The sequence below is a fragment of the Allochromatium vinosum DSM 180 genome (assembly GCF_000025485.1).
GTDB classification, from domain to species: Bacteria; Pseudomonadota; Gammaproteobacteria; order Chromatiales; family Chromatiaceae; genus Thermochromatium; species Thermochromatium vinosum.
Map to the genome: position 1 here is coordinate 3,083,015 of NC_013851.1, position 55,657 is coordinate 3,138,671.

Sequence of the window (55,657 nt, forward strand, 5' to 3'; positions counted from 1 at the left end):
GGCGAAGTCGGCATTGATGGCGAAGTTGTGGCCGGGTTTCTCGCTGTAGGTCTGGTCGCCCTCGAAGTCGTGGATGGCGGTACGCACGTGATCGCCCGGCAGCTTGCCCGGACAGACCGCATGGACCTGATGCCCGACCATCTGTAGCATCTGGAACGGCACCATCGCCTCGTAGTCTTCGACATAGTCTCCGACCAGCATCAGTATCTTTTTGATCGCCATGAGCGCGGTCCTCCTCCGGATCGCTTCGATTGGAAAGCTCAAACTATAGCATTAGGGATCGTCGCAACGAGCGATCGAAATCGATCCCACCCAGCCTCGACACAGGAGCCTTCAGACCCATGCTCGTCACCCCGCCCTGGCCGCTCGCCCGCGCCGCCCTGTTCAAACTCGATCCGGAGCAGGCCCACAATCTCACGCTCGGACTGCTCGCACGCTGGTCGGCGCTCTTCGACGGACGGCTCGGCCCCAGCGACATCGCGCGGCGTCCGACGCTGGCGCGCGATGTCATGGGTCTGCGTTTTCCCAACCCCATCGGTCTGGCCGCCGGGCTGGACAAGCAGGGCGAGGCGGTACCCGCCTGGCAGGCGCTCGGCTTCGGCTTCGTCGAGGTTGGGACCGTGACCGCCCTGCCCCAGCCGGGCAATCCGCGCCCGCGCCTGTTCCGCCTCGCGGCCGACGAGGCGCTGGTCAATCGCATGGGGTTCAACAACGGCGGCGCCGAGGCGATGGCGCGGCGGCTCCAGCGCCTGCGCGCACGCGGCCTGCCCGAGATCCCGCTCGGGGTGAACCTGGGCAAGTCCAAGGTCACGCCGCCCGAACAGGCGGCCGCCGACTACCGCCAGAGCTTCGAGCGCCTGGGTGAGTTGGCCGACTATGTGGTCGTGAACATCTCCAGCCCGAACACGCCGGGGTTGCGCGATCTGCAACGGGTCGACGAGGTCGCGCGCATCCTGGAAGCGATCCAGGAACCAAACCAGCGCCTGAGCCGTCCGCGTCCGCTGCTGGTCAAGCTCGCGCCGGATCTGGCCGACGACGAGGCCATCGAGTGCGCGCGCGCGGCGCTCGAAGCCGGGGCAACCGGGCTGATCCTCACCAACACCACGATCCGCTTCGAGGGCCTCAGGAGCTCGACCGAGGGGCTGAGCGGCGGGCTCTCGGGCCGACCGCTGCTGGCACGCTCGACCGAGCTGCTGGGCAAGGTGCGTGCAGCGCTCGGTCCCGAGCCGGTCATCATCGGCGTCGGCGGCATCCTCGACCCGGAGGGCGCGCGCGCCAAGCTCGCGGCGGGCGCCGATCTGATCCAGGTCTATACCGGACTCATCTATCGCGGCCCCGGCTTCGTGCGCGAACTGTTGCGCGGACTCTGAGCGGCCATGTGCGGCATCGCCGGATTCATGCTGGCTCGGGGCCGGCGCCCCGAACCCGAGTGGCTCGATCGTATGGCCGAACGGCTGGCGCACCGCGGCCCGGACGACCGGGGCCGTTATTGCGCCGGGCCGGTCGGTCTGGTGCAGACGCGGCTGTCGATCATCGGACTGGAGAGCGGCCATCAGCCGCTGCTGTCGGCGGACGGGCAGCTCGCGCTGGTCGCCAACGGCGAGGTCTACAACTACATCGAGCTGAATGCCGAACTGCGCGCGCTCGGCCAGCCGCCGCGCACCGGCTCGGACTCCGAAACCATCCTCAACGCCTATGCCGCGCATGGACTCGACGCGCTCGACCGATTGCGTGGGATGTATGCTTTTGCGCTCCATGATGCGCGCGCCGGACGCCTGATCCTCGGACGCGACCGGCTCGGCATCAAGCCGCTGTTCTATGTCCGGCTGCCCGACCGGATCGCGTTTGCTTCCGAGATCAAGGCACTGCTGGCGCTCCTGCCCGAGTCGCCCCGAATCCAGCCGAGCGCGCTGCGCCAGTTCCTGCAAAACCAGTTCGCCGGCGGCGAGGAGACGCTGATCGACGGCATCCGGCGCGTCCCGCCGGGCACGGCGCTGCTGATCGACGCCGATCTGAACATCCGCCCGCATCGCTACTGGTTGGCGCTGGATGTGGAGCCGCGTCGGATCGGCTTCGAGGAGGCACGCGCCGAACTGGACGCCCTGATGGACGACGCCATGCGCGAGCACCAGCGTTCGGATGTGCCATTCGGACTCTTTCTCTCCGGCGGACTGGACTCGGCGGTGCTGGCCGCCAAGCTCGCCGAACAGGGCGCCGGACGCATCAAGAGCTATTCGGTCGGCTATCGCGGCACGGCCATGGCGCATGAACTCGACGAAGCGGCGCGCGTGGCCACGCACTTCGGCTTCGATCACCGACCGCTCGAACTGGAGCTGCCCAGGGTCTTCGGACGCCTGCCGCATACGGTCTGGTGCGCCGATGAGCTGATGCGCGATTACGCCTGTCTGCCGACCTCGATCCTGGCCGAGACGGCGGGCGCGGAGCTGAAGGTGGTGTTTTCGGGCGAAGGGGGCGACGAGGCGTTCGCCGGTTACGGGCGCTATCGTCCGCCGCTGGCCGAGCGGCTGCTGAAGTCGCTGCTGCATCCGGGCAGCGGCGGATTCCGCACCCGTGGCCAGTGGGCCGGACGCTGGACGCGGCGTCTCATGGGACCGGCCCTGCGCGCGGTCGCCGACGCCGATCGTGCACCCGTCCGGCGCGCCTGGAGCGAGACGCCCCGCCACTGGTCGGACATGCAGCGCCGCCAGTACACCGATCTGGTCACGGCGCTACCGGACAATCTGCTGGTCAAGACCGACCGGTTGCTGATGGGATTCGGGCTGGAGGGGCGTGTGCCCTTTCTCGATCATCGGATCGTCGAGTTCGGGCTGTCGCTGCCGGACGCACTCAAGGTGCAGGGGCATCAGGGCAAGTGGCTGGTGCGGCGCTGGGCCGAGCCGAAACTGCCGCCCGGCCATCTGGAGCGGCCCAAGCGCGGCTTTCATGTCCCGGTCGGAGATTGGCTGCGCGGGAGTCTGGCCACCGAGGTCGGGCGACGGCTGGCGCTCAATCCGGGCGTGCGCGACTGGTTCGAGGTCACAGCCATCCCCGAGCTGGTCGCCGCGCGTCAGGCCGGACGCGGCGGCGGACGCGAGTTGTTCGGACTGATGCAGTTCGCCATCTGGCACCGGCTGTTCATCGAGCGCCCCGGACTCAGGCCGACACCCGATGAAGATCCGCTCGACTGGATCTAAGCGCGATCCTGAACCAGCACCCAGGGCTTGACGACCACGGCCCAAACTTCGGCATCGGTCTCCAGCCAGGTGCGCGCCTGGTCGTCGCTGACCGGCGCGAGACGTCCCTGCTCCAGGTCGGCGGCGATGGTCTGGGCCTCGTCACGCGAACAGCGCAACGCCAGCTCGACCAGATCCAGCTCGGGCGCGACCGCGATCACGCGCCCTTGGGCGAAGAAGCGTTGCAGTTCGCGCCACGGGAGACGAGCCGTCTCCTGGTTGATCCTGGCCCGCTCCAGGGCATCCTGATCCTCAAGCGGCTGTGTCGTTGGCATCGCTGGCGTCCGTTGACATCTCGGGAGTGTCCGGCGTGGTCGAGGCTGCGTCATCGTCGTCCTCGGCTGTGCCGGACGCTTCGGTCAGCGGCTCGTGCACCAGGATGAGACCCGCCAGCGGCGGCAGCGAGATCAGCAGCGAGTGCGGACGTCCCATCCAGCTCACCGGCTCGGCCGTCACGCCGCCCTGATTGCCGACGTTGCTGCCGCCGTACAGCTCGGCATCCGAGTTGACCGCCTCGCGATAGAAACCCGGCTCGGGTACGCCGATGCGATAGTTGGTGCGCGGTACCGGGGTGAAATTGAACACCGCCGCGATCAGGGTCTTGCCGGCGCGATCCTTGCGGATATAGCTCAGCACCGACTGCGAACTGTCGTGACAGTCGATCCACTCGAATCCGGCCGCGTCGAAATCGACCTCGTGCAGGGCCGGAAGCTCGGCGTAGATCCGATTGAGATCCGCGACCAATTTGTGCACGCCCTGGTGCGGCGGGCGCTCCATCAGCTCCCAATCGAGCTGACTGGCGAAGTTCCATTCCTTGCCCTGAGCGAACTCGCAGCCCTGGAACAAGAGCTTCTTGCCCGGATAGCTGAACATGAAGGTATAGAGTAGCCGCAGACTGGCGAACTTCTGCCAGCCGTCGCCCGGCATCTTGTCGAGCATCGACTTCTTGCCGTGAACGACCTCATCGTGCGAGAAGGGCAGCACGAAGTTCTCGGTGAAGGCATAGAGCAGCCCGAACGTCAGCAGGTCGTGATGGAAGTGGCGATAGATCGGGTCTTTCTGCATGTAGGACAGGGTGTCGTGCATCCAGCCCATGTTCCACTTCATGCTGAAGCCGAGTCCGCCGAGATAGGTCGGACGCGACACCGCCGGCCAGGCGGTCGATTCCTCGGCGACCATGAGCGTGCCGGGGAACTGCTCGTGCGTGACCATGTTCAGCTCGCGGATGAAATCCACGGCCTCCAGGTTCTCGTTGCCGCCGTACTTGTTGGGGATCCACTCACCGGCATTGCGCGAATAGTCCAGATAGAGCATCGAGGCCACGGCATCCACGCGCAGACCGTCGATGTGGAACTCCTCCAGCCAGTAGAGCGCGCTGGCCAGCAGGAAGTTACGCACCTCGTTGCGCCCGAAGTTGAAGATCAGCGTACCCCAGTCCTTGTGCTCGCCCAGACGCGGGTCGGCGTGCTCGTAGAGTGCTGTGCCGTCGAAGCGCGCCAGCGCATAGGCGTCCTTCGGGAAGTGCGCCGGCACCCAGTCGAGCAGCACGCCGATGCCTTCGCGGTGGAAGTGGTCGACGAAATAGCGGAAGTTGTCGGGCGTGCCGAACCGCGAGGTCGGCGCAAAATAGCCGGTGCACTGATAGCCCCAGGAGGCATCGAGCGGATGCTCGGTGATGGGCATCAGTTCGATATGGGAGAAGCCGAGTTCCTTGACGTAGTCGGCGATCTCGTGGGCCAGCACCCGATAGTTGAGGAAGTTGCCCTCCGGATCGCGCCGCCAGGAGCCGAGATGAACCTCGTAGACCGACATCGGCGCCTGCTGCCAGTTGGTCCTGGCGCGCTGCTCCATCCAGTCGGCGTCGCCCCAGTCGAAGGCGCTGTCCACGGCGAGCAGCCCGGCGGTCTGCGGGCGCTCCTGGAACGCCTGGGCATAGGGATCGATCTTGATGTGGATATGGGTGGCGCGGTCGCGGATCTCGTATTTGTAGAAACCGCCCGGCTCCAGCCCGGGGATGAACAGCTCCCAAACACCCGAACCGCCGCGCACCCGCATCGGATTGGCGCGTCCGTCCCAGGCGTTGAAGTCGCCCACCACGCTGACGCGCTCGGCGTTCGGCGACCAGACGGCGAAACGGATACCGGTTACGCCCTCGAACTCAACCAGGTGCGAGCCGAGGATGCGGTAGACGTGCCAGTGCTTGCCCTCGCCGAACAGATGCAGATCCAGATCGCCGAGCAGCGGTGGAAAGCAATAGGGATCGTACTGGACATGGGCCACGCCGTCGGCGTCGACCCACTCGACCTGGAAACGCTCGGGCAATTGCTCCGAATCGCCCTCCCAGACGAAGAAATCGGTGCCCTCGATACGCTCCATCGGTGCATCGGCTTCGACCAGACGGACGTGCTCGGCCTGCGGCAGGAAGACACGCGCAACGACTCGACCAGCCTCCGCATGGCGTCCAAGAACCTCAAAGGGATCATGGTGACGCGCCTCGACGATACGCTGCAAGGATTCCGGAAGCTTGGGGGCAGAGCTGGTCGCGTTGGCCATGTCGTTCCTGTACCTCTGGGGATTGGAATACGCGGGGATGGTATCATAAGGACGTTCTCAATCCTTTGTATGTCGTCCGAATCAGGAGGAGTCATGCCCCACACCAACCCCAGGTTCATCAGTCGCCTGACCCGTAACACGCTGGCGCTCATCCTGGCGGGAGGGCGCGGCTCACGGCTCAAGCAACTGACCGCCTGGCGCTCCAAACCGGCCGTGCCCTTCGGCGGCAAGTTCCGCATCATCGACTTCCCGCTCTCCAACTGCATCAACTCCGGCATCCGGCGTATCGGCGTGCTCACCCAGTACAAGGCTCACTCACTGATCCTGCACATCCAGAAGGGCTGGGGCTTCCTGCGCGGTGAGTTCGGGGAATTCGTCGAGCTGTGGCCGGCACAGCAGCGTGTGGCCGAGACCGCCTGGTATGCCGGTACGGCGGATGCGGTGTTCCAGAATCTCGACATCATCCGCGACCACAATCCCGAATACATCCTGATCCTGGCCGGCGACCACATCTACAAGATGGACTATGGCGCCATGATCGCCCATCACGTCGAGAGCGGCGCCGACATGACGGTCGGCTGTCTGGAGGTCGACGTGGAGCGTGCGCGCGAGTTCGGCGTCATGTCGGTCGACAGCGACGGCCGGGTGCGACGCTTCGCCGAGAAGCCCGCCAGCCCTGAGACCATCCCCGGCCAGCCAGACCGCTGTCTGGCCTCGATGGGCATCTATGTCTTCAATCGCGGCTTTCTGTTCGAGCAACTGTTCAAAGACTCGGACATGCCGGGATCGAGTCATGATTTCGGCAAGGACATCATCCCCAACGTCATCAAGCTCTACCGGGTCATGGCCTACACTTTCCGCGATCCGCGCAGCGGCGAGCAGGCCTACTGGCGCGACGTCGGCACACTCGATGCCTTCTGGGAAGCCAACCTGGAGCTGATCGGCGTCACGCCACCGCTGAATCTCTATGACACCAACTGGCCGATCTGGACCTATCAGGAACAACTGCCGCCGGCCAAGTTCGTATTCGACGACGACGACCGGCGCGGCATGGCGGTCGACTCCATGGTCTCGGGTGGCTGCATCATCTCAGGGGCGACGGTGCGCCATTCGCTGCTGTTTTCGAACGTGCGAGTGAACTCTTACAGCCAGGTGAGTGACTCAGTGATCCTGCCGGACGTTGAGATCGGGCGTAACTGCATCGTGCGCAAGGCCATCATCGATCGCTATTGCCAGTTGCCCGAGGGAACTCGGATCGGGATGGACGCCGAAGCCGATCGGCGCGCCGGTTTCCAGGTGAGCGAAGGTGGTGTCACCCTGGTGACACCCGAAATGCTCGGGCAGGAGGCCAATCAAGTTCGCTGAGACCCTGTTCGTTTTCAGCGTTTCGTTACGCATCACGGATCACACCGATGAAGATCATCCTCAATGGAGCCCCGCGCGAGATCGCTGATGGCATGCTCGTGTCGGAACTCGTCGAATATCTGGAACTGCTCGGTCAGCGTTTCGCCGTCGAGGTCAACGCCGAGCTGGTTCCGCGCAGCCGCTTCGCCGAGCACCGGCTCGTCGCCGGCGACACGGTCGAGATCATCCAGGCCGTCGGCGGCGGCTGAGCCGCGTCTGGCGTCTCGCTCGCCCCGGACGCCATCGTCTCAACGTTCTCTCATTCTGAATCGCCACTTCCAGAGTCGCTGCATGTCCACATCCACATCCGCTCCCAACTCCGATCGTCTCATCATCGCCGGCAAGGACTATGGCTCGCGCCTGCTGGTCGGCACCGGCAAATACAAGGACATGGACGAGACCGCGCGCGCCATCGAGGCCAGCGGCGCCGAGATCGTCACCATTGCCGTGCGCCGCACCAACATCGGTCAGAACAGCGACGAGCCGAACATCCTCGACGTGCTGCCGCCGGATCGTTACACCATCCTGCCCAACACCGCCGGCTGCTATGACGTCGATACCGCCGTGCGCACCTGCCGGCTGGCCCGCGAACTGCTCGACGGCCACAACCTGGTCAAGCTCGAAGTGCTCGGCGACGAGAAGACCCTGTTCCCCGACGTCATGGCCACGCTCAAGGCTGCCGAGATCCTGGTCAAGGATGGCTTCGAGGTCATGGTCTACACCAACGACGATCCCATCGTCGCGCGCGAGCTGGAGGCGATCGGCTGTGTGGCCGTGATGCCGCTGGCGGCGCCGATCGGCTCGGGGCTGGGTATTCGCAATCCGCTCAACATCCTGACCATCGTCGAGAACGCCAAGGTGCCGGTCCTGGTCGATGCCGGCGTGGGCACGGCTTCGGATGCCGCCGAGGCGATGGAGCTGGGTTGCGACGGCGTGCTCATGAACACCGCGATTGCCGCCGCCAGGAACCCGATCCTCATGGCCAGCGCCATGCGCAAGGCGATCGAGGCCGGACGCGAAGCATTCCTGGCCGGACGCATGCCGGCCAAGCGCTTCGCCTCGGCCTCATCACCGATCGAGGGGCTGTTCTTTTGAGCCGGGAGGTCATGGAACAGACTGAGGATCGGCGCTCGCCCGAGGCGGATCCCCCGAGCGATCCGGGTGATCGCCCGCGCCGCGCCATTCGTAGCTTCGTGCTGCGCGAGGGACGCCTGACCGCCGCCCAGGAGCGCGCGTTCAGTGAACTCTGGCCGCGCTTCGGGGTGGACTGGACGCCGGGCGTGCCGCTCGATCTCGCAGCGCTGTTCGGCAACGACCGGCCCGTGGTGCTGGAGATCGGCTTCGGCAATGGCGAGTCGCTGGCCGAGATGGCCGAACGCGATCCCGAGCGCAACTGGCTCGGGATCGAGGTCCACCGGCCCGGCGTCGGTCATCTGCTGCTGGAGATCGAGCGGCGGGGTCTGAGCAATCTGCGCGTGATGCGTCACGACGCCATTGAGGTCTTGCGCGAAGGGATCGAACCGGGCGCGCTCGATACCGTGCAACTGTTCTTCCCCGACCCCTGGCCGAAGAAGCGCCATCACAAGCGCCGCATCCTGAGTCCGGCGCTGGTCGAATTGCTGGCACGTGTCATCCGGCCGGGCGGGATCTTCCATGCCGCGACCGACTGGGCGCATTACGCCGAACAGATGCTCGAGGTGCTCGACGGCGCGGCGGATCTGTTCGAGAACACCGCTGGAGCCGGCGCCTATGCACCCCGCCCCGCCAACCGTCCGCTGACCAAGTTCGAGCAGCGCGGCGAACGGCTCGGGCACCCGGTCGCCGATCTCATCTACCGGCGTCGATGATGGCCGGTCTGCGGCTCGATGGGATCGCGCATCGGACGCTCGCGCCGATCGATCTCGCACTCGATGCCGGTGAGCGGGTGTTCGTCTCCGGGCCGTCCGGATCGGGCAAGAGTCTGCTGCTGCGCGCCATCGCCGACCTCGACCCGCATCGGGGCGAGGTCTGGCTTGGCGCCGAGCCGCGCTCGCGGATGACGCCGCCCGTCTGGCGGCGGCGTGTCGGGCTGCTGTCGGCCGAGTCGTTCTGGTGGGCCGAGACGGTCGGGGCGCATCTGCCCGCAAGCCAGACATCCGGCCCGGACTCCGGATACGTGAACGACTGGCTGGCCAAACTCGGTTTCGCGCCGGACGTACTCGACTGGTCGGTCACGCGGCTGTCGACCGGAGAACGCCAGCGTCTGGCTCTGGTGCGGCGGCTGGCTCAGCGCCCCGAGGCGCTGCTGCTCGACGAGGCGACGGCCAACCTCGATCCGGTCAACCGCGATCGGGTCGAGACCCTGGTCGAAACCTATCGACACGAACAGGAGGCCGCTGTGCTCTGGGTCAGCCATGATCCCGAGCAGCGCCGACGTCTCGGTGGACGCGCCTTCGTCATCGGCGATGGGCGGCTGGAGCCTGAAACCTGATGGACGCGAACGCCCCCGCAAGCCCGAGCATCAGCCTGATCGAACTCTCGCCCTGGGATCTGTCATTGGCCTCGCTGCTGGTACTGCTGCTGGCGGGCCTGTCCTGGCGACTGCGGCTCGGGGTCGAGCGGCGCGTGCTGATCGCCGCCGCGCGCAGTGCGGTGCAGCTCAGTCTGGTCGGCCTGGTGCTCAAACTGCTGTTCGCCCAGACCAGTCTGCCGCTGATCGGACTCATGGCGCTGGTCATGCTCTCGGTCGCCGGCTTCGAGGTCATGCAGCGCCAGACGCGCCGCTTCGGCGGTCCCTGGGGCTACGGCATCGGCGCCGTCTCGATGTTTCTGTCCTCGTTCAGCGTCACCCTGCTGGCGCTCACGGTCGTCATCGGGGTCGAACCCTGGTATCAGCCGCAATATCTCATCCCGCTGCTCGGGATGCTGCTCGGCAACACCATGAGCGGTGTGGCCATCGCGCTCGACAACCTCACCCGCCACGCCTGGGAGTCGCGCGGCCAGATCGAAGCGCGCCTGCTGGCCGGCCAGGACTGGGAGCAGGCCATCGAGCACATCCGGCGCGAATCCCTGCGTTCGGGACTCATCCCCATCATCAATGCCATGGGCACGGCCGGACTGGTCAGTCTGCCGGGCCTGATGACCGGCCAGATCCTCGCCGGCAGTCCACCGATGGACGCGGCCAAGTATCAACTGCTCATCATGTTCCTGATCGCTGCCGGCACCGGACTCGGCGCGATGGTCGCCGTCTGGATGGGTTCGCGGCGGCTGTTCGACGAGCGCCAGCGACTGCGGCTCGATCGGCTGACTCAGACTGGATAAGCGCGCCCTTTAATTGAGTGTTTTAATGCATTAAATGCAAGCCCCGGCATTCTCTTGATGCTCGACTTCGGCTAACGTGACGGTCATGTTGCGCCGCATCATGGGCCAGTGTGCCCGCTCGCGGCGATCGGCGTCCGCGCCGCCGTTGGAGACCAAGAACTCATGTCCGCTTCGACCCATTACGATGTCCTGATCGTCGGCGCCGGTGTCACCGGTACCGCCCTGCTCTATGAACTGGCCAAGTTCACGGATCTCAACCGGCTGTGTCTGGTCGAGAAATACGACAGCGTGGCCAGCGTCAACTCACACGCCCACAGCAACAGCCAGACCATCCATTGCGGCGACATCGAGACCAACTACTCGCTCGACAAGGCCCGCGCCGTCAAGCGCACGGCCTATATGGTCATCAACTACGCCACCAAGCTCCCGGCGCGCGATCGCGACCGCATCATCTTCCGCATGCCCAAGATGCTGCTCGGAGTTGGCAAGGACGAGTGCGATCTGGTGCGTCGGCGCTATGAGAGCTTCAAGGAGCTCTTCCCCCGGATGCAGCTCCTGGAGCGTCAGGACATCGCCGACCTGGAGCCGAACGTCGCCCTGGTCGATGGCGCCTGGCGCAAGGAGGAGATCGTCGCCACCGGCACTCCGGACGAGTACTGCGCGGTCGACTTCCAGGCGCTGGCCGAATCCTTCTCACGCGAGTGTGTGCGTATGGAACGCAGCTCCAACAAGCAGATCACTCAGCTGTTTTCGACCAAGGTCGACAGAATCCGCCGCACCGATGACGGCGGCTATGCGGTCGAGACCAGTCGCGGTCCGCTCCAGGCGCGCGCCGTGGTGGTCTGCGCCGGCGGGCACTCGCTGCTGATGGCTCAGGAGATGGGACTCGGGTTGGAATACTCCTGTCTGCCCGTGGCCGGCTCCTTCTATTTCGCTCCCGAGGCGCTCAACGGCAAGGTCTACACGGTCCAGAATCCCAATCTGCCCTTCGCGGCCGTGCATGGCGACCACGATGTCAAGGAACGCGGCAAGACCCGCTTCGGACCCACCGCGCTCATGCTGCCGATGCTCGAACGGCGCAATCCGTCCTCGATCCGCGAGTTCTTCAAGGTGCTGCGCTTCGACCGGCAGGTCGCCGGCGTGCTCTGGGATCAGTTCAAGGTGCGCGACATCCGGCACTACATCCTGCGCAATTTCCTCTACGAGGTGCCGCATCTCAACCGGCGTCTGTTCGTCAAGGAGATCCGCAAGATCGTGCCCTCGATGACGGTCGAAGACATCAGCTATGCCGAGGGCTTCGGCGGCATCCGACCGCAACTGATCGACAAGGCGGCCCGCAAGCTGCGCATGGGCGAGGCCAAGATCAGCGACGGTCAGGGCATCATCTTCAACATGACGCCTTCGCCGGGCGGCACGAGCTGTCTGGGCAGCGGCGAGAACGACATGCGCACCATCGCCGGCTATCTGGGTGCGCGCATCGACGAAGCCGCCTTCGAGCGCGAGCTGCTGATGGGGCATGAGGACACGCGCGCGTCCAAGTCGATCCTGACCGAAGACGCGGCCTGATATCGAGTCGGCCAATTCTTTCAATTGGGCCTGAAAGCGCGCGCTCGACTTGGCGTCGTCGCTCCTGGCGGGTATCTTGCGCGGTGGCCCGTGGGGCCGTCCCGTGTGGACGCGCCAGGGCCGTCGACGCACAGTCCCACGCACGCGGCTCACCGACGCGACGTGGGGTCGCCCCCAGCACCCACGAGAGGCCCGCTTCATGCCCCCCGTTCAACGTCTACTCATCGGACTCTTCGCCTTACTTGTTCCAACCCTGGCCCTGGCCAGCGGTGAAACCGCCGCTCTCCAGGCCATCGATCTGACCGATCACACCGTCGGTTATCTCGCGCTCCTGATCTTCGTCATCGCCTACGCCCTGGTCATGGGCGAGGAATTCCTGCATCTGCGCAAATCCAAGCCAGTCATCATCGCGGCCGGTCTCATCTGGTGCTTGATCGCTTACGCCTATATCCAACAAGGCCAGCCGAATCTGGCCGGCGAGGCGGTGCGCCACACCCTGCTCGAATACGCCGAGCTGATGCTGTTCCTGCTGGTCGCCATGACCTATATCAACGCCCTGGAAGAGCGGCGGGTCTTCGATGCATTGCGCGCCTGGCTCATTCGCAAGGGATTCGGCTTTCGCGCACTGTTCTGGATGACCGGCACGCTGGCGTTCTTCATTTCGCCGATCGCCGACAACCTGACCACGGCGCTTCTGATGTGCGCCGTGGTGATGGCCGTCGGCGGCGACAACCGTACCTTCGTCACGCTGTCCTGTATCAACATCGTGGTCGCGGCCAACGCGGGTGGTGCCTTCAGTCCCTTCGGTGACATCACCACGCTCATGGTCTGGCAGAAGGGCGTGCTCGACTTCTTCACGTTCTTCAAGCTCTTCGTGCCCTCGGTCGTCAACTATCTGGTACCGGCGCTCATCATGTCTTTCGCCGTGCCCAACCTGAAACCCGAGGCCCAGGAAGCCAATACGCACATGAAGCGCGGGGCACGCCGAATCCTCGTACTCTTCATCCTGACCATCGCTACGGCCGTGAGTTTTCACAATTTCCTGCATCTGCCGCCGGTGATCGGCATGCTCACCGGACTGGGGTATTTGCAGATCTTCGGCTATTTCCTGCGCAAGACCCATCATAGCTGGCACAAGCGCAACGAGGACCGCGCTGCGCTGGTCGGCGACATGACCCCCTTCGATGTGTTCAACAAGGTCGCCCGCGCGGAGTGGGACACGCTGCTGTTCTTCTATGGCGTAGTGCTCTGCGTCGGCGGATTGGGGCAGATCGGCTATCTCTCGTTTGCGTCTGAAGTCATGTACGAGCAATGGGGACCGACACTGGCTAACGTAGCGGTCGGCGGCCTCTCGGCCATCGTCGACAACATCCCGGTCATGTTCGCGGTGTTGACCATGATGCCGGAGATGAACGAGACACAGTGGCTGCTGGTCACATTGATGGCAGGCGTCGGCGGCTCGCTGCTGTCGATCGGCTCGGCCGCCGGCGTGGCGCTGATGGGACAGGCGCGCGGAACCTATACTTTCTTTGCGCATCTGGAGTGGACGCCGGCGATCGCGCTCGGCTTCCTGGCAAGTATCGTGGTCCACTTCTGGATCAACGGTTAAGGGATCGGCAGGCCGATGGATCGCAAGCGGGCATGGACAAATGCTCCGCTTGCGATTATATTGGCGCGCTTGTCGCCGGCCACGCTCGTTGGTCGGCACTGCCCGGAGAGGTGCCAGAGCGGCCGAATGGGCCTGACTCGAAATCAGGTGTACGCGCGAGCGTACCGTGGGTTCGAATCCCACCCTCTCCGCCAATTCAGCGGCCGACGTTGAACACCACTTGCGCAAATCGCGCCAACATCCCTCAAAACCCCGCATCGACTGGTACCCGTCGTGGTGTCTGACCGCGTGTGTCCGATAGAATCCCATACCGGGAGTCGATCTGTAGTGAACAAAATGGCGGTGATCGGCCGGTCAACACTGAGGGGATAGGTGATCCTCCGATCTCGCCTTGACTAGGACTCGATATGCAAACCCTACTGGTCACAGGCGGCGCCGGCTTCATCGGCGGCAATTTCGTCCATCACATCCTCGAACAAGCCGATGTCCGGGTGGTCAACCTGGACCGTCTGACCTATGCCGGCAACCTCGACACCCTTGCGGGTCTGGCCGGCGATCCGCGTCATGTCTTCGTCCAGGGCGACATCGCCGACGCCGAACTGGTCGGGCGTCTGCTGCGCGAGTACGAGGTCGACGCCGTGGTCAACTTCGCCGCCGAGAGCCATGTCGACCGCTCGATCGACGGGCCGGCCGAGTTCATCCAGACCAATGTCGTCGGCACCTTCAACCTGCTCGACCGTGCGCGCGATTACTGGACGGGACTCGGTCCGGCGGCGCGCGCGACCTTCCGCTTCCTGCACGTCTCGACCGACGAGGTCTATGGCTCGCTCGGGCCGACCGGACTGTTCACCGAAACCACGCCCTACGCCCCCAACTCACCCTATTCGGCCTCCAAAGCCGCCTCGGATCATCTGGTGCGCGCCTGGTTCCACACCTACGGGCTGCCGGTGCTCACCACCAACTGCTCCAACAACTACGGTCCCTATCAGTTCCCCGAAAAGCTGATCCCGCTGATGATCCTGAAGGCCCAGGCAGGCGAGCCGCTGCCGATCTATGGCGACGGCGGCAACGTGCGCGACTGGCTGTTCGTGCTCGACCACTGCCGCGCCATCGCGCGCGTGCTGGAAGCCGGCACGCCGGGCGAGGTCTACAACGTCGGCGGCAACAGCGAGCGGACCAATCTCCAGGTCGTCGATACGCTCTGCGCCCTGCTCGACGAACGCCTGCCCGATTCGCCGCATCGTCCGCACAGCCGGCTCAAGACCTTCGTCGCCGACCGCCCCGGACACGACCGCCGCTATGCCATCGACGCCAGCAAACTCAAGCGCGAGCTGGGCTGGGAGCCGACCGAGACCTTCGAGTCCGGGATGCGGCGCACGGTCGACTGGTATCTGGACAACCCCGAGTGGTGCCGGCGCGTGATGGACGGCAGTTATCGCGGCGAGCGCCTGGGTTCGGGCATGGGAGGCGTTTGAGATGACACGCAAGGGCATCATTCTGGCCGGTGGTTCCGGCACCCGGCTCTATCCGCTGACCCGTTCGATCAGCAAGCAACTGCTGCCGATCTACGACAAGCCGATGATCTACTATCCGCTCTCCACGCTGATGCTGGCAGGGATGCGCGAGATCCTGATCATCACCACCCCGCACGACGCGCCGCTGTTCCACGCACTGCTCGGTGACGGGGCGCAGTGGGGACTGTCGCTCAGCTATGCCGTCCAGCCCGAACCGAATGGACTGGCGCAGGCGTTCCTGATCGGCCGCGCGTTCCTGTCCGGTGCGCCCTCCTGCCTGGTTCTGGGCGACAACATCTTCTACGGTCACGGACTGGTCGACCAGCTCAAGGAGGCCAATGCGCGCGAATCGGGCGCGACTGTGTTCGGCTACTATGTTTCCGATCCCGAGCGCTATGGTGTGGCTGAGTTCGACGACTCGGGCCGGGTGCTCGGCATCGAAGAGAAGCCCAAGATGCCCAAGTCGAACTGGGCCGTGACCGGAATCTATTTCTACGATGGACGCGCCCCGGATCTGGCCGCCGAACTCAAGCCCTCGCCGCGCGGCGAACTGGAGATCACGGATCTCAACAATCGTTATCTCAGCGAGGGCGCGCTGTCGCTGACCCGCATCGGGCGCGGCACCGCCTGGCTCGACACTGGCACCCACGCCTCGCTGATGGAGGCCGGCCAGTTCATCGAGACCATCGAGAAGCGTCAGGGACTCAAGATCTGCTGTCCTGAGGAGATCGCCTATTTCAACGGCTGGATCGACGCCGAGCGGCTGCGCGCCATGGGCGAGGAGCTGAGCAAGAACGGCTATGGACAATATCTGCTGAGTCTGTTGCAGCGGGGTCGCGTCTGATGAAGGTGATCGAAACGGCCATCCCCGGCGTGCTCATTCTGGAACCGAAGGTCTGGGGTGACGAGCGCGGCTATTTCCTGGAGACCTATCGCGCCAACCAGTACGCCGAACTCGGCATCCCGGCGCCGCTGGTCCAGGACAACCAGTCCTTCTCGCGCCGGGGCGTCCTGCGCGGACTGCACGCCCAGCACCCGCGCGCCCAGGGCAAGCTGGTCCAGGTGCTGGCCGGCGAGGTCTTCGACGTGGCCGTGGATATCCGGCGCGGCTCGCCCCATTTCGGACACTGGGTGGGCGTGACGCTCTCGGGCGAGAACAAGCGCCAGTTCTGGATTCCGCCCGGTTTCGCCCACGGCTTTCTCGTCACGGGCGAGAACGCGCTCTTCGTCTACAAGAACACCGACTATTACAGCCCGGAGACCGAGTTCAGCGTGCGCTGGGACGATCCCGACCTCGGCATCGACTGGCCGCTCGCCGGGATGACGCCCGAGCTGTCGGCCAAGGATCGCGACGCGGCCCGCTTGCGTGACATCCCGATCGATCGTCTCCCCGGCCTGGAGGATTACCCATGACCACCAAGACCCCGGCCGGCCACCGGCCCAAACTGCTCCTGATCGGCGCCAACGGCCAGGTCGGCTGGGAACTGCGCCGCACGCTCGCCGGCGTCGGTGAGGTGATCGCCGCCTCGCTGGAGGGTGAATATGGCCCGACCATCGATCTGATGGACGCCAAAGCGCTGGCCCGTCTCATCGAGGACAGCCGGCCGGATGCCCTGATTAACGCGGCCGCTTACACCGCCGTCGACAAGGCCGAGAGCGATCGCGCGACCGCCCAGCGCCTCAATGCCGACGCGGTCGGCGAGATGGGCGCCCTGCTGGCCGAGCGCGGCACGCCGATCATCCATTACTCGACCGACTTCGTCTTCTCCGGCAGCCTGGGCCGCACCTATACCGAGGACGACAGCCCCGACCCGCTCAACGTCTATGGCGAGACCAAGCTCGGCGGCGAACGCGCCCTGCTCGACTCGGGTGCGCGTGCCCTGATCTTCCGCACCAGTTGGGTCTATGGCGCGCGCGGGGCGAATTTCCTGCTGACCATGCGGCGCCTGTTCCAGGAACGCGAGGAATTGCGGGTGGTCGACGACCAGATCGGCTCGCCGACCTGGAGCCGGATGCTCGCGGAGATCACGGCTCAGGTGCTCCATCGCGTGCTGCGCGGCGACCTGGATCTGGACAAGGTCGGCGGACTCTACCACCTGACCGGCAGCGGTCAGGTCAGTTGGTACGGCTTCGCCAGCGCCATCCTGGAGGCGAGCGGCGCCCAGACCAACCTCATCCCCATCCCGTCATCCGAATATCAGGCCCCAGCCAAGCGTCCGACCTTCTCGGTGCTCGACAACGGGCGTTTCCAGGAAACCTTCGGGCTGGCGATGCCGGACTGGCGCCTGTCGCTGGCGCAGTGCCTCGAAGAACTCTAGGCGCCGCCACCTCCGGTCCAGTACTTCTTCTCACAGCGCGTGACGAACTCGACCGTGATGCGGTCGAGTCCTTCCTTCGCGGCATCCTTCTCGATGATGCGCCGGATCATCGGCCGGATGATGGCCGGCGCCTCGCCGACGCGTTTCTGGGCGTCGGCACTCCAGATGAGGCCAAGCTTCTTGTTGGCCCAGCTCCCCACGGCCGGCGGCGGCACATCCTGGAAATCACGGATCGTCAGTCCGGGCGTGCCGCCGAACGCGGCTTCGGCCAGGGTGTCGGACATCGACTGGCCGAACGACTGGGTGAAGACAGGAAAGGCCGGATCGTTCTCGAAGATCACCCGCTTCAGCTCCAGCACCCGCTCGCCGCGCGCCTGTCTGGACTGGACATCCGCGTCGGACACGGCCTGGTCGATGTAACGACACCAGGTCTCGACCACGGCGCCGAACGCGGCGAGAAAAAGCTCAGGATCCAGCGGCTTGAAGGTGCAGTGCAGCAAATGGGGCGAGGTCACGGACTCCAGCAAGGGCAGCCGCTCGTCCGGCAGTTCCAAGGCCGGGCGGTGCACGTGCGCAACGCGGGCGAACGGCTCCAGATCCAGACTCGACGAACAGGGGGCCAGATCCAGCGTCAGCAGCGTGCGCTCGGGCGGCTGGCCGCCGACGTGCAGCAGAAAGGCCGGGAGATCGTAGTCGACGCGCGGATAGGCGAAGATCACCAGACCCCAGCGACCCGGACGCAGTGAGTAGCGGCTGACCATCACCCGGTCGAGCGTCTCGCCCTGATAGACGCGGGTGTGGCTGAAGACCTGTTTGCCGTGGGTGCAGCGTCGGGCGCTGTACTCGGTGACATCGGTGAGATCCAGGCGCTCCCCGAGCCGATCGAAGAAGAGCCGCTCATGCCGCTCCCAGGGCGTTGATGCCAGGACATCCCCGGCCTCGTTCATCTGTTCCATAGGGCCGCCTCTCCAAATTGTTCCGAGCAGACCAGCCTGTGTGCCGGCGCCATCATTCCTCAAGCCCTGCGCTGACGGATGAAACGCTCCAGGAGCGCGCGCGTGGAGGGGTCGTGATCGGCTGTGACCTTGCCGGCCTGGATCTCGGCGAGGATGACGTTGGCCAGTTGCTTGCCGAGTTCCACGCCCCACTGATCGAAGGAATTGACGCCCCAGATCACGCCCTGGGTGAAGATGCGATGCTCATAGAGCGCGATCAGAGCGCCGAGCGTGTGCGGCGTGAGCCGTTCCATCAGCAGACTGTTGGTCGGGCGGTTGCCGGGGAAGGTGCGATGGTGCGCGAGCCTCTGCGCCCGCTCCTCGTCCAGGCCGGACGCGAGCAGTTCGCTCAGCGCTTCGTTATAGGTCCGACCGCGCATCAGCGCCTCGGTCTGGGCGAAGAAGTTGGCCATGAACTTGGGATGATGGTCGCCCAGCTCGTTGTGACTGTGCACGGCGCCGATGAAGTCGGCCGGGATGAGCTGCGTGCCCTGATGGATGAGCTGATAGAAGGCGTGCTGGCCATCGGTGCCCGGCTCGCCCCAGACCACCGGACCTGTGGTGTACTCGACCGCCGTGCCCTCGCGCGTCACGCCCTTGCCGTTGCTCTCCATGTCGCCCTGTTGCAGATAGGCCGGCAGATAGCGCAGCGACTGATCATAGGGCAGCACCGCATGGGTGCGCGCCCCGGCAAAGTTGGCATACCAGACGCCGATCAGGCCCAGCAGCGCCGGCATGTTCTCGCGCAGATCCGCCGTGCGGAAATGCTCGTCCATGGCGTGCGCGCCCTCCAGAAGCTCGGCGAAACGGTCGAAGCCGACGGCGAGCGCGATCGGCAGCCCGATCGCCGACCACAGCGAATAGCGTCCGCCGACCCAGTCCCAGAAGCCGAACATGTTGGCCGTGTCGATACCGAAGGCCGCGACCTTCTCGGCATTGGTCGAGACCGCGACGAAATGCCGCGCCACGGCCGATGAGTCGCCGAGCGCGGTGAGCAGCCAGGCGCGGGCGCTGGCGGCGTTGGTCATGGTCTCCTGGGTGGTGAAGGTCTTGGACGCGACGATGAAGAGCGTGGTGGCCGGGTTCAGCCCGCGCAGGGTCTCGACCAGATGGGTGCCGTCGACGTTGGAGACGAAGTGCACGCGCAGGCTCTCGCTCTGATAGGGCGCGAGCGCCGCGCACACCATCTTCGGACCGAGATTGGAGCCGCCGATGCCGATGTTGACCACATCCGTGATGCGCTCGCCGGTATGTCCGCGCCAGTCGCCCGAACGCACGCGCCCGACGAAGGTCTCCATCCGCGCCAGCACGCCGTTGACCAGCGGCATCACATCCTCGCCCTCGACCTGGATCGGACGCTTGGAGCGGTTGCGCAGTGCGATGTGCAGCACCGCGCGGTCCTCGGTGTTGTTGATCGGCTCGCCCTCGAACATACGGCGAATCCAGCCCTTGAGATCGACCGCCTCGGCCAGCTCGATCAGCCGGTCCAGCGTCTCGCGGGTGATGAGATTCTTGGAATAATCGAGATGCAGTCCGGCGACGGTCAGACTCATGGCCGCCGCGCGCTTGGGGTCGGCATCGAACAGATCGCGCATCCGCTGCGGACGCATCGCCTCCCAATGCCGTTGGAGTGCCTGCCACTGGGGTGTCTGGTTCACGAGCACGGGCGACATGACGGTTCGAGCCTCCTCAAATCCGGGATCACGGGATGGAGGCGCATTTGACCATATTCGCGCGCAATTCTCAGCTATCGCGCGATCGGACGGTCGGTAGCTTCGACACGCCCGGCTCCAGGCCGGAACGGCCGCTAGGTCGGCGGCTGGAAGCGCGTCAAACGGGCACGGGTCTCGTCGAGCTGGCGGCACAGCCGTCCGCTCTCCTCGCCGAGAAAGTCGATGAAAGCGTCGGCCACCACAGACAATTCCTTGCCCTTGGCATGGGCGACATACCACTGACGTTCCAGCGGGAAGCCCTGGACGTCGAGAATGGCCAGCTCCGAGGACTCGGCCTCCTGGGCCAGGGTATGGAGCGAGAGCACCGACAGACCCAACTGGCCGTAGATGGCGTGCTTGATCGCCTCGTTGCTGCCGAGCTCCATGCGCACGCGCGGTTTGAGACCGACCTCGCCGAAGGTCTTGAGTACATAGTCGCGGATGCCCGAACCCGGCTCGCGCATGATGAAATACTCATCGGCCAACCGTTCGATCGGGATGTCGCGTTCATGCGCCAGCGGATGCTCGCGGTGGGCGATGACATGGAGCGGATTGGGCGCGAAGGGCGTGGCGATCATCTCCAGGTCACGCTCGGGATTCTGCCCCAGGATGTAGAGATCGTCCTTGTTGGCGATCAGGCGTTCCAGGACGCTGTCGCGGTTCGTGACCTTGAGCGCCACGTCGACCCCCTGATGGCGCTGACAGAAGCGCCCGAGCACCTCCGGGGCGAAATACTTGGCGGTGGTGATGACGCAGAGCTTGAGATAGCCGCGCTTCAACCCCTTGAGATCGGCGACCTTCATCTCGAAGCGGTCGAGCACGCCGAAGATGTCCTTGACCGCCGTCTCCAGCTCGCGTCCGGTCTCGGTCAGATAGACCTGACGCCCGATCTGCTCGAACAGCGGCAGCCCGATGACATCGGTCAGGCGCTTGATCTGGGTCGAGACCGTCGGCTGGGTCAGATAGAGTTCGTCAGCGGCCTTGGTGAAGCTCTTCAGGCGCGCGATGGCCTCGAACACCTGGAGTTGGCGCAGACTGACGTGACGGGCAAGATTCAGCATGGGATCGAACATGGCGGCTCACTGGGTCTGCGATCATATTCAGACGCAAAGAGCGCGTCGACTCGCTCGGCGAAAGCCGTCCGTTCGGGATCGATATCCGTGGCCGGCGGCTCGGTGTGAATCGTGATGTTGACATAGGTGCGACCGAAGCTGATGTCGGGATAGACGCCGGTGGCCTCACTCGCCTTGGCCACAGCCTCCAGGAAGTCGCGGGTGCGCGCGTAGTCGGCGAAATCGAGTCGACGTTCGAGGCGAAGCGGGCGTTCGCGGTGCTGCCAGGTGGTAGAGGTCGCGTTCATGGCTATGGCTATCTCCAGGTGCTGTGGCGTCGTCTGGTCTGATCCAAACGCCCGATCCAGTCCTCCAGTTCACGGGCGTGAGTCAGTTCCGCGTCATGCAGGGCGGCGAAGAAGTCGCGTCCGGCGACATCGCCGATCAGGGCGCAATAGTTGGCCGCCGCGTGATAGAGCGCGACCGCGTGCCATTCAAGCCGACGGTCGGCCTCCAGCAGTTCGATCAGCGAGAATCCGGCCTGGACCGGCCTGAGCCGCGAGCCGTTGGGCATGGCGCCCAGCCGCAGCATCCGCGCGGTCAGGCGTTCGGCGTGCTCCTGCTCCTCGGCGGCCTCGCGCCGGAAGTGCGCGCCGACCTCGGTCAGTCCCCACAGATCCGCCAGCCCGGCATGGGTCAGGTATTGCTGGACGGCGCTCAGTTCATGACTGAGCGCGCGCCCCAGATAACCCAAGATTCTCGGATTGGCCATCATGGGCTATCAGGAGCGACCATGCCCGCCGTCGGTGTCGCCCGGCTTGACCGGCAGGATCGGCTCGACCTCGCGATGCGGGCGGGCGATGATGTGCGCGGCGACCAGACCATCACCGACGCGCTCGCAGGCATCGGCTCCGGCGCGCACCGCCGCATTCACAGCGCCGGTCTCGCCGCGCACCAGCACGGTCACATAGCCGCCGCCGACGAACTCACGTCCGATCAGACGCACCTCGGCGGCCTTGGTCATGGCGTCGGCCGCCTCGATGGCGGGCACCAGTCCGCGGGTCTCGATCATTCCAAGCGCGATGCCATAGTTTTCGGAAGGCATGGTGGCTGACTCCTGGGTCTTAAAGTAGAGGATTGAGCGATTTCGATGTCGTGTCGGGTCTTATGTCAGCGCCGGTCTCAGGCCGCTTTTTCAGCCAGTTGGCCGCCGGTCGGCAGGATCGGCTCGACCTCGCGATGCGGGCGGGCGATGATGTGCGCGGCGACCAGACCATCGCCGACGCGCTCGCAGGCATCGGCGCCGGCGCGTACCGCCGCGTTCACTGCGCCGGTCTCACCGCGCACCAGCACGGTTACATAGCCGCCGCCGACGAACTCGCGTCCGATCAGGCGCACCTCGGCGGCCTTGGTCATGGCATCGGCCGCCTCGATGGCGGGCACCAGTCCGCGCGTTTCGATCATGCCCAGGGCGATCCCGTAGTATTCGTCAGCCATCTCGTGTTACTCCTCTGTTGACAAGTGTGGGTCTGTGTTTCGGTGTCGTAAGCTGTGTTCGTGTTCGTGCAATCGATCCTGTCAGACGCCGTCGGTCGGGTCCGGCGCGTCCCAGCGGTCGATGATGCCGCCGATGCTCAGGTCGGTGAGTATCCGGGTGCCGACCGCGACCCGGGCCGCCGAGCCGCTGATGGTGAAGACCCAGTTGCCCGGATGAGCGCCGACCGTGTCGACCGCCACCGCCCGTCCGCCCTTGGCGTCGCGCAGCACCCGCAGCGACACGGACTGGAGTCCGGGGATGCGGCGCGTGCAGACCAGCGAGCGTTCCACCTGCATGATGTCCATGCTCAGTCCTCCGCCCAGTGGTCGATGATGCCGACGATGGTCAGGTCGCTCGGGTAGTCCTTGTGGCCGGCGGCTTCGCGTGCCGCCGAGCTGCCGACACAGAGCACCCAGTCGCCGGGGGTGCAGCCCACGGCATCGACGGCGACCATCCGACTCTTGCCGTCGAGCACCACCTGGAGATGACGATGCTCCAGTCCGGGGATGCGGTTAGTCGCGACCAGCGGTTTTTCGACGCGACAGATCTTCATGCCGTCCTCCCGCCGAGCAGCGAGCCGCCGACCGGCTCCAGTCGTCCGTGGCCCTGGCTGTCGCGCACCGTCCAGTAGGTGTGGAGCAGACCGTGCTCGGCCAGATCCGGATAGCGCTGAGTGATGGCCTCGGCGAGGCGTTCGCAACGCTCGATCGCCCGCTCGCGCGCGCCCGGCACCTGTCCCGAGTACTCGAAACGGATGACGATCGGGACCGGCAGTCCATGGTCGACGTTGAGCTGCTTGAAGATCTTGATACCGACGTCCAGGTTGCAGGCGCCCTCTTCCAGGGTGCGCAGAAAGCTGAAATAGGTCAGGTTGCGCAGATGGATCTCGGCGAAATCCATCCCGACCCCGATGAAACGTTCTTCGTGTCCGATGTCGGTGTAGTGGCCGTTGTGATAGTCACGCACATAGTCGAGCTGCGAGATGTTGTGCTCGATCAGACGCGCGATCAGACGCTGCATCCCAGGCGCTGGGGCCAGACCGCCGCCGCTCGGGTTGGCCACGCGCTCACGGATCAGGGCGCGTGCCGCCTCGGGGTCGAGCCGTGCGGTCTCGCGATGGAGCGCGCCGGCGTCGACGAAACGGTCCAGATCGGCATCGCCGCGTGCGTCGGGCAGATGCAGACGCAAGCGGTCGGTGTCGGTGTCGATGCCGACGAGCAGGCCCTCGATCGAGGCGCCGCAGCAGTAGCTGTTCTCGACCGCCTCGCGGAAGGCGTGCAGACGCTCGCGTCCGGCGGCGGCGGCCTGGCGGGTGTCGCTGCCGTGGGCCGCGCAGCCGTGATGCTCGGGGTCGCGGCTACTGTAGTGATAGACGACCACCTTCAGATATCTGGTCGGGGCGTCGGCGGTGTTGGGCACGCCTTCGCGGAAGCGTCCGAGTTCCACTGACGACCAGCGATCGAGTGCCTCCTCGACGTCGAAGAGCGCACCGGCGTTGGCACGGCGCTGGACGGCGCCCATCGGCAACCGCAACACATAGCGGATGGCATGGGCCAGACGTCCGTCCGAGCAGGGTGTGACGTTCATGGCGTGGAAGCCGCAGTCGAGCAGGAAGCGACGGAATTCATCGGACTGGCCGCGATCGTCGAGCGGGTCGGTCGTGAAGTAGTCATCGCTCATGGCTCGCACGGTCTCGAAGGTGGCGTGCGCGAAGAGCGCGCGCCGGTCGAGTCCGGCGACCCAGGCGTCGGCCAGCCGCGATTCGGGCAGTTCGAAGCCCAACTTCTGACGGGCCTCGGCCTGTGCCCAGTCCTCGAAACCGGCGTCCGGGACGCGGGCGGCAATGGACTTGAGCGTCGGCACGATGCGCGCGAAGGCGTCCTTGATCCGCTGCTCGTAGGCCCACAGCCGCTGGTTTTCGTCCAGGCGGGTGAGCGGATGCGTCCCCGTCCGACCGATCCCGTCCAGCGACCCGGTGGACTCAGGCGCAACCTGAGTCGTGCCGACCGGAGCGGCGGGCGTGTTCGTCCAGGAGGCTGGACGGACGCGCCGGCGTGGCTGTGGCTTGGGCTTGATGCGCATGGCGATGACTCCTGATCCGCTATCCGTCCTTAACCCCGAGCGCCGCCCGAGAGTGTGACCAGGGCGCCGCGCTCGGTACCGCCGCTACCGCCGGTCACGCGCGTTTCGGACTGAGGCCGCTCGCGTTCCTGAACCTGAGCATCGCGGAAGGCGCGGGCGCCGGCGAAGGCTCCCACGGGCGCGTCGCCGCGTCGGGTCGGGTTGCGGCTGTGCGCCGACTTGCCTTCGGTGCCGGTGACACGCTCGTTGCGGCCCCAATCGTTACCCGTGATACGCAGTCCGCCATCCAGACCCTCGCCGGTGATGCGTGGGCGTGCCGGTTCGGACTCAACGACGGTCTCCTCGATCGCTGCCGTCGACTCAATCGCCTTGGCCGGACGTGGGGACATCACGCTGCCGGGACGGGCCGGTCCGCTCTCGCGCCGTTCCTCGGCACGGCGGGCGCGGAAACCCTCGGTGCCCGTGACCCGGTTGCCGCCCATATTGAAGGGGCCGGTGATGCGACTGTGCTCTTCGTCGTAGTGGGTGCCGGTCACTGAGCGGCGTGCCGGCTGTGACTGGGCGGCACGCGCCGGGGTGTCGATGCTGAACTGGCCCCATTGACCGCCGCCGAGCGGCTGCGGGAAGTCGTCACTGCCCGGCAGGGCCGCGAATTCTTCGCTGCCGCAGGTGGCCAGAAGGTCGTCCCCGCCCAGATAGGGCGTGCCGGTCACGGGCTGGCAAGCGCCCTTGATGTCGCCGGTCATGGCGCCGCCGATCCCTGGCTGGAGTCCGGTGAGACCGAAGCCGGGGGTGGAGCGACCCAGCGGCATCCGCTCGGCAGTCTGACGCGCCGTCTCCGGGCCACAGTCTGAGGCGATCTGCTCGGCGCCCAGATAGGTGGTGCCGGTGACGATCTCGCAGCGTCCGGTCTCGTTGCCGGTGACGCGCGCCGTGCCGCTGACCAGACTGCCGGTCACGCTCTGGCCGCGCCAAGTAGTATCGAGTCCGACCTTGAGCGTGCCGACCGGCTCGGGACGGGTCTTGCAGACGCTGTCGAAGTGCTCGAAGCCGAGATATTCGTTGCCCGTCACCCGCTGGCAGTCACCCGATTCGACGCCGGTCAGGCTGGTGTTGCGTCCGATCAGCGAGCCGGTCACGGTGCGCCCGCTGAGGGTCTGGGTCTGACCGACCTTGGGCGGTGCGCCCTCGGGACCGGGCGCGGTGTAGGGCGTGCCGGTGAGCTGACGTCCGGCACCGGTCTCGTCGCCCGTGACCTTGGAGCTGCGTCCGACCTGATCGCCGGTGAGCGTCTGGCCGCCGCCGGTGGTTGTGACGGCGCTCTGGCGGTTGGGCGCGGGGGCCGGTCCGATGCCGCAGAGTTCCTGGAACACCTCGGCGCCCATGTATTCCGTGCCCGTGACCTGACGGCAGGCGCCAGTCTCATCACCCGTGGTGCGCCGGCTGCGCCCGACCTGGGTGCCGGTCAGGGTCTGACCGGAGGCCGTGGTGCTGACGCCGACCTTGGACGGTGCGTCACCGGGCCGTGCGCCGTTCGAGCGACGGGCGCGTCCCGTGGGGCGCGGACCGGATTCGCCGCACTTGCCGTGCTCGCAACGTTCCTCGCGGACGCGCTTGGCGATCTCACGTGAGCTGACCCCGGCATTGCGTAGCAGATTGGTCGTCGCCGCCTGACTGGAGCGTCCGCTCACCGAATCGACGCCGGTCTTGCCGCGTCCGGCCAGGGCGGCACGACGCGCCATCGACAGCATGCGACCGCGCGAAGGGGCTTTGGTCAGGGTCGCACCGCCGCGCGGACGACCATTACGCTGACGCTTCTCGTTGACTGGATTGGCGGTTGCACGCCGTTCAGTGGCGGGCCTGGGTGCGGAACTGTCCGTGGTCACGGTGGCCTGGTCGTCGCGTCGGCGTTCCGAACACGGTGCCTGCGGCTCCAGACCGGCGATGGCGCGACGCCGGGCGATCGAGGCTTCGCGACCCACGAGTCCGCTCAGATCGGCCTGATCCGCCGGTGCCGGACGCGCATAGCCCGGACGTCCGCGAGTGAGTTGGTCGCGCCGCGCCATCGAGCGCTTACGGCCTTCCGCCATGTCGACGGAGCGCCGGTTGCGTTCAGGTTTCGCTGGTGCGGGTTCCGAGGCGCTCAGACGCTCGCGGAGCGTCATGGGCACCGCTTCGCTGACCTGACCGCGCTTGGTGCGCCGCGTGTTCGAGTCTGTGTTCGTGACCGATTCAGGGTTCGGTCGACCCGTCTTACCACCGTTGGCGATGGCGCGGCGTTTGGCGATGGAGGCCGCGCGCCCCGTCAACTGTCGTTCTTGATCAGCCATGTCCGTGCCTGCCTCTTCGTGGATCGCTGCTGACTGCTGTCCAGGCTCCGGGCCTGGGGCCGATGTCGCTCGTCTTCTGATCGGCTTCTACGAATCAAGCACGATCCTCGATGTCATCGGCCGGCCCGGAGCGCGCCCCTCGCCCTCGTGTCCGCCCTCAGCGGGCGCGGTGCACCAGGAAGGAATGTCCCTTGCTCTGGGCGTAGGTGTCGTAGCCGACCAGCCGGACGTGATGGTCCGGATAGCTGCGCCGGCAGGACTCGATCTCGGTCAGGATCACGTTCGGATCCTGTTCGCCGAAGAAGGGCATCTTCCACATCGGCCAGTAATACTCGAAGGCGCGATCCGGATGCTCGTGCTCCAGCGAGGCGTTCCAGCCGTTGTCGAGGATGTAGAGGATCTGCTCCAGGATCTCCTCGCGGTTGAGCGGCGGCAGATAGGAAAAGGTCTCGTAGCGGCCGATGGTGGCGTGATCGCCCATGCTGCTCGCGGTGTTCATGATGTCGGGTTCCTCTCAAAGATGGACTGGGGACAGGGGTTCGTGGCTCAGGCCGCGTCGAGCTTGTCGACGACGTCGAACTCGAACTTGATCTCCTTCCAGGTCTCCATGGCGACGGCCAGCTCCGGGCTGTGACGCGCGGCATCGCTGAGCACTTCGCGGGCGTGCTTCTCGATCTCGACCCCTTCGTTGCGTGCCTTGACGCAGGCCTCGGTCGCCACACGGTTGGCTGCCGCGCCAGCCGCGTTGCCCCAGGGATGACCCTGAGTACCGCCGCCGAACTGGAGCACCGAGTCATCGCCGAAAATGGTCACTAGCGCCGGGATGTGCCAGACATGGATACCGCCCGAGGCCACCGCCATCACGCCCGGCATCCCGCCCCAGTCCTGATCGAAGAACAGACCGCGCGAGCGGTCTTCGGGGATGAAGGATTCACGCAGTTGATCGACGAAACCGAGCGTCGACTGCCGATCGCCTTCCAGCTTGCCGACCACGGTGCCGGTGTGCAGATGGTCGCCGCCCGAGAGGCGCAGACACTTGGCGAGCACGCGGAAATGGATGCCGTGCTTGGGATTGCGGTCGATGACCGCGTGCATGGCGCGGTGGATGTGCAGCAGCATGCCGTTGTCGCGGCACCAGTTGGCCAGACTGGTGTTGGCCGTGAAACCGCCGGTGAGGAAGTCGTGCATGATGATGGGCGCGCCGCATTCCTTGGCGAACTCGGCCCGCTTGAACATCTCCTCGCAGGTCGGGGCGGTCACGTTCAGATAGTGACCCTTGCGCTCGCCGGTCTCTTCCTGCGCCTTGCGCACGGCCTCGGAGACGAACTCGAAGCGGTTCTGCCAGCGCATGAAGGGCTGGGAGTTGACGTTCTCGTCGTCCTTGGTGAAGTCCAGACCGCCGCGCAGCATCTCGTAGACGGCACGGCCATAATTCTTGGCCGACAGACCCAGCTTGGGCTTGACGGTGGCGCCGAGGAAGGGACGGCCATACTTGTCCATGCGGTCGCGCTCGACCTGGATGCCGTTGGGCGGGCCGCCGCAGGTCTTCACATAGTGCAGCGGGAAGCGGATGTCTTCCAGACGCAGGGCGCGCACCGCCTTGAAGCCGAACACGTTGCCCACCAGCGAGGTGAGCACGTTGACGATCGAGCCTTCCTCGAACAGATCGAGCGGATAGGCGATGAAGGCATAGAAGCTCTCCTTGTCGCCCGGCACGTCCTCGATCCGGTAGGCGCGACCCTTGTAGTAATCGAGATCGGTCAGCAGATCCGACCAGACCGTGGTCCAGGTGCCGGTCGAGGACTCGGCGGCGACGGCGGCGGCGGCCTCCTCGCGTGACACCTTGGCCTGCGGCGTGACCTTGAAGCAGGCCAGCAAGTCGGAATCCAGGGGCACATAGTCCGGGGTCCAGTAGGTCAGGGCGTAATCTTTGACGCCGGCGTCATACGTCTTCGTGCTCATGATTTACTCCGTTCGATGGGTGCGGCCTGAGGTTGCGAAGACGATAAATAGGTCGAACTTCCAATACCAATCAATTAAAAGAATGGAAATCATCGACAAAAGTCGATGGATCCGGCGAGAGAGGGGATGACCGAAGAGTTGTGGACACCAACGAAGGTCAGCGTCCTGCAGGGTGCAGGACGCTGACCGGAAGAAAGGAGGCGGCGAGCGGCTGGAGGCTGATCGTCGACCGATCAGTGTGGACGATGGACCATGAGCGCGAGCCGACTGTGATAACTCACATCCTCGACGCTCAAACGGATGTGATGGTCGCAATGGGCCTGACGACAGCGCGCGATCGCACCGTGTACAGCGGCCATGTCGCCGCTGTAACAACTCGGCGGCTCCCAGGGCTCCCAGGCGGTGTATGCGGCCTGGACCCGCTCGGCATGTTCGATGGCGATGATGCAGCCGCGATGCAGACAGTGTTCGAGCTGGCCGAGCATCCGTGACTCGGCCGGCTGGAGGTGGGCGTCATGGAACCGGGCCGCCTGGAAGGGAGCGGCATGAATGGCGGCAGATGCTGTCGTCTGGGTGATGGCGGCGGTTGGCATCGGAACACCTCACTCGATCGAATTTGAAATCGGTAGGGAAGCCGACTGGCTTCCATCGTCGAGTCTTAGAGTAGTTCCTGAGTGCAAAAGTCGGAAATTGAGATTGTCCGCAAGCGACATCGAATCCGGTCGATGTCTCGGCGTCCGGCCGGTTCAAGACGCCTGATCGCACTCAGGCCACGACCGCCTCCGGCTTGTTCAAGAGAACCGGACGCGGACTCGCCGCCAACAACGCCTCGGCCCGCACCAGCGCCTCCTGCATGCTCGACACCACCTGATCGGCCGGCAGCCGCGCCGTGATCCCGAGCCGGTCGAGCCGTTGCCGGACATCGCCCTCGGCCCCGGCGATCAACACCTGACGTCCGGCATCCAGATCCTCCAGCACCAGTTTCTCCAGTGCCAGCGAGGACGACACGCCGAGTATGGGCACCTCGCTGAAGTCCAGGATCAGCACCTCGTGATCCTCCAGCACCGCATGCTGACGCGCGATCGCCTTGGCCAGACCGAAGATCAGCGGGCCGCCGAGCGTGAAGAGCAGGATGCGGCCGTCGGCGCGCTCCAGCACCGCCTGGGCGTCGAGCGTCAGGTTCTCGTGCTCGCCGGGATGCTGGATCGCGCGCACCGAACGGCTCTGGAGCCGGCTCAGCCGATCGATGGTCAGGACGTTGGCGACGAAGACACCGACCGCCACCGCCCAGATCAGATCGACGAAGACAGTGAGCGCGATCACGCCATACATGATCATGGCCGCGCGCAGCGAGACGCGGTGCGCGCGCTTGAGGAACGACCAGTCGATGATGTCCAGTCCGACCTTGAAGGCGATGCCGGCCAGCACCGCGAGCGGGATCTGAGAGGTCAGACCGGCGGCCCAGAGCACCACGACCAGCAGGATCAGGGCGCGCGTGATGCCGGAGAGCGCGCTGCGCGCCCCGCTCTGGATGTTGACCACGGTGCCCATGGTCGCTCCCGCACCGGCGATGCCGCCGCAGAGTCCGGACGCCAGATTGCCCAGCCCCTGCCCGATCAGCTCCTTGTTGGAATCGTGTTCCTTGCGCGTGAGGCTCTCGGCGATCACCGAGGTCAGCAGGGCGTCGATACAGCCGAGCACGGCCAGGACCAGGGCGTCGACGAGCATCAGCCGCCATTGCTCGGCGCTGAAGACGGGCATCTGGAGCGTGGGCAACCCGGTCGGGATCTCGCCGATGCGCCGCAGGTCGCTGCCGTCGAGCAGCAGGAGCGAGATCAGGGTGCCGAGCACCAGGGCCAGCAGTTGCGGCGGCAGATAGCTCTTGAGCCGCTTGGGGAAGAAGAGGATGAGCGCCAGGGTCATGAGCGCCAGCCCCGCCTCGGCCGGATCGACCTGTGTGACCAGATCGGGCAGCGAGCGCAGCGTCCCCAGGACACCGCCCGCCGGCGTGGCCTGACCGAGGAAGGGGCCGAGCTGGAGGATGATCATGATGAGCCCGATGCCGGTCATGAAGCCCGAGACCACCGTGTAAGGCATGAGCGTCACGTACTTGCCGAACCTGAGCAGGCCCAGGATGATCTGGAAGACGCCTGCCATCATGACCACGGTGAAGGCCATCGCCAGGCCATGTTCGGGATTGGTGGCGACCAGATTGGCGATGACGGCGGTCATGACCACGGTCATGGGTCCGGTCGGTTCGGAGATGAGCGTGGGTGTGCTGCCGAAGAGCGCGGCGAAGAGTCCGACCAGCACCGCGCCATAGAGTCCGGCGGCGGGTCCGGCCCCGGAGGCCACGCCGAAGGCCAGGGCCATGGGCAGCGCGACCACGGCGGCCGTCATACCACCGAAGAGGTCGCCCCTGAGGTTGTCGAAGCGGATGTCGTTGAGTAGTCGCATGGCTCGGCACCGATGGCTGTTGCATTCAGCCTATCTAAAGCGCCAATGGCCATCGATTCAAAGTGATAATATTGATGAAATACATCGAATATGATCGATGTATCCGAGTAACCGAGGCGATTCCAGCCCGCGCCCGGATCGAGAGCGCGGGTCAGCCGGAACCGCTATAGCCCATTGCGCCAATCCTGATCCTCACGGTCGAACAGCCGATTGGCCTCGACCGGTCCCCAGGAACCGGCCGGATAGGTGTGGATGAAGTCGCGCTCGGTCGCCCAGAGCTTGAGCACCGGATCGACCACCCGCCAGGCCCAGTCGACCTCGTCATAGCGCAGGAAATGGGTGTGGTCGCCCTCGATGACATCCAGGATCAGCGCCTCATAGGCATCGATGTGCTCGGGCGGCAGCACGCAACTGCTGGCATCCATGCGCTCGGTCTGGGTGCGCAGTTCCAGACCCGGCTGCTTGACCTGGATCTCGAGGCGCATGCACTCGTTGGGCTGGATGTTGAGCAGCAACCAATTGGGTTCGAGCCGTTCGATCGCCGTCGACTGGAACAGCCGCTGCGGCGGATGCTTGAAGCGGATGGCGATCAGCGAGTTGGTCTGACCGAGCCGCTTGCCGGTGCGCAGATAGAAGGGCACGTTGCGCCAGCGCCAGTTGTCGATATAGAGCTTGAGCGCGGCATAGGTCTCGGTGGTGCTGTGGCGCCCGATGCCGGATTCGTCGAGATACCCGGCGAGCCGGTTGTCACCCGCGCGCCCCGGCCCGTACTGGGCGCGAAACGCCTGCGCATGGACCGCCTCGCGCGCAATGGGCCGGATCGAGCGCAGCACCTTGACCTTCTCGTCGCGCAAGGCCTCGGCGTCCAGGCTCGGCGGCGGCTCCATGGCCACCAGCGCCAGCATCTGCAACAGATGGCTCTGGATCATGTCGCGCAGGGCGCCGACCCCATCGTAGAAACCGGCCCGGTCCTCGATCCCGCGCGACTCGGCGTGCGTGATCTGGACGTGGTCAATGTAGTTGCGGTTCCACAGGGGTTCGAGCATCAGATTGGCGAAGCGGAACACCAGAATGTTCTGCACCGTGCTCTTGCCCAGATAGTGATCGATACGATAGATCTGCTCCTCGTCGAAGCGACGGCGCAGCTGGCGATCCAGAATCTTGGCGCTCTCCAGGTCGAAGCCGAACGGCTTCTCGACCACCAGCCGTGACCAGCCCTCCTGTTCCAGATGCAGATCCTGCGCGGCCAGCGACTCGACGATGGTGGCGTAATGGCGTGGCGCCACGGCCAGATAGGTGAGTCGATTGGCCGGAAAGCCTTCCTCGCCCCGCAGACGCGCGGCCAGCGAGGCGACGTCCTCGGGCCGCTCCAGATCGCCGCCGACGAAGTGCAGCCGTTCGCGCAGACGCTGTGACACCGCGCCGTCCAGCCGACTGGCCAGGCGCTGGCTCAGGATCTCGGCCACCCGCTCGCGCCAGTCCTCGTCGGACCAGTCGCGCCGGCCGAAACCGACCACGCGGCTCTCGGGATGCAGACGCCCAGCGGCTTCGAGATGATAGAGCGCGGGCAGCAGCTTGTAGGCCGCCAGATTGCCCGTGGCCCCAAAGATCAGCAGTGTGCAGGGTTCCATCATCGGCCAGTTACCTCGATCCGGATCAAGTGTGCTAACGTGATGTCTTTCATGGGGTCTCCTCCCTTCACCTATGGCCGCCCGCGCCAACGCGCCCAGAACGAAACACACCGCATGGAGTCGTCATTCAGCCCCTTTGCCTTCCCGGCGCTCGAACCTGAGCGTCTGCGAATCCTCGTCGCCAGCAGCGAGGCGCATCCCCTGATCAAGACCGGTGGACTGGCGGATGTTTCCGCCAGTCTGCCGGCAGCATTGCGCCAGCTCGGCCATGACGCGCGGCTCGTCATTCCGGGCTATCCGCTCGCCATGCGTCAGCTGCGCGAGCCAAAGCCCTTGGGTGAGATCCGTGTCCCAGGCTACCGGACGGCCATCCGGCTGGTCGAGGGACGCCATCCCGATCACGACCTGCCGGTCTATCTGGTCGACGCGCCCGAGTATTTCGCGCGCGAGGGCAACCCCTACTGTGATCCGACCGGGCGCGACTGGGGCGACAATCCCGACCGCTTCATGCTGTTCTGCCGGGTGCTGGCGCTGATGGCGCAGGGGTTGCCGGCGATCGGCTGGCGCCCGGACGTGTTCCATGGCAACGACTGGCAGACCGGACTGGCTCCGACCCTGTTGCAGGAGGCGCCCTGGTCGCCGGCGCGCGTCTTCACCATCCATAATCTGGCTTATCAGGGACTCTTCGACCGCGCCACCTTCGATCGGCTGGAGCTGCCCCCGGCGCTGTGGAATCTGGCCGGACTGGAGTTCCACCAGCGCCTGTCCTTCATCAAGGGCGGCATCGTGTTCTCGGAACGCATCAACACCGTCAGTCCCACCTATGCCGAGGAAGTGCGCACGGCGCGCTTCGGCTGCGGACTCGACGGACTGTTGCGTCAGATCGGACAGCGCTTCAGCGGCATCCTCAACGGCATCGACTATCAGGTCTGGAATCCGGCCGGCGACCCGCTCATCCTCCAGAACTATGACGCCGAACGCTTCGGACTCAAGACCGAGAACAAACTCGACGTGCAGCGCGAACTGGGCCTGCCGCGCAGTGAGGATGCCTTCGTGCTCGGCTATGTCGGGCGGCTGGTCGAACAGAAGGGCGTGGACCTGATCCAGGCGATCCTGCCCGAGCTGCTGCAAGACCCACGGGTGCAGGTCATGATCCTGGCCTCGGGCGAGCGTCGCAGCGAACAGGCGCTGCTGGAGCTGGCCGCCGCCAATCCGCGTCAGATCGGCGTCTACATCGGCTATGACGAGACCCGCGCCCATCGCATCGAGGCCGGCTGTGACGCCTTCCTGATGCCCTCGCGCTTCGAGCCCTGCGGCCTCAATCAGATCTACAGTCTGAGATACGGAACGCCGCCGATCGTGCATCGCACGGGCGGACTGGTGGACACAGTGGTGCCGGCCACGCCGGAGAATCTGGCGAAGGGGACGGCCACGGGGTTCGTCTTCGACGAGCCGACACCGGCGGCCCTGCTCGGCGCCGTCCGCTGGGCGATGCGACTCTACCGCGACGACCCCGACGGCTGGCGCCGCCTGGCCGTCACCGGCATGTCACAGGACTTCAGTTGGGAGTCGAGCGCGCGCCGTTACATCGAACTCTACAACGACGCGATCGCCGATCGGATGGCGCTGGAGCACGCCCGCTCGGCGTGACTGGGGCTCAGGCCGCCTGGGCGGGGATGGAATCGCCGGTACGGATGACGCGGTTGTGCTCGTTGAGATAGACGAGGCGCGGCTTGAAGACGTCGGCCTCGGCCTCGGTCATGACGGCATAGGCGCAGATGATGATGCAGTCGCCGGGCGCAGCCTTGTGGGCCGCCGCGCCATTGACCGAGAACACGCGCGAACCGGCCTCGGCACGGATGGCATAGGTGGTGAAGCGCTCGCCGTTGGTGACGTTGTAGATCTGGATCTGCTCGTATTCACGAATCCCGGCCAGGTCCAGCAGTTCCTCGTCGATGGCGCAGGAACCCTCGTAATCCACTTCCGAATGCGTCACGCGCGCGCGATGGAGCTTGCACTTCAGCAAGGTCAGATGCATTTGACTCGATCCTCTCAATGGCCGCTCGGCCTGGGTCTTCAAAAACGTCGATGAAGACTATTGTATTTCAGTTGGCGTAAGTCTACAGCAGGCGTTGCTGCAATGCAGCAACATCGATCAATCCAGATTGACGCGCCGATTGTCGATCAGCCGCGCCCGCCCGAGATAGGCCGCCGCCAGAATGACCAGAGCACGATCCTCGGGACCGGCCGGAGCCAGATCCTCGGCACGGCGCACACTCAGATAATCCGGCCGCAGTCCCGCCGCCGCCAGCGCGTTCAGCCCCGTCTGCTCGGCGCGTTCGACCGGCTCGCCGGCGCGCAGCGCCTCGGCGGTCGTCTTCAGCACCTGATACAGCGCCGGCGCCAGCCCCCGTTCCTCGGGCGTCAGATAGCCGTTGCGCGAACTCATCGCCAGATCATCGGACTCGCGCGCGGTCGGTACGCCAACGACCTCGACCGGCAACGCCAGATCCTCGACCAGACGGCGGATCACCAGCAGTTGCTGGAAATCCTTCTCGCCGAAGAGCGCGACATCGGGCTGGACCATGTTGAGCAGCTTGCAGACCACGGTCGCCACGCCGACGAAGTGCCCAGGCCGGCTCGCGCCGCAGAGGATGTCCGAGATCCCCGGCACCTCGACCCGCGCATGGGTGTCCTGACCGCGCGGATAGATCTCGCGCACGCTCGGGGTGAACAGCAGGTCGCAGCCGGTCTCACCGAGCTGGCGACGGTCGGCCTCGAGCGTGCGCGGGTAGGCGTCCAGATCCTCGCCCGGGCCGAATTGCAGCGGATTGACGAAGATGCTCGCCACCACCCGGTCGGCGCGGGCGCGGCCCTCGCGCACCAGACTCAGATGGCCGGCGTGCAGATTGCCCATGGTCGGCACGAAGGCGATCCGCTCGCCGGCCGCGCGCCAGGCGCGAACCTGTGCGCGCAACTCGGCGACGCGTTCGACTTGGATCAGGCTTGATGGAGCGTGCGCTGTACTCGGCATGGTCTCGATCTCTCTATCCACCGGCTCAATAGGGTGTCTCGGCCGCAGCGGGGAAGCTCCCGTCACGCACCGCCGCCACATAAGCGGCCACCGCCTCACCGATCGACCCGCACCCCGGCATGAAGTCACGGCTGAAGCTCGGCGGACGACCGGGGTTCAACCCGAGCATGTCGTGCAGCACCAGCACCTGACCATCGCACCCGGCGCCGGCGCCGATGCCGATCACCGGGATACTGAGCGACCGGCTGATCTCGCCGGCGAGCGCCGCCGGCACGCATTCGAGCACCAGCAGGCTGGCGCCCGCCTCTTCCATCACCCGCGCCTCGCGCCGGATGCGCTCGGCGGACGTCTCGTCGCGCCCCTGGAACCGATAGCCCCCGAGCCGATTGACCGACTGCGGCAGCAGTCCCAGATGGGCGCAGACCGGAACGCCCTGCTCGGACAGACGGCGCACGGTCTCGGCCAGCCACTCGCCGCCCTCCAGCTTGACGACCTGGGCGCCGCCCTCCTGCATCAGCCGCGCGGCACTGTCGAGCGCGCGCTCGGGCGTGGCCGCCGCCATGAACGGCAGATCGACCACCAGCAGCGCCCGCTCTCGCCCGCGCGCCACCGAGGCGCCGTGATAGGCCATCTGCTCGACCGTCACCGGCACCGTGGTCGCGTGTCCCTGCAACACCATCCCCAATGAATCCCCGACCAGCAGCAGATCGACACCCGCGCGGTCGAGCAGACGCGCGAAACAGGCGTCGTAACAGGTCAGACTGGCGATCCGCTCGCCACGCGCCTTCATGGCGGCCAGCGTGGCGACGGACACAGGTGCAACGGACATCGTCGACTCCGGAATGCTAGAGGGGGATGGATCGCGTCAGCCGGCGGACTCGCCGCTCGAACCGGACGGCTTGCGACGGCGGCGCGGACGGCGCTTGCGGCGCGCGCCCGGCTCGGTCATGCGGGCGCGCTCCTGGCTGCTCGCGTCCTGGAAGCGCGTCCACCAGGCCGCCAGCTCGGGATCGGCCTCGCCGGCCTCGGCGCGCAGCACCAGAAAATCATAGGCTGCACGGAAACGCGGATGGGTCATGAGCCGATAGGGCCGCTTGCCGTCGCGCTGCTCCAGACGCGGCTGCAAGGCCCAGATCTCGCGCATCGGCAGCGAGAAGCGCTTGGGGATGGCCACCAGCGGCTGCTGATCGACGCAGATCTCGGAGGAGGCCAGCAGGATCGCCTCGATGGACGCCATGCCATGCGCGACCAGTTCCTCCCAGCGCCGCCGCACCGGCTCCCACAGCAGAATGGCATAGAGAAAGGCCGGCGTGATCGGCTTGTCCTCGGCCAGACGCTTGTCGGTATTGGTCAGGCCGCGACTGACGAAGGTGATCGGAAAATCGTGATCCTCGCGCGCCAGACAGGCCTCGGTCGCCGGGAACAGATGGCCGAAGAGTCCGTAGTGACGCAGCTTCTCGAACACCTCCAGCCCATAGCCGGAATGGAACAGCTTGAGCAGCTCGTCGAACAGGCGCGCGGCCGGAATGTCGCGCAACAGATGGCCCAGCTCGAACAGCGGCCGTTCGGTCGCCGGCTCGATGGTGAAGCCCAGCTTGCAGGCGAAGCGCACGGCGCGCAGCATCCGCACCGGATCTTCGCGATAGCGCTTGACCGGATCGCCGATCAGCCGCAGTCGGCCGGCGCGCAGATCATCGATCCCACCGGCATAGTCGATCAGGGCGAAATCGGCAATGTCGTAATAGAGCGCGTTGATGGTGAAATCGCGCCGCAGGGCATCTTCCTCGATACTGCCGTAGATGTTGTCGCGCACGATCAGACCGTCGCGCATCTGGCGATCGGCGTCTTCGCCGTCGTCCGAGCCGCTGCCACGGAAGGTCGCGACCTCGATGATGTCGCGACCGAAATGCACATGGGCCAGCCGGAACCGGCGCCCGATCAGGCGACAGTTGCGAAACACCTGCCGCACCTGTTCGGGCGTGGCGTCGGTGGCGACGTCGAAGTCCTTGGGCTCATGGCCCAGGAGCAGATCGCGCACCCCGCCGCCCACCAGGTGGGCCTGGAAGTTCTCCTGCCGGAGCCGATAGAGCACGCGCAGCGCCTGCTCGCTGATGTTGGCGCGCGAGATGTTGTGCTCGGGACGCGGCACCACGCGGGGCTGGCCGGGACGAATCGGAGCGGAATGAGGGTCGGAATCCTGCATGGATGTCTTCGTGGATGGTCCTTGTCATCGATCGTTCAAAAGCCGCTTGTCTAACGCGGCGAGCTGCGTATAATACGCCATTCTTGAACGATGTACCGCTCTCTTCGTCTAGTGGTTAGGACGCTGGCCTCTCACGCCGGTAACAGGGGTTCGAATCCCCTAGAGAGCGCCAAATTCAGAATCAAGGGCTTGGATGAAAATCCAGGCCCTTTTTTCATGCCCGGAAAATCTCCAGGCCGCAATGCAGACGTCGCCTCGGCACAAACGAAAACGGCACCGATAGCCAAGGCTATCAGTGCCGTTCGGACCTGCTCTCGACCGGCGGATCCGCCGGAGCGAATGGGCGATCGAGACGCGGGAGGTCTTACTGCCAGCCGAGACCGACCGAGAAGACGACCGCGTGGACGGCGATGGCCAGGAGCAGCAGGGCGTAGAAGATGGGCATCAGCCAGGTAGCCGGGTTCACGACCAGCCAGATCTTCCAATCGTCTTCGGGGTTACGCGGCTTTGCGACGTTGCTCATTGCATTGACCTCTCAAAGAAGGTTAAGACCGTTTTACCACCAAGGATTGGCGGCGATGACGAACAGGTGAGCCAGAGCGGCCAGACCGACGAACGCGGTGTAGGTCACTTTGAACTGCTCGTGGAATTCTTTGGCCTGCTGATCGGTAAGACCGGAAAGACTTGCCATGGACTTGGTCTCCATTGTGGGTTTGGCGTTGCCGCCGCCCTTGGTTTGGGCAGCCGGTTTTTTCTGTTCAGCCACTGAGTTGATGACTCCGAAGGAAATCGAATACTACCGCCTTCGTGACGCGCGGATGGAGGCGCGAATACTGTCTGCGCGGCCTCGCTCGAATCGCTGCTGCTTGGCTTCGAGACGTTCCGCTGCGCGGCAGGTGTCATCTTAGCTTGACACCGAGCAATGTCAACAGGAATTTACAAAAATCTTCTCAGGGGATACCCAGCCATTTGTGTGTCTGGAGACTCAGACGCCAGCGCGGACGGGCCTTGCAGTAGTCGACTGCCAGACGAGTATTCGCGTTGCTTTGCGGCCCATCCATGGGTTGCAGGAAGAAGTGCCGGAAGCCCAGCCCCTCGAACCGCTCGGGTTCCAGACCGGGCTGCGGGTAGATCAGCTTGAGTTCGTCGCCCTCGATCAATACTGTGGTTGCCCCCGCCTTGGGGCTGACACAGATCCAGTCGAGACCCGGCGGTGCCGGGCGGGTGCCGTTGGTCTCGACCGCGACCTCGAAGCCGCTCCCGTGCAGCGCGTCGATCAGCGGGGCGTCGAGTTGCAGCAGCGGCTCGCCGCCGGTGCAGACGACATAGGGCCGATCGCTCGCATCGGCGCCGGCTCCGGTCGGCCAGAGGGCGCGGAGGTGCTCGGCCAGCACGTCGGCATCGCGATACCGTCCGCCACCCTCCCCGTCAGTACCGCGAAAGTCGGTGTCGCAGAAACGGCAGATGGCGCGGTCGCGGTCCTGCTCACGCCCCGACCAGAGGTTACAGCCGCTGAAGCGGCAGAACACCGCCGCGCGCCCGGCCTGAGCGCCCTCCCCTTGCAGGGTGTAAAAGCTTTCCTTGACCCAGTAGCTCATGTCGGCAGCGCCGGACCCAGCTCGCCCCAGCACAGCGAGGCGCCGCAACCGGGCGTCGGTTGCAGATCGATGCGGTCGAGTTCGGGGAGATCGTCTTGGATGCGCTCGCGGATCCAGCGGATCAGGCTGCCCGGATCGGCCGCTTCCAGCCCGTCGAGCGCGTCGAGTCGGTGATGGTCGAGCCGGTCGTAGAGCGGCTTGAACAGGCGCTTGACATCGCCATAGTCGACCGTCCAGCCAAGCACCTGATCCAGCGGCGCGGTCAGGTGCAGCCTCAGCAGATAGCTGTGTCCATGCAGGCGCCGCCGCGCGTCGCCCTCGGGCGACCGCTCCAGACGCAACGCGGCCTCGAAGCGCTGTTCCTTCCAGATGCGATAGTGGGCGCCGTCGAAATGACAGCCGGCGGTCGCGGTCTCGTAGACCGTGACCCAGGACAGCGCCGGCAGTTCGGGCTTGAGCCGCGACCAGATCCAGCTCGACAGCCGCTCGCTGGTCGGATTCTCCAGACCGGGGATGTCGTTGAGACAGACCTGATGCAGCTCATCGTGCAGCGGCGTCCAGAGCGCGGCGAGCCGGTCGAAGTCGATGCCCATGTCCTGTCCGCCGAGATCCTGATCGGCGTGGAGGATGACCTCGAATCCGTGTCCATGCATCCGCCCACAGGGATGCCCTTCGGGCACGTTCGGCAACCGATGGGCCGACTCGAAGCGGAAGCGGCGCCAGAGATGAGCGTGGTCGGCGCCGTCGAGATCCGCGCCCTGATCGCGCGTGCTCTGGATACCGACGGAAGCGATACCGGGCACGTCGAGCCGGTCGCGCACCCAACGTGCCAGATTCTCGTCGGTCGGGATCGGCAGGATCGCATTGAGATCACGGTAGTCGAGCGGCTCGACGCAGCATGCGAGCGCGGCCTGAAGGTCGTCACTCTCGGCGCCAGGAAAACCGGCCCAGCCCAACGGTAGCTCGGCACGCACCTGCGCCAGAAAACTGTGACCATGCAGACGCCGGCAGCGATGCCCCTCGGGCAGGATGTCGACCCGACATGCCGCTTCGAAGGGGACGGCGGCGAGATGGAAGAGCCGGGCATTCATGCGCTCACCTCGAAACCTGAGAGCAACGGGTCGGCGACCCCGGCCTCGGCGAAGCCCTTGGCGCGTAACTGACAGGAGTCGCAGGCGCCGCAGGGCCGGCCGCCTGAACCGGGATCATAGCAACTGCTGGTCAGACCATAGTCGACCCCGAGCGCCAGCCCGGTACGGATGATCTCGGCCTTGCTCATCTCGATCAATGGAGCATGGATGCGATAGCGCTGACGCCCCTCGACACCGGCGGCCGTGGCCAGATTGGCCAGCTGTTCGAAGGCGGCGATGTACTCGGGCCGGCAGTCCGGATAGCCCGAATAGTCGAGCGCATTGACCCCGATGAAGATGTCACTCGCCTCCAGCACCTCGGCCCAGGCGAGCGCGAAGGAGAGGAAGACGGTGTTGCGCGCCGGCACATAGGTCACCGGGATGTCAGACTCCATCTCGCGTGGATCACGCCCCTTGGGCACCGCGAGATCCGCCGTCAGGGCCGAGCCGCCGAAGCGGCGCAGATCGATCTCGGCGATCACATGCTCGGTCACGCCCATGGATTCGGCCACGCGCGCGGCGGCCTCCAGCTCGACGGCGTGACGCTGACCATAGCGGAAGGAGAGCGCGTGCGGCACGAAGCCCTCGGCGCGGGCGATGGCGAGCGCCGTGGTCGAATCCAGACCGCCGCTCAGAAGGACGACCGCCGGTTTCATCGCTCGACCTCGCGCACTGGAGCACGCGCGCACTTGGCGTCGACCGCCGGATTGGGCGACACTTTGGCCACCCATCCCTCTCTGGTATAGGAATGATGCAGGAACATCGAATCAAACTCTGGGATCTTCCGACCCGTCTCTTTCACTGGTTGCTGGTGGTGCTGGTGGTGTCCGCCTTCGCGACCGGGCTGACGGGCGGACGCTGGATCGACTGGCATGGCTGGATCGGACAGGCCATCTTCGGATTGATCATCTTTCGTCTCGTCTGGGGCTTCATCGGTTCGACCTATGCCCGCTTCAGCCAGTTCGTGCACGGCCCCAAGACCATGCTCGTCTATCTGCGCGGACGCTGGCACGGCATGGGGCACAATCCGCTGGGCGGGATCTCAGTGATGGTGCTGCTGGCGCTGATGCTGTTCCAGAGTCTGACCGGGCTCTTCGCCACCGACGACATCGCCTTCTCCGGGCCGCTCAAGTCACTGGTCTCCAGCGAGACGAGCGTCTGGCTCAGCAGTCTGCACCGTCAGGCCATCTGGATCATCGGTGGCTTCGTCGGCCTGCATGTGCTGGCGACACTTTTCCATACCTGGGTGCGTGGTGACAACCTGATCCGGCCCATGCTCACCGGTTACAAGATGACCCGCGAGCCGATGGCGCACTCGGCCAAGGGTGGTGGACTGCTCGCGTTCGTGCTGGCGCTCGCCATCACGGCCGGCGCGGTCTGGATCGCCAATGGCGGACTGCTGTCGCCTCCGCCACCCGCGCCGACGGGAAGCGTACCGGATTGGTGACGAACGCAAAAAGGCCGCCCGATTCTTCTTGGGCGGCCTTCTGCATGATCGGGTGCGGATCTCTAACGACGATTCCCCACCGAGTAAGCCGGCATCGCTACGCTCTGCCTGTCCCACTCTTTTCGGGAAATCGCCCCGGGATCACTTGGCCCGATACTTCTCGTGGCACGATTTGCACGCGGCGCCGACATCGCCGAAAGCGGTCTTGACCGCCTCGGCCTCACCGGTGGCGGCCACTTCAGCCAGCGTGTTGGCCGCACCGACGAACTCACGCGCAATCTTGCCGACGTCTTCCATGTTCTGGAAGAACTCGGGCTTCACGCGGGTCTTCACGTCGCCGACATTCTTGTCGGTGCCCGGACCATAGAGCGCGCCCATGCCGGAGTTGGCGATGGCGGCGATGACGTTGGCGGCGGCCTCGACCTGAGCGGCGTTGTATTCGCCCTCCAGGTTCGCCTTGATCTTGCCCATGTTCCAGCCCATGAATTCGTAGCCGGCCTGACGGGTCTCGATCTGCTCCTCGGGCGAGAGGCCGGCGGCGATGGCAGAGCTGGCGAGGCCAAGGGCCATGAGACCGGCGGCGGTGCTGGCTAACACGTGTTTCATCGGACAATCTCCGTTGTTGGTCGATGGATGTGGATGGAAAAGCTTGAGTCTGGCGCCATTCTTCCGAAGCAGCGCGGGAGGCGCTTAGATCGGGGCGACACCCGGATGGTTCAAGTCGAGAACCGGCAAGGGTGTCCGCAGTGTGGCACAGATGGCGCACAAAAGTTCCAACCCGGCCATCGGCCCGCCGCCGCGCGCCCCAGATTCGGCGTTTGACGACGAGGCGTTGGCGTCTGGGCGACATCAGTCTAGACTGCCCGCAACCAGGATGATAGCGAACCAAACATGCACGAACTCTCACTCTGTCAGGCGCTCATTGATCAGGTGACGAACATCGCCCGCGAGCATGGCGCAAGCCGTGTCGATCGCATCCGGCTCAAAGTCGGCCCGCTCGCCGGGGTCGAGCCGATGCTGCTGCAACAGGCCTATCCGCTCGCTGCCACCGGCACGCTTGCCGAAGACGCCGAACTCGTCATCGAGCCGGCCGAGATCCGGGTGCAGTGCAGCCTCTGCGGCGCCGAGACCGAGGCGCGGCCGAACCGGCTGCTGTGCGGAGCCTGCGGTGCTTTCCAGACCCGGCTGGTCAGTGGCGACGAACTGCTGCTCGAAAATCTCGAACTCACGATCCCCGATTGAACGGCGTCGAAAATAACGGTTGCATTCGCCGGGGATTCGCGTATGGTGGCAGCTCATACACCACGCGCCATCCGGTCGGCGCGGCCCGTCTCTCGGTTGATCTCCCGCCCAAGGCTCACCCGTCGCGACTCTCACGTACCCTACGCCTAGACCGGCCCAGACGAGTATTCCTGGGTAGGCCGACCCAGGAGCATTCATGTCGTTTTCCGCGCTCGGCCTCTCGGCCGAACTGCTGCGTGCGATCGCCGCGCAGGGCTACACTCAGCCCACGCCGATCCAATCCAAAGCCATTCCCGCCGTTCTGGCCCGCCGCGACGTACTCGCCGCCGCCCAGACCGGCACCGGCAAGACCGCTGCCTTCACCCTGCCGATGCTGCATCTGCTGAGTCAGTCCACCCAGCGTCAGCGTGCTCCGCGCGCCCTGGTCCTGACTCCAACCCGCGAACTCGCGGCCCAGGTCGGCGAAAGCGTCAGCACCTATGGTCAGCATCTGCCGTTGCGCGCACTCCAGATCTTCGGCGGCGTCGGCATGGTGCCCCAGACCACGGCGCTGCGTCGCGGCGTCGACATCCTGGTCGCCACGCCGGGCCGGCTGCTCGACCACGTCGGCCAGGGCCATGTCGACCTGTCCAAGATCGAATTCTTCGTCCTGGACGAAGCCGACCGCATGCTCGACATGGGCTTCATCCACGACATCCGCCGCGTGCTCAAGCTGCTGCCGTCCAAGCGCCAGAATCTGCTGTTCTCGGCCACCTATTCACGCGAGATCGAGCAACTGGCCATCGGCCTGCTGCACGACCCGCTGCGCATCGAAGTCGCTCCGCGCAACACCGCCGCCGAGACCGTGACCCAGGTGGTCCATCCGGTGGCGCGCGAAGCCAAGCGCTCGCTCCTTTCGCATCTGATCCTTCAGGGCGACTGGCAACAGGTGCTGATCTTCACCCGCACCAAGCACGGCGCCAACCGGCTGGCCGAACAGCTCGGACGCGACGGCATCACCGCCGCCGCCATCCACGGCAACAAGAGCCAGGGTGCCCGCACCCGCGCGCTCGCTGATTTCAAGAGCGGCGCCCTGCGCGCCCTGGTCGCGACCGACATCGCGGCGCGCGGACTCGATATCGACCGCCTGCCGCATGTGGTCAACTTCGAGTTGCCGAACGTACCCGAAGACTATGTACACCGTATCGGCCGCACCGGACGCGCCGGCTCGGACGGCACCGCCGTGTCGCTGATCAGCCCCGACGAACGCGGACTGCTGGCCGGTATCGAGCGTCTGCTCGGACGGCGCATCGACGTCCAGCGCATCGACGGCTTCGAAGAGCGCGGCTCGACCGACGAGACGCTCCAGGCCGATGCCCGGCGTCAGTCGCAGGCGCCGCGCAAGCATCACGCCCGCCCACGTTCCGACGGACGCGGCGAGCAGAGCGGCAATCGCGCCCAGACCCAGCATCCGCGCAGTCACGCCCGCAAGAGCGGACGCGGCGGCAGCTCGCGCCCACGCGCGACGGTTTGATGTAGGTTCGAGGACACAGTTTCGCGGAACGGCTCAGGCCGAACCGCCACCACTCCAGCCGGCGGGCGCATCGGCCGGCAGCGGAGCTCCTTTTAATCGATGCGCAGTTCCCCAAGAGACCGAGACTGATGAATATTTATGTTGGCAACCTGGCCTATAGCGTGACCCAAGACGATCTGCGCGAGGCTTTCGGTGCCTACGGCAATGTCGAGAGCGCGAACCTGATCACCGATAAGTTCACCGGTGATTCCAAGGGCTTCGCTTTCGTCGAAATGCCCAGCAATTCCGAGGCCGACGCGGCCATCAAGGGTCTGAACGAGACCCCGCTCAAGGGGCGTCCTCTGCGCGTCAACCAGGCCAAGCCGCGTTCCGATCGTCCGTCGCGTAGCGGCGGCGGTGGCTCGCGCTGGTAACAGCCGGGTCCGGCTCAGGCTGGACGACTGAAAAAGCCGCACTCGCCGGATGGTCTTGGACCGACGGCGGGTGCGGCTTTTTTGCGTCTGATACCTGGCTGGTTTGCAATCGGCGAAACAAGCGTGCGGCGAGTGAATCACGTGATTCACTCGCCTGTTCAGTGCCCTCTATATTCAGGCGGCGGCCATCATCGCCCGCACGTCCGCCTCGACCTCGCCGATCGGCTTGATGTCGAAGTTTTCGATCAGCACCTTGGCGACGTTCGGCGACAGGAAGGCCGGCAGGGTCGGCCCGAGCCGGATGTGCTTCACGCCCAGATGCAAGAGCGCCAGCAGCACGATGATCGCCTTCTGTTCGTACCAGGCGATGTCGTAGGAGATCGGCAGCTCGTTGATGTCGTCGAGTCCGAACGCCTCCTTGAGCTTCAAGGCGATATAGGCCAGCGAATAGGAGTCGTTGCACTGTCCGGCGTCGAGCAGGCGCGGGATGCCGCCGATGTCACCGAGATCGAGCTTGTTGTAGCGATACTTGGCACAGCCGGCGGTGAGGATCACGGCCTCCTTGGGCAGCGCCTTGGCCACATCGGTGTAATAGGAGCGCTGCTTGTGACGCCCGTCGCAGCCGCCCATGACGACGAAGCGCTTGATGGCGCCGGACTTGACGGCGTCGATCACCTTGTCGGCCAGCGCCATCACCTGCGCATGGGCGAAGCCGCCGACGATCTCGCCCTGCTCCAGTTCGGTCGGGGGCGCGCAGGTCTTGGCGCGCTCGATCAGCGGCGAGAAGTCCTTGACCCCACCCTCGGGACGGTCGGCGATGTGCATGGCACCCGGCCAGCCGGCCTGTCCGGTGGTGAAGATCCGATCGCGATAGCTGTCCTTGACCGGGGTGATGCAGTTGGTGGTCATCAGGATCGGGCCGTTGAAGGCCGCGAACTCCTTGTCCTGCTCCCACCAGGCGCCGCCATAGTTGCCGACGAAGTGCGCGTACTTCTTGAACGCCGGATAGTAGTGCGCCGGCAGCATCTCGCTGTGGGTGTAGACGTCGATGCCGGTGCCCTCGGTCTGCTTGAGCAGCTCCTCCATGTCCTTGAGGTCGTGACCCGAGATGAGGATGCCGGGATTGTGGCGCACACCGAGATTGACTGTGGTGATCTCGGGGTGGCCGTAGGTCGTGGTATTGGCCTCGTCGAGCAGCGCCATGGCGGTCACGCCGAACTCGCCGCACTTGAGCACCCAGCCGATCAGCGCTTGGATGTCGGATTCGGTCAGGCTGGCGGCCAGGGCGGAAACCATGAAGTCATAGATCTCGGCCTTCTCGAAACCGAGCACGGCGGCATGATCGGCGTAGGCGGCCATGCCTTTGAGACCATAGACCAGGAGTTCATGCAACGAGCGCACGTCCTCGTTGGTTTGCGACAGCACGCCGACGACCAGCGCCTTGGCCTCGTATTGATCGGGGGTGCCGGTCCAGTTGACGGCATCCAGATCACTGGAATAGCCAATGGTGGCCTTGAGCGCATCGCGGCGGGCGATGATGGCCTGGATTCTCGCTTCCAGGCGCGCATCGTCGAAATTGGCGTTGGTGATGGTCACGAACAGCGCTTCGGCGACGAAACGCCCCACACCCGGATCGGGCGTGCCCTGCCTGGCCGCGTCCTCGGCGACGACCGCCAGTCCCTTGAGCAGATAGACCAGCAGATCCTGCAAATGGGCGGTCTTGGAATGCTTGCCGCAGACACCCTTGGTGGTGCAGCCAAAACCCTTGGATGCTTCTTCGCACTGGAAACAGAACATACTCATGGCAGACTCGCTCTCGCTTCGGATCAACAGGATCGTTCGATGGCGCGAGCATGTCATCTCGCGACATCGGACGACTTGATGTGAGTCAAGCGGCGAGCGCCAGGAGGAGGCAATGCTGCACAGCCCCCCTGGATCGCCAGACGATACGGGGCAAGGGCCAAAGCCTGTCGCAGACTGTCAGAGATGCGCTCCTAACAATTGGATAGCCACCGCTCCAACAGTGGCCGCAGAAAGCGCCCGGTATGGGACCGCTCGTCGCTGGCGATGGTCTCGGGCGTACCGACCGCGACCACCTGCCCGCCCCGGTCGCCCCCCTCCGGCCCCAGATCGATGATCCAGTCGGCGGTCTTGATGACGTCGAGATTGTGCTCGATCACCACCACGGTGTTGCCCTGGTCGCGCAGTCGATGCAGCACTTCGAGCAGATGCTTGACGTCGTGGAAGTGCAGCCCGGTGGTCGGCTCGTCGAGGATGTAGAGGGTGCGCCCGGTGTCGCGCTTGGAGAGTTCGCGGCTGAGCTTGACGCGCTGCGCCTCGCCGCCCGAGAGCGTGGTCGCGCTCTGGCCGAGCTGGACATAGGACAGACCCACGTCCATCAGCGTCTGGAGCTTGCGCGCGATCACCGGCACCGGGGCGAAGAAGTCGAGCGCCTCCTCGACGGTCAGATTCAGCACCTCGTCGATGGATTTGCCTTTGTAGCGGATCTCCAGCGTCTCGCGGTTGTAGCGCCGCCCGCGACAGACCTCGCACTGCACATGCACGTCGGGCAGGAAGTGCATCTCGACCCGGATCACGCCGTCGCCCTTGCACGCCTCGCAACGCCCGCCCTTGACGTTGAAGCTGAAGCGCCCGGCGTCATAGCCGCGCGAGCGTGCCTCGGGGACGGCGGCGAACAGGTCGCGCACCTGGTTGAACAGCCCGGTGTAGGTCGCCGGATTGGAGCGCGGCGTGCGGCCGATGGGACTCTGATCGATGTCGACCACCTTGTCGAACTGCTCCAGTCCCTCGATGGCCGTATGTGGCGCGGGCGTGAGGCTGGCGCCGTTGAAGTGACGCGCGACCACCGGAAACAGGGTGTCGTTGATCAGGGTCGACTTGCCTGAGCCCGAGACGCCGGTGATGCAGCAGAGCGTACCGACGGGGATCGAGACATCGATCGCGCGCAGGTTGTGACCGCTCGCCCCCAGGATGCGCAACTGGCGTGCGGGGTCGTTGGGCGTGCGCCGGGCGGGGATCTCGATGCGCAGCTCGCCGGACAGATAGCGTCCGGTCAATGAGGCCGGGTTGGAGGCGATCTCATCCGCCGTGCCCTGAGCGACAATCTCGCCGCCATGCGCGCCGGCGCCCGGTCCCAGATCCACCACCCAGTCGGCGGTGCGGATCGCCTCCTCGTCGTGCTCGACCACGATCACGGTGTTGCCCAGGTCGCGCAGATGGGTGAGCGTCTTCAGGAGCCGCGCATTGTCGCGCTGGTGCAGTCCGATCGAGGGTTCGTCGAGGATGTACATGACCCCGACCAGCCCGGCCCCGATCTGGCTGGCGAGCCGGATGCGCTGGGCCTCACCGCCCGAGAGCGTCTCAGCGCTGCGTTCGAGCGTCAAATAGTCGAGTCCGACGTCGACCAGGAAGCGCAACCGGGTGGCGATCTCGGTGATGACCGGGGCGCCGATCGCGCCACGCTGGCCCGGCAGTTCCAATGTCTCGAACAGACGCAGCGACTCGCCGACCGGCAGGCCCGAGATCGCCGGCAGGTTGTGCCCGCCGATGAACACATGACGCGCGGCTTCGTTCAGGCGCGTGCCCCGGCAGGCCGGACAGGGTCGCTGCGAGAGATAGCGCGCCAGCTCTTCGCGCACCGTGTTGGACTCGGTCTCGCGATAGCGCCGTTCCATGTTGCGCAGGATGCCCTCGAACACCTGCGGCTTGGGACTGCCCTTGGCGTGCGGCAGCTTGAGCCGGATCTTCTCGTCGCCGCTGCCGTAGAGGACCACGGCGCGCACCGGCTCGGGCAGTTCGATCCAGGGGATCTCGACATCGAAGCCATAATGCTCGCCGAGCGAGCGGATCAGTTGGAAGTAATAGGCGTTGCGCCGATCCCAGCCGCGCACCGCGCCGCCGGCCAGACTCAGTTCCGGATGCATCACCACCTTGCCGGGATCAAAGAAGGGCTCCACGCCCAGCCCGTCGCAGGTCGGACAGGCGCCGGCCGGATTGTTGAACGAGAACAGACGCGGCTCCAGCTCCGGCAGACTGTAGCCGCAGAGCGGACAGGCGAATTTGGACGAAAAGGTCAGCTCGGGACGCTCGGGTTCATCAATCCAGCCGACCTGGACGAGGCCGCCGGAGAGGTTGAGCGCGGTCTCGAACGATTCGGCCAGACGCAGCGCCAGATCGGCGCGCACCCGGAAGCGGTCGACGACGACCGCGATGTCGTGCTTCTTCTTCGGGTCCAGCTCGGGCGGCGCGTCCAGCTCATACAAGTGCCCATCGATGCGGGCGCGCACGAAACCCTGGGCGTGCAGCTCACCGAGCAGGCGCTGATACTCGCCCTTGCGCGCCGCGACCACGGGCGCGAGCAGCATCAGCTTCTCGCCCTCGGGCAGCGCCAGCACCCGGTCGACCATCTGGCTGATGGTCTGGGCGTCGAGCGGCTCGCCATGAGTGGGGCAACACGGCTGACCGACGCGCGCGAACAGCAGGCGCAGATAGTCGTGGATCTCGGTGATGGTGCCGACGGTGGAGCGCGGATTGTGCGAGGTGGTCTTCTGCTCGATGGCGATCGCCGGGGACAGCCCCTCGACATGGTCGATGTCGGGCTTCTCCATCATCGACAAAAACTGACGCGCATAGGCCGACAGCGACTCGACATAGCGCCGCTGTCCCTCGGCATAGAGGGTGTCGAAGGCGAGCGAGGACTTGCCCGAGCCGGACAGCCCGGTCAGCACGATCAGGCGCTCGCGCGGCAGATCCAGGTCGATGTTCTTGAGATTGTGGGTGCGCGCACCGCGCAGTCGGATCATTTGCATGAAACAGCCCCGTGCTCAGACCTGACGCTCGGCGGCCTTGGCCAGTGTCCAGTGACGTTCCATCGCTTCGCGGGTCTCCAGGCTCGGTTCGAGCCCTTGGTCGCGCAGCCCGCACTCGACCTGGGCGAAGCGACGCTCGAAGCGCTGATTGGCGGCGCGCAAGGCCTGTTCGGCGTCCACGCCCATATGACGGGCCAGATTGACGCAGGAGAACAGCAGATCACCGATTTCGTGGACGCGCTCGGTCTGATCGGCGTGCTCGGCCAGGGTCGCGCGACACTCGGCGAGTTCTTCCTCGACTTTGTCGAAGACGGCCGACACTTCGTCCCAATCGAACCCGACCCGTGCGGCACGACGCTGGAGCTTCTCGGCACGCACCAGGGCCGGCAGTGCGCGCGCGACGCCGGCCAGGATTCCGTTCGACTCCCCGCTCTCGGCGCCCGCGCGCTCGGCAGCCTTGATCTGTTCCCAGCGGACCCGGATGGCCGCCGTATCCGCCAGTTCGGCCGCGCCGAAGACATGCGGATGGCGCCGGATCAGCTTGTCGCAGATCGCCGCGACCACGTCGGCGAAGGCGAAATGTCCGCCCTCCTCGGCCATGCGCGCATGGAAGACGACCTGGAGCAACAGGTCGCCGAGTTCATCGCGCAAAGCCGCCATGTCCTCGTGCTCGATCGCCTCGGCGACCTCGTAGGCCTCCTCCAGCGTATAGGGCAGGATGGTGCGGAAGGTCTGCTCCAGATCCCAGGGACAGCCGTCCTCGGGATCGCGCAGGCGCGCCATGATGGCGATGAGTCGGTCGATCGGTGGGGTGTCGGTCATGGCAACCCGTGGTGATGGAAACGCTTGACGGTCGGGAGACGGTATCACAGCGTACCGAACTCGGTTAAGCTTGGTGCGATGAGCTGATTCTCCCGACCCTCGCCCGCCAAGGCCGGCGACGCACAACCTGGGGTGATTGCCGCGCATGTCACTGATTCCGAGCGCCGACGAACTCCTGCGGCTGGCCCCGGACGCCGCGTCCGTCAAGGCGGCCAAGGGACTGGTCATCCCGGCCAAATGGCCCCGGCTCGGCTATGACGAGACGGCGGTCTGGGGCGAGTGCCAGGGCAGCGGCTCCAAACCCTATCAGACGCAGATCGATCTCTCCGGTCCGGCCTTCCGCTGTAGCTGCCCGAGCCGCAAATTCCCCTGCAAGCATGGTCTGGCGCTCGGTCTGCTGTATCTGCAACATCCCGATCGCTTCACGCACACCGATCCGCCCGACTGGGTCGGCGAGTGGCTGGCCTCGCGCGCCCAGCGCAGTGAACGCCAGACGAAACGCCAGGAGTCGGCCGCGAGTGCCGGCTCAGCGCCGTCCGATCCCCGGGCCGCCGCGCGCCGCGAGGCCGAGCGTCAACGACGTCTGACGGAGGGTCTCGGCGAGCTGGAAGCCTGGCTGGCCGATCGGCTGCGTCAGGGGCTGGCCCAGCTCCAGGGTCAATCAGAGATCTGGACCGCCATGGCCGCGCGTCTGGTCGACGCCCAGCTTCCGGGACTGGCGGAGCGGCTGAGACGCGCGGGCGCGCTGGTCGGTCGCGGCGAGCACTGGCCGAGTCGACTGCTGGCCGAACTCGGCCGGCTTCAACTGCTGATCGACGGCGCCCGACGCCTGGACAGCCTGCCGGCCGGCGAGCAGGCCGATCTGCGCGCGGCCCTGGGTCTGGCCCTGGACAAGGCCGTCGTGCTGGAGACAGGCGAGCGCCTCAGTGACGACTGGCAGGTGCTGGGCGTTCACATCGCCGAGGACGAGCGGCTGGTGATGCGCCGCGTCTGGCTCCAGGGCCGAACCAGCGACCGCCCGGCACTGGTGCTGGACTACAGCCACGGTCAAGCGAGCTTCGAGCCAATGCTGACGGTCGGTGACACGCTGGCCGCGACCCTCGCCTTCTACCCCAGTGCCGCGCCCATGCGCGCGCTGTTCGTCGATTCGCTGCGCCGTCTCCCGGAGGCTGCGTCCCGGCTGCCCGTCCCGCTCGCAGACGCGCTGGAGCGGCTGGCCGACCAGATCGCCGCCAATCCCTGGCCAGCCGTTCGCGCATTGGGCCTCTCAGGCGTCCCGCAGCCCGACACGGTCGACGACTGGCGGCTGTACGTCGGCGAGTCCACGACGCTGCGTCTGCAACTCGACACGGACGCGGCCTGGTCGCTCGTCGCGGCCGCCGGCGGTTCTCCGGTCACCCTGTTCGGCGAATGGGATGGCGAGTCGCTGCGCCCGCTCAGTGCCTGGACTCCGGAGCTGATCTGGACCGCCGACACCGCCCGGAGCGACCGCTGATGTCACCGCTCGACCAACTGGCCACCCAACTCCTCATCGGCACCGACCGGCGCGCGCCCGAATGGCCGAGCGCGGACGGCGAACTCGGTCGTCTGTCCACCCGGATCCAGGCCGACGCGGCCGCCTCGACCGAAACGAGCGCGCTGCGTCTGGCCGGCGTGCTCGCCGTCTGCTCGACCGCCGGTTTCCGGCCGCCGCCGACGGATCGACCACAACCCCCGCCCTGCCCCGAGGACGCGCGCCCCGTGGCGGCGGAACCCGAACTGGTGACGACGCTAGGCACCATCCTGGACGAGGGACCGGACCCGCTGCGCGTCCTGGCCCTGCGTCAGCTCGACGCCGCCGGCTACCTCCTGCCGCCGCGACTCCTGCCGCGCGCTCTGACGCTCGCGGTCCAACAGACCGATCTGCGTCCCTGGCTGCCGCCTGTGGTCGGCGAGCGCGGACGCTGGCTGGCGCACCTCCATCCGGAGTGGTCGCCCGCCCTCACGCTGGACGAGACGCCGCCCGCCCCCGACTGGTGGGACAGCGGCACGCTGGACCAGCGGTGTCGGTTCCTGGCGGCCCAGCGTCGCCGCGACCCAGCCGAAGCGCGCGAGCGACTGGCCCAAACCCTGGGTGAAACCGACGCGCGCGGACGCACCCGACTGCTCGCTGAGCTGGAGACCGGCCTGAGCCTGGAGGACCAGGACGTTCTGGAGACCTGTCTACAGGACCGGAGCAAGGAGGTGCGCCGACAGGCCGGCACCCTGCTCGCCCGCCTGCCCGACAGTCGCTATGTCGCCCGTCTGACCGAGCGCGTCGGCGCCTGTCTCGGCCAGACGCGCAAGCGCCTGCGACAGGTGCTGACGATCGAGCCGCCCGCCGCCTTCGAGCCGGACTGGACGCTGGATGCCATCGAGGAGACGCCTCCCAAGGGCGAGCGACTCGGCCAGCGCGCTTGGTGGCTCTACCAACTGGCGCGCGCTCTGCCGCTCGGCTGGTGGACCGGCCAGACCGGACTGGACCCGGCCGGCTGCGTGCGCTGGGCCAAGAGCACCGATTGGGAACTCGCCCTGCTGCGGGCCTGGAGCGAGGCGCTCGCCCGCACCCCGGCGCTCGACTGGACCGAGGCGATCCTGAACCGGCTGCCGGTCGAGGGACTGGCGCTCGATCCGCTGGACCTCGTCGACCGGCTCCCGGCCGCCGAGCGCGAAACCTACTGGCTGGCCCTGATCGAGCGTCCGCCCCGTGGCCTGTCCCTGGGTCTGCTGCTGACCCGCTTCACCCAGGGACTGATGCGCGAGGGTCTGCCCGGCCTGTCCGTGCCCGGCGCGCGGCGTCTGCTCGATCGGCTCTATCGTCAGGGCGGTGCCGGCCGTCTGGTCCAGGACTACAGCCTGCGCCGCGCCCTTCCCGGCTTCATCGCCTGTCTGCCGGACGCACTGCTCGACGAAGCCGCCGACGGCTGGCCGCGCGAGAGCCTGGACTCGCCCGCCGCGACCGAGACCCAGGCCCAAATTCTGGCCATCGTTCGGCAACGCCAGATCCTCAACCACCATCTTCTTCAGACAGGGCGATCCGCATGAATCAGATCCTGCGCCAGCACGCCGAACAGTCCTTCGCCGAGGAACTCGACGCACTCAAGCAGAGCGACAACCGCCAGCGTCCGCCCAACTGGGCCATGTCGCCCTGGGCGGTGGCGACCTATCTGCTCGGCGGACGGCTCGACAACGGCTTCGAGGTCAGTCCCAAGTACATCGGCAGCCGGCGGCTGATCGAGACCGCAATCGCCACCCTGACCACCGATCGCGCCCTGCTGCTGTTCGGGGTGCCGGGGACGGCCAAGTCCTGGGTCTCGGAGCATCTGGCCGCCGCTGTCTGCGGCGACTCGACCCTGCTCATCCAGGGCACCGCCGGCACCAGCGAGGAACAACTGCGCTACGGCTGGAACTATGCCGAACTGCTGTCGAAAGGCCCCTCGACCCAGGCCCTGGTACAAAGCCCGCTGATGCGCGCCATGGAACAGGGCAAGATCGCCCGTGTCGAGGAACTGACGCGCATCCCGGCCGATGTCCAGGACACGCTGATCACCCTGCTCTCGGAGAAGTCGCTGCCCGTGCCCGAGCTGGGCACCGAGATCCAGGCCGTGCGCGGCTTCAACGCCATCGCCACCGCCAACAACCGCGACAAGGGCATCAACGAACTCTCCAGCGCCCTCAAGCGCCGCTTCAACACCGTGGTGCTGCCGCTGCCGTCCAGCGCGGACGAAGAGGTGGCCATCGTCAGCAAGCGCGTGGCCGAGCTCGGACGCGCGCTCGATCTGCCCGCCGAGCCGCCCGCCTTGAAGGAGGTGCAGCGTGTGGTGCGCATCTTCCGCGAGTTGCGCAACGGTCAGACCGAGGACGGCAAGACCAAGCTCAAGGCCCCGAGCGCCACGCTCAGCACCGCCGAGGCCATCTCGGTCATCAACAACGGCGTGGCGCTCGCCGCGCACTTCGGCGACGGGGTGATGCGCGCCGGCGACATCGCTTCGAGCCTGATCGGCGCCATCGTCAAGGATCCGGTGCAGGATGCGCTGGTCTGGCGCGAGTACCAGGAGACCGTGATCAAGGAACGCGGCGACTGGAAGGATCTCTATCGCGCCTGCCGCGACCACGACTGAGCGCGCCGCGCCCACAGCGGGGGAGCCACATG

At 65.9% G+C, this 55,657-nt stretch carries 55 protein-coding genes and 2 tRNA genes (2 of these 57 cut by a window edge); 25 read left to right on the forward strand and 32 right to left on the reverse strand.

The genetic code is table 11. From position 1 onward, the window contains the following. A protein-coding gene (locus tag ALVIN_RS13585) for a DJ-1/PfpI family protein (RefSeq protein WP_012971898.1) crosses the window boundary here: on the reverse strand, positions 1 to 222 show its 5' portion. 366 nt of this gene lie to the left of the window's left edge; only the first 222 of its 588 coding nucleotides appear in the window; its start codon is at positions 220 to 222; its stop codon lies off the left edge, out of view. 119 nt (positions 223 to 341) lie between these two features. On the opposite strand from ALVIN_RS13585, the gene ALVIN_RS13590 reads away from it, so the two are divergent. Continuing rightward, on the forward strand, positions 342 to 1,370 hold the full coding sequence (locus tag ALVIN_RS13590) for a quinone-dependent dihydroorotate dehydrogenase (protein WP_012971899.1): 1,029 nt from the start codon (positions 342 to 344) through the stop codon (positions 1,368 to 1,370). Positions 1,371 to 1,376: 6 nt separating this feature from the next. Further along, positions 1,377 to 3,194: an asparagine synthase (glutamine-hydrolyzing) gene (gene asnB / locus ALVIN_RS13595; protein WP_012971900.1), complete on the forward strand. Its 1,818-nt coding sequence runs from the start codon at positions 1,377 to 1,379 to the stop codon at positions 3,192 to 3,194. Here asnB and ALVIN_RS13600 read toward each other — a convergent pair. Beyond that, a complete protein-coding gene (locus ALVIN_RS13600; RefSeq protein WP_012971901.1) occupies positions 3,191 to 3,508 on the reverse strand; it encodes a DUF2288 domain-containing protein in 318 nt (105 codons plus the stop codon). The two genes, asnB and ALVIN_RS13600, sit on opposite strands and share 4 nt — an antisense overlap. Beyond that, positions 3,486 to 5,786: a 1,4-alpha-glucan branching protein GlgB gene (gene glgB / locus ALVIN_RS13605; protein WP_012971902.1), complete on the reverse strand. Its 2,301-nt coding sequence runs from the start codon at positions 5,784 to 5,786 to the stop codon at positions 3,486 to 3,488. The genes ALVIN_RS13600 and glgB overlap by 23 nt, the downstream gene beginning before the upstream one ends. Positions 5,787 to 5,879: 93 nt before the next feature. Between glgB and glgC the strand changes: the two genes are divergently transcribed. The 13 genes from glgC (at position 5,880) to rfbD (ending at position 17,497) form a co-directional block, all read left to right on the forward strand. Beyond that, complete coding sequence (gene glgC / locus ALVIN_RS13610) at positions 5,880 to 7,151, forward strand: glucose-1-phosphate adenylyltransferase (protein ID WP_012971903.1); 1,272 nt, start codon at positions 5,880 to 5,882, stop codon at positions 7,149 to 7,151. Between the two features lie 47 nt (positions 7,152 to 7,198). Continuing rightward, positions 7,199 to 7,399: a sulfur carrier protein ThiS gene (gene thiS / locus ALVIN_RS13615; protein WP_012971904.1), complete on the forward strand. Its 201-nt coding sequence runs from the start codon at positions 7,199 to 7,201 to the stop codon at positions 7,397 to 7,399. A gap of 82 nt (positions 7,400 to 7,481) precedes the next feature. Further along, the gene (locus ALVIN_RS13620) at positions 7,482 to 8,285 is read left to right on the forward strand and encodes a thiazole synthase (RefSeq protein WP_012971905.1); all 804 of its coding nucleotides are present in this window, start codon (positions 7,482 to 7,484) and stop codon (positions 8,283 to 8,285) included. Positions 8,286 to 8,296: 11 nt separating this feature from the next. Beyond that, a complete protein-coding gene (trmB, locus tag ALVIN_RS13625; RefSeq protein WP_012971906.1) occupies positions 8,297 to 9,037 on the forward strand; it encodes a tRNA (guanosine(46)-N7)-methyltransferase TrmB in 741 nt (246 codons plus the stop codon). Further along, on the forward strand, positions 9,037 to 9,660 hold the full coding sequence (locus ALVIN_RS13630; RefSeq protein ID WP_012971907.1) for an ABC transporter ATP-binding protein: 624 nt from the start codon (positions 9,037 to 9,039) through the stop codon (positions 9,658 to 9,660). Before trmB ends, ALVIN_RS13630 begins: the two co-directional genes overlap by 1 nt. 29 nt (positions 9,661 to 9,689) lie before the next feature. After that, positions 9,690 to 10,490: an ABC transporter permease gene (locus ALVIN_RS13635; RefSeq protein WP_043796329.1), complete on the forward strand. Its 801-nt coding sequence runs from the start codon at positions 9,690 to 9,692 to the stop codon at positions 10,488 to 10,490. 162 nt (positions 10,491 to 10,652) lie between these two features. Continuing rightward, positions 10,653 to 12,056 carry an FAD-dependent oxidoreductase gene (locus tag ALVIN_RS13640; protein ID WP_012971909.1) on the forward strand — a complete coding sequence of 468 codons (1,404 nt, stop codon included), beginning with the start codon at positions 10,653 to 10,655 and terminating at the stop codon, positions 12,054 to 12,056. A gap of 199 nt (positions 12,057 to 12,255) precedes the next feature. Next, entirely contained in the window at positions 12,256 to 13,665 is a 1,410-nt protein-coding gene (gene nhaD, locus ALVIN_RS13645; protein WP_012971910.1) for a sodium:proton antiporter NhaD, read from the forward strand. A 104-nt stretch (positions 13,666 to 13,769) separates the two neighbouring features. Beyond that, positions 13,770 to 13,859 (forward strand) — tRNA-Ser (locus tag ALVIN_RS13650). A gap of 213 nt (positions 13,860 to 14,072) precedes the next feature. Next, positions 14,073 to 15,140 carry a dTDP-glucose 4,6-dehydratase gene (rfbB, locus tag ALVIN_RS13655; protein ID WP_012971911.1) on the forward strand — a complete coding sequence of 356 codons (1,068 nt, stop codon included), beginning with the start codon at positions 14,073 to 14,075 and terminating at the stop codon, positions 15,138 to 15,140. A 1-nt stretch (position 15,141) separates the two neighbouring features. Continuing rightward, positions 15,142 to 16,023 (forward strand): glucose-1-phosphate thymidylyltransferase RfbA, encoded by an 882-nt coding sequence (rfbA, locus tag ALVIN_RS13660; RefSeq protein WP_012971912.1) that lies wholly within the window; start codon positions 15,142 to 15,144, stop codon positions 16,021 to 16,023. Next, on the forward strand, positions 16,023 to 16,592 hold the full coding sequence (rfbC, locus tag ALVIN_RS13665) for a dTDP-4-dehydrorhamnose 3,5-epimerase (RefSeq protein WP_012971913.1): 570 nt from the start codon (positions 16,023 to 16,025) through the stop codon (positions 16,590 to 16,592). The genes rfbA and rfbC overlap by 1 nt, the downstream gene beginning before the upstream one ends. After that, positions 16,589 to 17,497: a dTDP-4-dehydrorhamnose reductase gene (gene rfbD / locus ALVIN_RS13670; protein WP_012971914.1), complete on the forward strand. Its 909-nt coding sequence runs from the start codon at positions 16,589 to 16,591 to the stop codon at positions 17,495 to 17,497. Before rfbC ends, rfbD begins: the two co-directional genes overlap by 4 nt. Here rfbD and ALVIN_RS13675 read toward each other — a convergent pair. The 16 genes from ALVIN_RS13675 to zwf form a co-directional block, all read right to left on the reverse strand. Continuing rightward, positions 17,494 to 18,453, reverse strand: coding sequence for a hypothetical protein (locus ALVIN_RS13675; protein ID WP_012971915.1), 960 nt, complete (start codon positions 18,451 to 18,453; stop codon positions 17,494 to 17,496). The genes rfbD and ALVIN_RS13675 overlap by 4 nt on opposite strands. 59 nt (positions 18,454 to 18,512) lie before the next feature. After that, positions 18,513 to 20,165, reverse strand: a complete 1,653-nt coding sequence (gene pgi / locus ALVIN_RS13680) for a glucose-6-phosphate isomerase (RefSeq protein WP_012971916.1) — start codon at positions 20,163 to 20,165, stop codon at positions 18,513 to 18,515. 134 nt (positions 20,166 to 20,299) lie between these two features. Next, positions 20,300 to 21,277 (reverse strand): LysR family transcriptional regulator, encoded by a 978-nt coding sequence (locus ALVIN_RS13685; RefSeq protein ID WP_012971917.1) that lies wholly within the window; start codon positions 21,275 to 21,277, stop codon positions 20,300 to 20,302. Further along, positions 21,259 to 21,564, reverse strand: coding sequence for a 4a-hydroxytetrahydrobiopterin dehydratase (locus ALVIN_RS13690; protein ID WP_012971918.1), 306 nt, complete (start codon positions 21,562 to 21,564; stop codon positions 21,259 to 21,261). The genes ALVIN_RS13685 and ALVIN_RS13690 overlap by 19 nt, the downstream gene beginning before the upstream one ends. Positions 21,565 to 21,572: 8 nt before the next feature. Next, positions 21,573 to 22,028, reverse strand: coding sequence for a ferritin-like domain-containing protein (locus ALVIN_RS13695; protein WP_050750378.1), 456 nt, complete (start codon positions 22,026 to 22,028; stop codon positions 21,573 to 21,575). Between the two features lie 9 nt (positions 22,029 to 22,037). After that, positions 22,038 to 22,361, reverse strand: a complete 324-nt coding sequence (locus tag ALVIN_RS13700; RefSeq protein WP_012971920.1) for a BMC domain-containing protein — start codon at positions 22,359 to 22,361, stop codon at positions 22,038 to 22,040. Between the two features lie 77 nt (positions 22,362 to 22,438). Beyond that, positions 22,439 to 22,753: a BMC domain-containing protein gene (locus ALVIN_RS13705; RefSeq protein ID WP_012971921.1), complete on the reverse strand. Its 315-nt coding sequence runs from the start codon at positions 22,751 to 22,753 to the stop codon at positions 22,439 to 22,441. 81 nt (positions 22,754 to 22,834) lie between these two features. Continuing rightward, positions 22,835 to 23,098, reverse strand: a complete 264-nt coding sequence (locus tag ALVIN_RS13710) for a carboxysome peptide B (protein WP_012971922.1) — start codon at positions 23,096 to 23,098, stop codon at positions 22,835 to 22,837. 2 nt (positions 23,099 to 23,100) lie between these two features. After that, positions 23,101 to 23,346, reverse strand: coding sequence for a carboxysome peptide A (locus tag ALVIN_RS13715; RefSeq protein ID WP_012971923.1), 246 nt, complete (start codon positions 23,344 to 23,346; stop codon positions 23,101 to 23,103). Next, on the reverse strand, positions 23,343 to 24,875 hold the full coding sequence (locus ALVIN_RS13720) for a carboxysome shell carbonic anhydrase (RefSeq protein WP_012971924.1): 1,533 nt from the start codon (positions 24,873 to 24,875) through the stop codon (positions 23,343 to 23,345). Before ALVIN_RS13720 ends, ALVIN_RS13715 begins: the two co-directional genes overlap by 4 nt. Before the next feature lie 29 nt (positions 24,876 to 24,904). Then, a complete protein-coding gene (locus ALVIN_RS13725) occupies positions 24,905 to 27,205 on the reverse strand; it encodes a CsoS2 family carboxysome shell protein (RefSeq protein WP_012971925.1) in 2,301 nt (766 codons plus the stop codon). A gap of 157 nt (positions 27,206 to 27,362) precedes the next feature. Beyond that, entirely contained in the window at positions 27,363 to 27,704 is a 342-nt protein-coding gene (locus ALVIN_RS13730) for a ribulose bisphosphate carboxylase small subunit (RefSeq protein WP_012971926.1), read from the reverse strand. 47 nt (positions 27,705 to 27,751) lie between these two features. Next, entirely contained in the window at positions 27,752 to 29,167 is a 1,416-nt protein-coding gene (locus ALVIN_RS13735) for a form I ribulose bisphosphate carboxylase large subunit (RefSeq protein WP_012971927.1), read from the reverse strand. A 233-nt stretch (positions 29,168 to 29,400) separates the two neighbouring features. Continuing rightward, positions 29,401 to 29,760 (reverse strand): ribulose bisphosphate carboxylase small subunit, encoded by a 360-nt coding sequence (locus ALVIN_RS13740; RefSeq protein WP_012971928.1) that lies wholly within the window; start codon positions 29,758 to 29,760, stop codon positions 29,401 to 29,403. A gap of 172 nt (positions 29,761 to 29,932) precedes the next feature. Next, a complete protein-coding gene (bicA, locus tag ALVIN_RS13745; protein WP_012971929.1) occupies positions 29,933 to 31,624 on the reverse strand; it encodes a bicarbonate transporter BicA in 1,692 nt (563 codons plus the stop codon). Between the two features lie 164 nt (positions 31,625 to 31,788). After that, complete coding sequence (gene zwf / locus ALVIN_RS13750) at positions 31,789 to 33,258, reverse strand: glucose-6-phosphate dehydrogenase (protein WP_012971930.1); 1,470 nt, start codon at positions 33,256 to 33,258, stop codon at positions 31,789 to 31,791. Positions 33,259 to 33,369: 111 nt separating this feature from the next. Here zwf and glgA point away from each other — a divergent pair, with 111 nt between their 5' ends. Then, positions 33,370 to 34,905 carry a glycogen synthase GlgA gene (gene glgA / locus ALVIN_RS13755; protein ID WP_012971931.1) on the forward strand — a complete coding sequence of 512 codons (1,536 nt, stop codon included), beginning with the start codon at positions 33,370 to 33,372 and terminating at the stop codon, positions 34,903 to 34,905. A 7-nt stretch (positions 34,906 to 34,912) separates the two neighbouring features. On the opposite strand, the gene panD is transcribed toward glgA, so the two are convergent. The 4 genes from panD to pcnB form a co-directional block, all read right to left on the reverse strand. Further along, positions 34,913 to 35,293 (reverse strand): aspartate 1-decarboxylase, encoded by a 381-nt coding sequence (panD, locus tag ALVIN_RS13760; RefSeq protein ID WP_012971932.1) that lies wholly within the window; start codon positions 35,291 to 35,293, stop codon positions 34,913 to 34,915. A gap of 117 nt (positions 35,294 to 35,410) precedes the next feature. Continuing rightward, positions 35,411 to 36,289, reverse strand: coding sequence for a pantoate--beta-alanine ligase (gene panC, locus ALVIN_RS13765; protein ID WP_012971933.1), 879 nt, complete (start codon positions 36,287 to 36,289; stop codon positions 35,411 to 35,413). Positions 36,290 to 36,314: 25 nt separating this feature from the next. Beyond that, positions 36,315 to 37,118, reverse strand: a complete 804-nt coding sequence (panB, locus tag ALVIN_RS13770) for a 3-methyl-2-oxobutanoate hydroxymethyltransferase (protein ID WP_012971934.1) — start codon at positions 37,116 to 37,118, stop codon at positions 36,315 to 36,317. Between the two features lie 36 nt (positions 37,119 to 37,154). Next, positions 37,155 to 38,492 (reverse strand): polynucleotide adenylyltransferase PcnB, encoded by a 1,338-nt coding sequence (pcnB, locus tag ALVIN_RS13775; RefSeq protein ID WP_012971935.1) that lies wholly within the window; start codon positions 38,490 to 38,492, stop codon positions 37,155 to 37,157. Between the two features lie 97 nt (positions 38,493 to 38,589). On the opposite strand from pcnB, the gene ALVIN_RS13780 reads away from it, so the two are divergent. Further along, positions 38,590 to 38,664: transfer RNA gene (locus ALVIN_RS13780), tRNA-Glu, on the forward strand. Between the two features lie 192 nt (positions 38,665 to 38,856). On the opposite strand, the gene pufA is transcribed toward ALVIN_RS13780, so the two are convergent. From pufA to queC, 5 genes are all read right to left on the reverse strand, one after another. Further along, complete coding sequence (pufA, locus tag ALVIN_RS17230) at positions 38,857 to 39,015, reverse strand: light-harvesting antenna LH1, alpha subunit (protein ID WP_012971936.1); 159 nt, start codon at positions 39,013 to 39,015, stop codon at positions 38,857 to 38,859. A 33-nt stretch (positions 39,016 to 39,048) separates the two neighbouring features. Next, positions 39,049 to 39,183, reverse strand: coding sequence for a light-harvesting antenna LH1, beta subunit (gene pufB, locus ALVIN_RS13785; protein WP_043796339.1), 135 nt, complete (start codon positions 39,181 to 39,183; stop codon positions 39,049 to 39,051). Between the two features lie 259 nt (positions 39,184 to 39,442). Then, the gene (gene queE, locus ALVIN_RS13790) at positions 39,443 to 40,090 is read right to left on the reverse strand and encodes a 7-carboxy-7-deazaguanine synthase (protein WP_012971938.1); all 648 of its coding nucleotides are present in this window, start codon (positions 40,088 to 40,090) and stop codon (positions 39,443 to 39,445) included. After that, positions 40,087 to 41,181, reverse strand: a complete 1,095-nt coding sequence (locus tag ALVIN_RS13795; RefSeq protein ID WP_012971939.1) for a 6-carboxytetrahydropterin synthase — start codon at positions 41,179 to 41,181, stop codon at positions 40,087 to 40,089. The genes queE and ALVIN_RS13795 overlap by 4 nt, the downstream gene beginning before the upstream one ends. Then, positions 41,178 to 41,951, reverse strand: coding sequence for a 7-cyano-7-deazaguanine synthase QueC (gene queC / locus ALVIN_RS13800; RefSeq protein WP_148217522.1), 774 nt, complete (start codon positions 41,949 to 41,951; stop codon positions 41,178 to 41,180). The genes ALVIN_RS13795 and queC overlap by 4 nt, the downstream gene beginning before the upstream one ends. 17 nt (positions 41,952 to 41,968) lie before the next feature. Here queC and ALVIN_RS13805 point away from each other — a divergent pair, with 17 nt between their 5' ends. Further along, positions 41,969 to 42,667, forward strand: coding sequence for a cytochrome b/b6 domain-containing protein (locus tag ALVIN_RS13805; protein WP_317623696.1), 699 nt, complete (start codon positions 41,969 to 41,971; stop codon positions 42,665 to 42,667). 141 nt (positions 42,668 to 42,808) lie between these two features. On the opposite strand, the gene ALVIN_RS13810 is transcribed toward ALVIN_RS13805, so the two are convergent. Beyond that, a complete protein-coding gene (locus ALVIN_RS13810) occupies positions 42,809 to 43,273 on the reverse strand; it encodes a c-type cytochrome (RefSeq protein WP_012971942.1) in 465 nt (154 codons plus the stop codon). A gap of 285 nt (positions 43,274 to 43,558) precedes the next feature. Here ALVIN_RS13810 and ALVIN_RS13815 point away from each other — a divergent pair, with 285 nt between their 5' ends. The 3 genes from ALVIN_RS13815 to ALVIN_RS13825 all read left to right on the forward strand — a co-directional run bounded on the left by ALVIN_RS13815 (position 43,559) and on the right by ALVIN_RS13825 (position 45,835). Beyond that, positions 43,559 to 43,909: a hydrogenase maturation nickel metallochaperone HypA/HybF gene (locus ALVIN_RS13815; protein ID WP_012971943.1), complete on the forward strand. Its 351-nt coding sequence runs from the start codon at positions 43,559 to 43,561 to the stop codon at positions 43,907 to 43,909. Positions 43,910 to 44,105: 196 nt separating this feature from the next. Continuing rightward, positions 44,106 to 45,422: a DEAD/DEAH box helicase gene (locus ALVIN_RS13820; RefSeq protein ID WP_012971944.1), complete on the forward strand. Its 1,317-nt coding sequence runs from the start codon at positions 44,106 to 44,108 to the stop codon at positions 45,420 to 45,422. Positions 45,423 to 45,550: 128 nt separating this feature from the next. After that, positions 45,551 to 45,835 carry an RNA recognition motif domain-containing protein gene (locus ALVIN_RS13825; protein ID WP_012971945.1) on the forward strand — a complete coding sequence of 95 codons (285 nt, stop codon included), beginning with the start codon at positions 45,551 to 45,553 and terminating at the stop codon, positions 45,833 to 45,835. Positions 45,836 to 46,009: 174 nt separating this feature from the next. On the opposite strand, the gene hcp is transcribed toward ALVIN_RS13825, so the two are convergent. The 3 genes from hcp to mazG all read right to left on the reverse strand — a co-directional run bounded on the left by hcp (position 46,010) and on the right by mazG (position 51,486). Next, a complete protein-coding gene (gene hcp / locus ALVIN_RS13830; RefSeq protein ID WP_012971946.1) occupies positions 46,010 to 47,638 on the reverse strand; it encodes a hydroxylamine reductase in 1,629 nt (542 codons plus the stop codon). Positions 47,639 to 47,829: 191 nt separating this feature from the next. Then, entirely contained in the window at positions 47,830 to 50,664 is a 2,835-nt protein-coding gene (gene uvrA / locus ALVIN_RS13835) for an excinuclease ABC subunit UvrA (RefSeq protein WP_012971947.1), read from the reverse strand. A gap of 15 nt (positions 50,665 to 50,679) precedes the next feature. Beyond that, positions 50,680 to 51,486: a nucleoside triphosphate pyrophosphohydrolase gene (mazG, locus tag ALVIN_RS13840; RefSeq protein WP_012971948.1), complete on the reverse strand. Its 807-nt coding sequence runs from the start codon at positions 51,484 to 51,486 to the stop codon at positions 50,680 to 50,682. 145 nt (positions 51,487 to 51,631) lie between these two features. On the opposite strand from mazG, the gene ALVIN_RS13845 reads away from it, so the two are divergent. The 4 genes in view from ALVIN_RS13845 to ALVIN_RS13860 are tightly spaced (at most 29 nt apart) and all read left to right on the forward strand, a layout consistent with a single transcriptional unit that may run on beyond the window. Beyond that, complete coding sequence (locus ALVIN_RS13845; RefSeq protein ID WP_012971949.1) at positions 51,632 to 52,981, forward strand: SWIM zinc finger family protein; 1,350 nt, start codon at positions 51,632 to 51,634, stop codon at positions 52,979 to 52,981. Then, entirely contained in the window at positions 52,981 to 54,549 is a 1,569-nt protein-coding gene (locus tag ALVIN_RS13850; RefSeq protein WP_012971950.1) for a DUF5691 domain-containing protein, read from the forward strand. The genes ALVIN_RS13845 and ALVIN_RS13850 overlap by 1 nt, the downstream gene beginning before the upstream one ends. Then, entirely contained in the window at positions 54,546 to 55,625 is a 1,080-nt protein-coding gene (locus ALVIN_RS13855) for an ATP-binding protein (protein WP_012971951.1), read from the forward strand. Before ALVIN_RS13850 ends, ALVIN_RS13855 begins: the two co-directional genes overlap by 4 nt. A gap of 29 nt (positions 55,626 to 55,654) precedes the next feature. After that, positions 55,655 to 55,657: the beginning of a DUF5682 family protein gene (locus ALVIN_RS13860; protein WP_012971952.1), read on the forward strand. 2,292 nt of this gene lie beyond the right edge of the window; only the first 3 of its 2,295 coding nucleotides appear in the window; the start codon lies at positions 55,655 to 55,657; its stop codon lies off the right edge, out of view.

Bases quoted from the DNA above. Each gene is read 5' to 3' on its own strand.
- ALVIN_RS13590 (WP_012971899.1), top strand. From the start codon at position 342: ATGCTCGTCACCCCGCCCTGGCCGCTCGCCCGCGCCGCCCTGTTCAAA.
- asnB (WP_012971900.1), top strand. From the start codon at position 1,377: ATGTGCGGCATCGCCGGATTCATGCTGGCTCGGGGCCGGCGCCCCGAA.
- ALVIN_RS13600 (WP_012971901.1), bottom strand. From the start codon at position 3,508: ATGCCAACGACACAGCCGCTTGAGGATCAGGATGCCCTGGAGCGGGCC.
- glgB (WP_012971902.1), bottom strand. From the start codon at position 5,786: ATGGCCAACGCGACCAGCTCTGCCCCCAAGCTTCCGGAATCCTTGCAG.
- glgC (WP_012971903.1), top strand. From the start codon at position 5,880: ATGCCCCACACCAACCCCAGGTTCATCAGTCGCCTGACCCGTAACACG.
- thiS (WP_012971904.1), top strand. From the start codon at position 7,199: ATGAAGATCATCCTCAATGGAGCCCCGCGCGAGATCGCTGATGGCATG.
- ALVIN_RS13620 (WP_012971905.1), top strand. From the start codon at position 7,482: ATGTCCACATCCACATCCGCTCCCAACTCCGATCGTCTCATCATCGCC.
- trmB (WP_012971906.1), top strand. From the start codon at position 8,297: ATGGAACAGACTGAGGATCGGCGCTCGCCCGAGGCGGATCCCCCGAGC.
- ALVIN_RS13630 (WP_012971907.1), top strand. From the start codon at position 9,037: ATGGCCGGTCTGCGGCTCGATGGGATCGCGCATCGGACGCTCGCGCCG.
- ALVIN_RS13640 (WP_012971909.1), top strand. From the start codon at position 10,653: ATGTCCGCTTCGACCCATTACGATGTCCTGATCGTCGGCGCCGGTGTC.
- nhaD (WP_012971910.1), top strand. From the start codon at position 12,256: ATGCCCCCCGTTCAACGTCTACTCATCGGACTCTTCGCCTTACTTGTT.
- rfbB (WP_012971911.1), top strand. From the start codon at position 14,073: ATGCAAACCCTACTGGTCACAGGCGGCGCCGGCTTCATCGGCGGCAAT.
- rfbA (WP_012971912.1), top strand. From the start codon at position 15,142: ATGACACGCAAGGGCATCATTCTGGCCGGTGGTTCCGGCACCCGGCTC.
- rfbC (WP_012971913.1), top strand. From the start codon at position 16,023: ATGAAGGTGATCGAAACGGCCATCCCCGGCGTGCTCATTCTGGAACCG.
- rfbD (WP_012971914.1), top strand. From the start codon at position 16,589: ATGACCACCAAGACCCCGGCCGGCCACCGGCCCAAACTGCTCCTGATC.
- ALVIN_RS13675 (WP_012971915.1), bottom strand. From the start codon at position 18,453: ATGGAACAGATGAACGAGGCCGGGGATGTCCTGGCATCAACGCCCTGG.
- pgi (WP_012971916.1), bottom strand. From the start codon at position 20,165: ATGTCGCCCGTGCTCGTGAACCAGACACCCCAGTGGCAGGCACTCCAA.
- ALVIN_RS13685 (WP_012971917.1), bottom strand. From the start codon at position 21,277: ATGTTCGATCCCATGCTGAATCTTGCCCGTCACGTCAGTCTGCGCCAA.
- ALVIN_RS13690 (WP_012971918.1), bottom strand. From the start codon at position 21,564: ATGAACGCGACCTCTACCACCTGGCAGCACCGCGAACGCCCGCTTCGC.
- ALVIN_RS13695 (WP_050750378.1), bottom strand. From the start codon at position 22,028: ATGGCCAATCCGAGAATCTTGGGTTATCTGGGGCGCGCGCTCAGTCAT.
- ALVIN_RS13700 (WP_012971920.1), bottom strand. From the start codon at position 22,361: ATGCCTTCCGAAAACTATGGCATCGCGCTTGGAATGATCGAGACCCGC.
- ALVIN_RS13705 (WP_012971921.1), bottom strand. From the start codon at position 22,753: ATGGCTGACGAATACTACGGGATCGCCCTGGGCATGATCGAAACGCGC.
- ALVIN_RS13710 (WP_012971922.1), bottom strand. From the start codon at position 23,098: ATGGACATCATGCAGGTGGAACGCTCGCTGGTCTGCACGCGCCGCATC.
- ALVIN_RS13715 (WP_012971923.1), bottom strand. From the start codon at position 23,346: ATGAAGATCTGTCGCGTCGAAAAACCGCTGGTCGCGACTAACCGCATC.
- ALVIN_RS13720 (WP_012971924.1), bottom strand. From the start codon at position 24,875: ATGCGCATCAAGCCCAAGCCACAGCCACGCCGGCGCGTCCGTCCAGCC.
- ALVIN_RS13725 (WP_012971925.1), bottom strand. From the start codon at position 27,205: ATGGCTGATCAAGAACGACAGTTGACGGGGCGCGCGGCCTCCATCGCC.
- ALVIN_RS13730 (WP_012971926.1), bottom strand. From the start codon at position 27,704: ATGAACACCGCGAGCAGCATGGGCGATCACGCCACCATCGGCCGCTAC.
- ALVIN_RS13735 (WP_012971927.1), bottom strand. From the start codon at position 29,167: ATGAGCACGAAGACGTATGACGCCGGCGTCAAAGATTACGCCCTGACC.
- ALVIN_RS13740 (WP_012971928.1), bottom strand. From the start codon at position 29,760: ATGCCAACCGCCGCCATCACCCAGACGACAGCATCTGCCGCCATTCAT.
- bicA (WP_012971929.1), bottom strand. From the start codon at position 31,624: ATGCGACTACTCAACGACATCCGCTTCGACAACCTCAGGGGCGACCTC.
- zwf (WP_012971930.1), bottom strand. From the start codon at position 33,258: ATGATGGAACCCTGCACACTGCTGATCTTTGGGGCCACGGGCAATCTG.
- glgA (WP_012971931.1), top strand. From the start codon at position 33,370: ATGGAGTCGTCATTCAGCCCCTTTGCCTTCCCGGCGCTCGAACCTGAG.
- panD (WP_012971932.1), bottom strand. From the start codon at position 35,293: ATGCATCTGACCTTGCTGAAGTGCAAGCTCCATCGCGCGCGCGTGACG.
- panC (WP_012971933.1), bottom strand. From the start codon at position 36,289: ATGCCGAGTACAGCGCACGCTCCATCAAGCCTGATCCAAGTCGAACGC.
- panB (WP_012971934.1), bottom strand. From the start codon at position 37,118: ATGTCCGTTGCACCTGTGTCCGTCGCCACGCTGGCCGCCATGAAGGCG.
- pcnB (WP_012971935.1), bottom strand. From the start codon at position 38,492: ATGCAGGATTCCGACCCTCATTCCGCTCCGATTCGTCCCGGCCAGCCC.
- pufA (WP_012971936.1), bottom strand. From the start codon at position 39,015: ATGAGCAACGTCGCAAAGCCGCGTAACCCCGAAGACGATTGGAAGATC.
- pufB (WP_043796339.1), bottom strand. From the start codon at position 39,183: ATGGCAAGTCTTTCCGGTCTTACCGATCAGCAGGCCAAAGAATTCCAC.
- queE (WP_012971938.1), bottom strand. From the start codon at position 40,090: ATGAGCTACTGGGTCAAGGAAAGCTTTTACACCCTGCAAGGGGAGGGC.
- ALVIN_RS13795 (WP_012971939.1), bottom strand. From the start codon at position 41,181: ATGAATGCCCGGCTCTTCCATCTCGCCGCCGTCCCCTTCGAAGCGGCA.
- queC (WP_148217522.1), bottom strand. From the start codon at position 41,951: ATGGGTGGCCAAAGTGTCGCCCAATCCGGCGGTCGACGCCAAGTGCGC.
- ALVIN_RS13805 (WP_317623696.1), top strand. From the start codon at position 41,969: ATGATGCAGGAACATCGAATCAAACTCTGGGATCTTCCGACCCGTCTC.
- ALVIN_RS13810 (WP_012971942.1), bottom strand. From the start codon at position 43,273: ATGAAACACGTGTTAGCCAGCACCGCCGCCGGTCTCATGGCCCTTGGC.
- ALVIN_RS13815 (WP_012971943.1), top strand. From the start codon at position 43,559: ATGCACGAACTCTCACTCTGTCAGGCGCTCATTGATCAGGTGACGAAC.
- ALVIN_RS13820 (WP_012971944.1), top strand. From the start codon at position 44,106: ATGTCGTTTTCCGCGCTCGGCCTCTCGGCCGAACTGCTGCGTGCGATC.
- ALVIN_RS13825 (WP_012971945.1), top strand. From the start codon at position 45,551: ATGAATATTTATGTTGGCAACCTGGCCTATAGCGTGACCCAAGACGAT.
- hcp (WP_012971946.1), bottom strand. From the start codon at position 47,638: ATGAGTATGTTCTGTTTCCAGTGCGAAGAAGCATCCAAGGGTTTTGGC.
- uvrA (WP_012971947.1), bottom strand. From the start codon at position 50,664: ATGCAAATGATCCGACTGCGCGGTGCGCGCACCCACAATCTCAAGAAC.
- mazG (WP_012971948.1), bottom strand. From the start codon at position 51,486: ATGACCGACACCCCACCGATCGACCGACTCATCGCCATCATGGCGCGC.
- ALVIN_RS13845 (WP_012971949.1), top strand. From the start codon at position 51,632: ATGTCACTGATTCCGAGCGCCGACGAACTCCTGCGGCTGGCCCCGGAC.
- ALVIN_RS13850 (WP_012971950.1), top strand. From the start codon at position 52,981: ATGTCACCGCTCGACCAACTGGCCACCCAACTCCTCATCGGCACCGAC.
- ALVIN_RS13855 (WP_012971951.1), top strand. From the start codon at position 54,546: ATGAATCAGATCCTGCGCCAGCACGCCGAACAGTCCTTCGCCGAGGAA.